Origin of the sequence: Bradyrhizobium sp. ma5 (assembly GCF_042258955.1) — a bacterium.
Taxonomy (GTDB): domain Bacteria; phylum Pseudomonadota; class Alphaproteobacteria; order Rhizobiales; family Xanthobacteraceae; genus Bradyrhizobium.
In genome coordinates this window covers 5,998,414-6,056,084 of the sequence record NZ_CP170156.1, presented here as the reverse complement: position 1 = coordinate 6,056,084, position 57,671 = coordinate 5,998,414, and the positions used below count along the sequence as shown (strand labels likewise).

At 60.8% G+C, this 57,671-nt stretch carries 48 protein-coding genes and 1 pseudogene (2 of these 49 only partly in view); 42 read left to right on the top strand and 7 right to left on the bottom strand.

Annotated features, from left to right (window positions below):
- Positions 1 to 985 carry the 5' portion of a CaiB/BaiF CoA transferase family protein gene (locus ACE103_RS28365; protein WP_375775746.1) on the bottom strand. 209 nt of this gene lie to the left of the window's left edge, so only the first 985 of its 1,194 coding nucleotides appear in the window; it begins with the start codon at positions 983 to 985; its stop codon lies beyond the left edge, outside the window.
- Positions 986 to 1,292: 307 nt separating this feature from the next.
- Between ACE103_RS28365 and ACE103_RS28360 the strand changes: the two genes are divergently transcribed.
- From ACE103_RS28360 to ACE103_RS28325, 8 genes are all read left to right on the top strand, one after another.
- Positions 1,293 to 2,846 (top strand): lipopolysaccharide biosynthesis protein, encoded by a 1,554-nt coding sequence (locus tag ACE103_RS28360; protein WP_375775745.1) that lies wholly within the window; start codon positions 1,293 to 1,295, stop codon positions 2,844 to 2,846.
- A gap of 2 nt (positions 2,847 to 2,848) precedes the next feature.
- Positions 2,849 to 4,687 carry an asparagine synthase (glutamine-hydrolyzing) gene (gene asnB / locus ACE103_RS28355; RefSeq protein ID WP_375775744.1) on the top strand — a complete coding sequence of 613 codons (1,839 nt, stop codon included), beginning with the start codon at positions 2,849 to 2,851 and terminating at the stop codon, positions 4,685 to 4,687.
- Positions 4,688 to 4,690: 3 nt separating this feature from the next.
- Entirely contained in the window at positions 4,691 to 5,788 is a 1,098-nt protein-coding gene (locus tag ACE103_RS28350) for a glycosyltransferase (RefSeq protein WP_375775743.1), read from the top strand.
- 148 nt (positions 5,789 to 5,936) lie between these two features.
- Positions 5,937 to 6,776, top strand: a complete 840-nt coding sequence (locus ACE103_RS28345; RefSeq protein WP_375775742.1) for a methyltransferase domain-containing protein — start codon at positions 5,937 to 5,939, stop codon at positions 6,774 to 6,776.
- Positions 6,755 to 7,342 carry an acyltransferase gene (locus ACE103_RS28340; RefSeq protein WP_375775741.1) on the top strand — a complete coding sequence of 196 codons (588 nt, stop codon included), beginning with the start codon at positions 6,755 to 6,757 and terminating at the stop codon, positions 7,340 to 7,342. Before ACE103_RS28345 ends, ACE103_RS28340 begins: the two co-directional genes overlap by 22 nt.
- Positions 7,332 to 8,183 carry a class I SAM-dependent methyltransferase gene (locus ACE103_RS28335; RefSeq protein WP_375775740.1) on the top strand — a complete coding sequence of 284 codons (852 nt, stop codon included), beginning with the start codon at positions 7,332 to 7,334 and terminating at the stop codon, positions 8,181 to 8,183. Before ACE103_RS28340 ends, ACE103_RS28335 begins: the two co-directional genes overlap by 11 nt.
- Before the next feature lie 3 nt (positions 8,184 to 8,186).
- Positions 8,187 to 9,119, top strand: a complete 933-nt coding sequence (locus ACE103_RS28330; protein WP_375775739.1) for an NAD-dependent epimerase/dehydratase family protein — start codon at positions 8,187 to 8,189, stop codon at positions 9,117 to 9,119.
- Positions 9,053 to 10,294, top strand: a complete 1,242-nt coding sequence (locus ACE103_RS28325; RefSeq protein ID WP_375775738.1) for a glycosyltransferase family 4 protein — start codon at positions 9,053 to 9,055, stop codon at positions 10,292 to 10,294. Before ACE103_RS28330 ends, ACE103_RS28325 begins: the two co-directional genes overlap by 67 nt.
- 116 nt (positions 10,295 to 10,410) lie before the next feature.
- Here ACE103_RS28325 and ACE103_RS28320 read toward each other — a convergent pair whose 3' ends face one another.
- Together ACE103_RS28320 and ACE103_RS28315 are read right to left on the bottom strand one after the other, a co-directional pair.
- Entirely contained in the window at positions 10,411 to 11,556 is a 1,146-nt protein-coding gene (locus tag ACE103_RS28320; protein ID WP_375775737.1) for a hypothetical protein, read from the bottom strand.
- Positions 11,557 to 11,614: 58 nt separating this feature from the next.
- Positions 11,615 to 12,904 carry a hypothetical protein gene (locus tag ACE103_RS28315; protein WP_375775736.1) on the bottom strand — a complete coding sequence of 430 codons (1,290 nt, stop codon included), beginning with the start codon at positions 12,902 to 12,904 and terminating at the stop codon, positions 11,615 to 11,617.
- Between the two features lie 350 nt (positions 12,905 to 13,254).
- Between ACE103_RS28315 and asnB (ACE103_RS28310) the strand changes: the two genes are divergently transcribed.
- From asnB (ACE103_RS28310) to ACE103_RS28180, 27 genes are all read left to right on the top strand, one after another.
- A complete protein-coding gene (gene asnB / locus ACE103_RS28310; RefSeq protein ID WP_375775735.1) occupies positions 13,255 to 15,006 on the top strand; it encodes an asparagine synthase (glutamine-hydrolyzing) in 1,752 nt (583 codons plus the stop codon).
- Between the two features lie 76 nt (positions 15,007 to 15,082).
- Positions 15,083 to 16,300 (top strand): glycosyltransferase family 4 protein, encoded by a 1,218-nt coding sequence (locus ACE103_RS28305; RefSeq protein WP_375775734.1) that lies wholly within the window; start codon positions 15,083 to 15,085, stop codon positions 16,298 to 16,300.
- Positions 16,301 to 16,436: 136 nt separating this feature from the next.
- Positions 16,437 to 17,075, top strand: a complete 639-nt coding sequence (locus tag ACE103_RS28300; RefSeq protein WP_375775733.1) for a winged helix-turn-helix transcriptional regulator — start codon at positions 16,437 to 16,439, stop codon at positions 17,073 to 17,075.
- A complete protein-coding gene (locus tag ACE103_RS28295) occupies positions 17,075 to 17,590 on the top strand; it encodes a transcription termination/antitermination protein NusG (protein WP_375775732.1) in 516 nt (171 codons plus the stop codon). Before ACE103_RS28300 ends, ACE103_RS28295 begins: the two co-directional genes overlap by 1 nt.
- 115 nt (positions 17,591 to 17,705) lie before the next feature.
- Positions 17,706 to 18,644 (top strand): Gfo/Idh/MocA family oxidoreductase, encoded by a 939-nt coding sequence (locus ACE103_RS28290; RefSeq protein ID WP_375775731.1) that lies wholly within the window; start codon positions 17,706 to 17,708, stop codon positions 18,642 to 18,644.
- 71 nt (positions 18,645 to 18,715) lie between these two features.
- Positions 18,716 to 19,234 carry an acyltransferase gene (locus ACE103_RS28285; protein ID WP_375775730.1) on the top strand — a complete coding sequence of 173 codons (519 nt, stop codon included), beginning with the start codon at positions 18,716 to 18,718 and terminating at the stop codon, positions 19,232 to 19,234.
- 5 nt (positions 19,235 to 19,239) lie between these two features.
- Entirely contained in the window at positions 19,240 to 20,235 is a 996-nt protein-coding gene (locus ACE103_RS28280; RefSeq protein WP_375775729.1) for an NAD-dependent epimerase/dehydratase family protein, read from the top strand.
- Between the two features lie 73 nt (positions 20,236 to 20,308).
- The gene (gene asnB, locus ACE103_RS28275; protein WP_223969164.1) at positions 20,309 to 22,180 is read left to right on the top strand and encodes an asparagine synthase (glutamine-hydrolyzing); all 1,872 of its coding nucleotides are present in this window, start codon (positions 20,309 to 20,311) and stop codon (positions 22,178 to 22,180) included.
- Positions 22,181 to 22,207: 27 nt separating this feature from the next.
- Complete coding sequence (locus ACE103_RS28270) at positions 22,208 to 23,071, top strand: ABC transporter permease (RefSeq protein ID WP_375775728.1); 864 nt, start codon at positions 22,208 to 22,210, stop codon at positions 23,069 to 23,071.
- Complete coding sequence (locus tag ACE103_RS28265; RefSeq protein ID WP_375775727.1) at positions 23,055 to 24,374, top strand: ABC transporter ATP-binding protein; 1,320 nt, start codon at positions 23,055 to 23,057, stop codon at positions 24,372 to 24,374. Before ACE103_RS28270 ends, ACE103_RS28265 begins: the two co-directional genes overlap by 17 nt.
- Before the next feature lie 2 nt (positions 24,375 to 24,376).
- A complete protein-coding gene (locus ACE103_RS28260) occupies positions 24,377 to 25,201 on the top strand; it encodes a class I SAM-dependent methyltransferase (protein ID WP_375775726.1) in 825 nt (274 codons plus the stop codon).
- Complete coding sequence (locus ACE103_RS28255; protein WP_375775725.1) at positions 25,198 to 27,729, top strand: GNAT family N-acetyltransferase; 2,532 nt, start codon at positions 25,198 to 25,200, stop codon at positions 27,727 to 27,729. Before ACE103_RS28260 ends, ACE103_RS28255 begins: the two co-directional genes overlap by 4 nt.
- Positions 27,730 to 27,731: 2 nt before the next feature.
- Positions 27,732 to 28,427: a metallophosphoesterase family protein gene (locus ACE103_RS28250; protein WP_375775724.1), complete on the top strand. Its 696-nt coding sequence runs from the start codon at positions 27,732 to 27,734 to the stop codon at positions 28,425 to 28,427.
- Positions 28,424 to 29,479 (top strand): ATP-grasp domain-containing protein, encoded by a 1,056-nt coding sequence (locus ACE103_RS28245; protein WP_375775723.1) that lies wholly within the window; start codon positions 28,424 to 28,426, stop codon positions 29,477 to 29,479. Before ACE103_RS28250 ends, ACE103_RS28245 begins: the two co-directional genes overlap by 4 nt.
- A 51-nt stretch (positions 29,480 to 29,530) precedes the next feature.
- Positions 29,531 to 30,685: a class I SAM-dependent methyltransferase gene (locus ACE103_RS28240; RefSeq protein ID WP_375775722.1), complete on the top strand. Its 1,155-nt coding sequence runs from the start codon at positions 29,531 to 29,533 to the stop codon at positions 30,683 to 30,685.
- A gap of 64 nt (positions 30,686 to 30,749) precedes the next feature.
- A complete protein-coding gene (locus tag ACE103_RS28235; RefSeq protein WP_375775721.1) occupies positions 30,750 to 31,880 on the top strand; it encodes a DegT/DnrJ/EryC1/StrS family aminotransferase in 1,131 nt (376 codons plus the stop codon).
- Positions 31,880 to 33,490, top strand: a complete 1,611-nt coding sequence (locus ACE103_RS28230; RefSeq protein WP_375775720.1) for a glycosyltransferase — start codon at positions 31,880 to 31,882, stop codon at positions 33,488 to 33,490. The genes ACE103_RS28235 and ACE103_RS28230 overlap by 1 nt, the downstream gene beginning before the upstream one ends.
- Before the next feature lie 832 nt (positions 33,491 to 34,322).
- Positions 34,323 to 35,648 (top strand): glycosyltransferase, encoded by a 1,326-nt coding sequence (locus ACE103_RS28225; protein WP_375775719.1) that lies wholly within the window; start codon positions 34,323 to 34,325, stop codon positions 35,646 to 35,648.
- A gap of 52 nt (positions 35,649 to 35,700) precedes the next feature.
- Entirely contained in the window at positions 35,701 to 37,116 is a 1,416-nt protein-coding gene (locus ACE103_RS28220; protein ID WP_375775718.1) for a glycosyltransferase family 4 protein, read from the top strand.
- A gap of 56 nt (positions 37,117 to 37,172) precedes the next feature.
- Positions 37,173 to 38,579 (top strand): glycosyltransferase, encoded by a 1,407-nt coding sequence (locus tag ACE103_RS28215; protein WP_375775717.1) that lies wholly within the window; start codon positions 37,173 to 37,175, stop codon positions 38,577 to 38,579.
- A gap of 25 nt (positions 38,580 to 38,604) precedes the next feature.
- Entirely contained in the window at positions 38,605 to 40,152 is a 1,548-nt protein-coding gene (locus ACE103_RS28210) for a glycosyltransferase family 4 protein (RefSeq protein ID WP_375775716.1), read from the top strand.
- Positions 40,153 to 40,164: 12 nt separating this feature from the next.
- A complete protein-coding gene (locus ACE103_RS28205; RefSeq protein WP_375775715.1) occupies positions 40,165 to 41,343 on the top strand; it encodes a glycosyltransferase in 1,179 nt (392 codons plus the stop codon).
- Positions 41,344 to 41,349: 6 nt separating this feature from the next.
- On the top strand, positions 41,350 to 43,212 hold the full coding sequence (gene asnB, locus ACE103_RS28200) for an asparagine synthase (glutamine-hydrolyzing) (protein WP_375775714.1): 1,863 nt from the start codon (positions 41,350 to 41,352) through the stop codon (positions 43,210 to 43,212).
- Positions 43,149 to 44,360, top strand: a complete 1,212-nt coding sequence (locus ACE103_RS28195) for a class I SAM-dependent methyltransferase (protein ID WP_375775713.1) — start codon at positions 43,149 to 43,151, stop codon at positions 44,358 to 44,360. The genes asnB (ACE103_RS28200) and ACE103_RS28195 overlap by 64 nt, the downstream gene beginning before the upstream one ends.
- A 7-nt stretch (positions 44,361 to 44,367) precedes the next feature.
- Positions 44,368 to 45,279 carry an NAD-dependent epimerase/dehydratase family protein gene (locus tag ACE103_RS28190; protein ID WP_375775712.1) on the top strand — a complete coding sequence of 304 codons (912 nt, stop codon included), beginning with the start codon at positions 44,368 to 44,370 and terminating at the stop codon, positions 45,277 to 45,279.
- Between the two features lie 9 nt (positions 45,280 to 45,288).
- A complete protein-coding gene (gene wecB, locus ACE103_RS28185) occupies positions 45,289 to 46,338 on the top strand; it encodes a non-hydrolyzing UDP-N-acetylglucosamine 2-epimerase (protein WP_375775711.1) in 1,050 nt (349 codons plus the stop codon).
- A 206-nt stretch (positions 46,339 to 46,544) separates the two neighbouring features.
- On the top strand, positions 46,545 to 47,849 hold the full coding sequence (locus ACE103_RS28180) for a nucleotide sugar dehydrogenase (protein WP_375775710.1): 1,305 nt from the start codon (positions 46,545 to 46,547) through the stop codon (positions 47,847 to 47,849).
- 34 nt (positions 47,850 to 47,883) lie between these two features.
- Here the strand turns inward: ACE103_RS28180 and ACE103_RS28175 are convergent, their stop codons facing one another.
- Positions 47,884 to 49,485 carry a hypothetical protein gene (locus tag ACE103_RS28175; RefSeq protein WP_375775709.1) on the bottom strand — a complete coding sequence of 534 codons (1,602 nt, stop codon included), beginning with the start codon at positions 49,483 to 49,485 and terminating at the stop codon, positions 47,884 to 47,886.
- A gap of 124 nt (positions 49,486 to 49,609) precedes the next feature.
- Here ACE103_RS28175 and ACE103_RS28170 point away from each other — a divergent pair, with 124 nt between their 5' ends.
- The 3 genes from ACE103_RS28170 to ACE103_RS28160 are packed head-to-tail and all read left to right on the top strand — an operon-like array spanning position 49,610 to position 52,243.
- Positions 49,610 to 50,671, top strand: coding sequence for a Gfo/Idh/MocA family protein (locus tag ACE103_RS28170; RefSeq protein ID WP_375775708.1), 1,062 nt, complete (start codon positions 49,610 to 49,612; stop codon positions 50,669 to 50,671).
- Positions 50,668 to 51,135: an acyltransferase gene (locus tag ACE103_RS28165; RefSeq protein ID WP_375775707.1), complete on the top strand. Its 468-nt coding sequence runs from the start codon at positions 50,668 to 50,670 to the stop codon at positions 51,133 to 51,135. Before ACE103_RS28170 ends, ACE103_RS28165 begins: the two co-directional genes overlap by 4 nt.
- 10 nt (positions 51,136 to 51,145) lie before the next feature.
- Positions 51,146 to 52,243, top strand: a complete 1,098-nt coding sequence (locus ACE103_RS28160) for a DegT/DnrJ/EryC1/StrS family aminotransferase (RefSeq protein WP_375775706.1) — start codon at positions 51,146 to 51,148, stop codon at positions 52,241 to 52,243.
- A gap of 31 nt (positions 52,244 to 52,274) precedes the next feature.
- Here the strand turns inward: ACE103_RS28160 and ACE103_RS28155 are convergent, their stop codons facing one another.
- From ACE103_RS28155 to ACE103_RS28145, 3 genes and pseudogenes are all read right to left on the bottom strand, one after another.
- Positions 52,275 to 52,850 carry an HAD family hydrolase gene (locus ACE103_RS28155; protein ID WP_375775705.1) on the bottom strand — a complete coding sequence of 192 codons (576 nt, stop codon included), beginning with the start codon at positions 52,848 to 52,850 and terminating at the stop codon, positions 52,275 to 52,277.
- Positions 52,802 to 53,935, bottom strand: a complete 1,134-nt coding sequence (locus ACE103_RS28150; RefSeq protein WP_375775704.1) for an ERF family protein — start codon at positions 53,933 to 53,935, stop codon at positions 52,802 to 52,804. The genes ACE103_RS28155 and ACE103_RS28150 overlap by 49 nt, the downstream gene beginning before the upstream one ends.
- Positions 53,919 to 54,775, bottom strand: a pseudogene (locus tag ACE103_RS28145) (YqaJ viral recombinase family protein). Before ACE103_RS28145 ends, ACE103_RS28150 begins: the two are co-directional and overlap by 17 nt.
- 134 nt (positions 54,776 to 54,909) lie before the next feature.
- On the opposite strand from ACE103_RS28145, the gene ACE103_RS28140 reads away from it, so the two are divergent.
- The 4 genes from ACE103_RS28140 to ACE103_RS28125 form a co-directional block, all read left to right on the top strand.
- Entirely contained in the window at positions 54,910 to 55,158 is a 249-nt protein-coding gene (locus tag ACE103_RS28140) for a helix-turn-helix domain-containing protein (protein ID WP_375775703.1), read from the top strand.
- 582 nt (positions 55,159 to 55,740) lie between these two features.
- The gene (locus ACE103_RS28135) at positions 55,741 to 56,535 is read left to right on the top strand and encodes a hypothetical protein (protein ID WP_375775702.1); all 795 of its coding nucleotides are present in this window, start codon (positions 55,741 to 55,743) and stop codon (positions 56,533 to 56,535) included.
- A 63-nt stretch (positions 56,536 to 56,598) separates the two neighbouring features.
- Positions 56,599 to 57,417, top strand: a complete 819-nt coding sequence (locus ACE103_RS28130; RefSeq protein ID WP_375775701.1) for a hypothetical protein — start codon at positions 56,599 to 56,601, stop codon at positions 57,415 to 57,417.
- Positions 57,414 to 57,671, top strand: partial view of a hypothetical protein gene (locus ACE103_RS28125; RefSeq protein ID WP_375775700.1) — the 5' portion only. It continues 90 nt past the right edge of the window; 258 of the gene's 348 nt are visible here — the first part of the coding sequence; the start codon lies at positions 57,414 to 57,416; the stop codon falls past the right edge of the window. The genes ACE103_RS28130 and ACE103_RS28125 overlap by 4 nt, the downstream gene beginning before the upstream one ends.

The window sequence follows — 57,671 nt, the reverse complement described above, 5'->3', positions numbered from 1 at the left end:
GGGCATCCTCGAACATCTGGTCGATCGAGTAGATCGGCCCGCACGGCACGCCGGCGGCGTTCAGCTCGTGCACCCAGGTCTCGGTCGATTTCTTTTCCGTCAGAGCATTGATTCGTGCGTTGAGCGCGTCGCGGTTCTTCGAGCGCGCCGGTGCGGTCGCGTAGTCGGGGTCGGTGACCAGGTCGGGCGCGCCGATCGCCTGGGCGCAGCGCTCCCAGATCCGCCCGCCTGTCGTGGCGATGTTGATGTAGCCGTCGGTGGTCTTGAACACGCCGGTCGGGATCGAGGTCGGATGGTTGTTGCCGGCCTGCTTGGCGACTTCCTTTTCCATCAGCCAGCGCGCCGCCTGGAAATCCAGCATGAAGATCTGCGCCTGCAGCAGCGAGGTCTGCACCCACTGGCCCTCGCCGGAGACGTCGCGTTCCAGCAGCGCGGTGAGGATGCCGATCGCGCAGAACAGGCCCGCGGTCAGGTCGGCCACGGGAATGCCGACCCGCATCGGTCCCTCGCCGGGCGCGCCGGTCACCGACATCAGGCCGCCCATGCCCTGCGCGATCTGATCGAAGCCCGGGCGCTTGTGATAGGGCCCGTCCTGGCCGAAGCCGGAGATGCTGCCATAGACGATCCGCGGATTGATCTTGCGCACGCTCTCATAGTCGATGCCGAGCTTGGCCTTCACATCAGGCCGAAAGTTCTCGACGATGACGTCGGCCTGCTCGGCCAGCCGCTTGAACACTTCGAGCCCCTTGGGGTCTTTCAGGTTCAGCGTCATGGCACGCTTGTTGCGATGCAGGTTCTGGAAGTCCGACCCGCCGCGCGGGCCGCCCGGCTGCTCGCCGCCGCCGTCCTCCAGCAGCGCATCGATCTTGATGACGTTGGCGCCCCAGTCGGCGAGCTGGCGTACGCAGGTCGGCCCCGACCGGACCCGGGTCAAATCCAGCACGGTGAAACGGGACAGGGCTTGGGATGCGCGGGGAAAGGGCATTGAGACACCTCTTGTTTGGCGGGCCGCTCTGGGGGCTACTGCCTATCTGCCATAGACAATTTGGCTGACCTTTCCAACTGTTACCCGGGCAACAAACCGGGCTGGAAACAAACAGGCATGGTTCCGTGGAGATCGGCTCGCCGCTTTGGCCGTCGTTCAGGTTTCCCCACACCTGCTTACAGGCGCCGCCACCCGCCAACCCTCGACAATCACTTCGCCGGCTGCTAGCCCGTCGCCATGCCGAATGGGTTTTGCCCTTATGGAAGAGGCACTTGAGGCGTATCGAGGCGATGGACCGAAAGCGGGCATGGCGATGAAGAAGGGTCCATCCCATCTGCTCGGTAACTCGGCATGGAACGCGACTGCCTTCGCGGTCGCGGTTTTGCTCAATCTCGCGATTCTTCCATTCGTGATTTTCCGGCTCGGCCTTGCTGCCTTCGGTGTTGCAGGCCTGGTGACAGCCTGCGTCGCGCCTGCCCTGATGTTCAGCAATGCGCTTGGCCTCTCGACGGCGCGCGAGCTCGCGCAACGGTTGGAACCGTCCGATCGCGGCGAGGCACGGCGTTTCTTCGCGACAGCGCTTGCGCTAGCCATCGCCGTGGGGTGCCTGATCTCGGCATTGCTCATCCTTGCCGGACCGCCGCTGGCGCGATTGGGATTTCACCTGGGTGGTCCAGCGTCTGACGACCTCGGGCTTGCCTTTGCATTGGCCGGTACCGGCTGGCTGTTCCAGTGCCTGTTTGCGGTCTTCCTCTCGCTGTTCACGGCGCGCCAGGATTACCGGCGGATCGCGTCGATCAGCATCGCCGGCACGGTGGTGACGACGATGTCGATGCTGCTGCTGATCCCACACGCGCCGCGCGCCTCGACCTTCATCGGCTGTCAGGCCCTGGGCTTCGCGACGAATCTTCTGATGGCCTTGGCCTGGTCGCGGCATGCCATCCACGACTGGCTGGCACGGCCCGCACTCGATCGCAGCGCGTTGCGTGCGCTCGTGAAACTTGGCGGCTGGCAGGTCGCGGCGCAAAGCGGCGCGCTGTTCGCTGGGCAGGCGGACCGCTATCTGCTCGGCGCGCTGCTGCAGCCGCAATTCGTCGGCTTCTACAGCGTCGCGCAGCGGCTGGAGGAGGCGGTCTATATCGGTGTGCTGAAAAGCGGCGAGATCTTGTTCCCGTTCTTCAGCACGTTGCAGAAGGAAGATGACGACCGCAAGGTCGACCTGTTGCTGCGCTCATCCTGGATTCTCAACGTGCTTGCCGCGAGTGCGCTTGGCGGCCTGATCCCGGTCGCAGGCGCGCTGCTGTATCGATGGACCGGCGCCGAGGTCGCCGCCGAGGCGCAGCTCGTGCTGGTGGTGCTTGCGATCAGCGGGATATTGGGGTCGAGCGCCAACGTGTTCGCGTTCTATCTGCTGTCGCAGGGACGCTCCAGTTTCAACGCGTTGATCTCGCTCGTCACCGGCATCTTCACGCTGGCGACCAGCGCCATTGCGCTGCCGTATTTCGGCTGGCAGGCCGCCGGCTGGAGCTCCTGCGTCGGGATGGTTGCCCAGATGGTCGTCACGGTGCTGCTGCTGCGACGAACTTTCAGGCTCTCGGCCATGTGGTCGCGGATGCTGCATTTCGTCCTGATCCCGCTCGGCACGGGCATTGCGGTTGCGCTGGTGCTGCGCGCGCGGCTTGGCCTTGTGTCGTTCGACCATGCGCCGTCATGGTGGTATGTGGTGTCGCTCTACGGCGTGTCGGCGGCGGCGATCTTTGTCGCCGCCGTTGCCGTGTCGCAACTTGGTCCGTATCGCGCCGTCTGCTGGCGCGATCTCCGCGTCATCGTCGCACGCTTCTTGCCGTTCAAGGCCGCCTAGACATGTGTGGTATCGCAGGCATCGTCAATCTGCACGGCGGCCCCGTGGACCCGGCCGACATCTCGCGGCTCACCAGCCTGATCGCGCATCGCGGTCCGTTCGGCGAGGGCACCTGGTTCAACGCGAAGCGAAACGTCGCCTTCGGCCATCGCCGGCTCGCCATCATCGATCCCGGCGAGGGCGGCTATCAGCCGATGGCATCCGGCGATGGCCGCCATGTGATCGTCTACAACGGCGAGATCTACAACTTTCTCGAATTGCGCCGCGAGCTCGAGGCGAGGGGCGCGGTGTTCCGCAGCCAGTCCGACACCGAGGTGATCCTTGCCGCCTGGCAGGCGTGGGGCGAGGACATGCTGCTGCGCTTCAACGGCATGTGGGCGCTGGCGATCTACGACACTGTCACGGATGATCTGTTCCTCGCGCGCGATCGGTTCGGCATCAAGCCAATGCTGTACGCGCTGTCAGGCGAGCGGTTCGTGTTCGCATCCGAGCAGCGGGCGCTGGCGCGGAGCGGCCTGGTCGAGACGTCGCTCGATATCGACGTGGCGCGGCGGTTGTTGCTGGACCCGTTCGGCATCGAAGGCAGCGAGCGGACATTGTTCGCGCAACTGCGTCGCCTGCAGGGCGGGCACTGCATGTGGTTGCGCCAGGGGCGGGTGCAAGTGCGCCGCTGGTGGCGGACCGTGGATCATCTGCCTGATATCCCGGACACCGAGGCCGAACGCATCGAGCGCTTTCGCGACCTGTTTCAGGATTCCGTCGCGCTCCGCATGCGCAGCGACGTTCCGATCGGGACCTGCCTGTCCGGCGGCTTCGATTCGTCTGCGGTGATCTGCGCGATGGCGACCCATGAGAAGGCCGGCATGGGACCGCGCGACTCGACTGCCTGGCGGCACGCCTTTGTCGCCACCTTTCCCGGCGCCAGCAACGACGAGCGGCCGATGGCGGAGGAAGCGGCCGCGTGGGCCGATGTGGCGCCGAGCTTTCTCGAGATCGGGCGCTCCGATGCGCTCACTGACCTTGATCGGATCCTTGACGACAACGACGATGTCTATATCGGGCTGCCGAGCGCGCCGTGGCTGATCTATCGCGAACTGCGGCGCCAGAACGTCACCGTGTCGCTTGACGGCCACGGAGCGGATGAATTGATGGGTGCCTATTTGCAGGAGGGGCAGTCGACCGCATTCCGGATCCGCAATGCCGCCGCGGCGCTCACGTCACGATCGCAACTGGCGCAGCGCGGCATAGATTTCCTGCGGGCGCAGATGATCAGGCGGCAGGGGCACTATTTCCTGCGGGGAGGCCTGACCGCGATGCCTGCGGCGCTGCCGCTGGTCGCCGAGGATGACGAGTTGCCGAACACGTGGGGCGCGCTGAACCGGCGTCTCTATCGCATGTTCCACTCGACCACGCTGCCCACCATTCTGCGCAATTTCGACCGGCTCTCGATGGCGCACGGGATCGAGGTGCGCATGCCGTTCATGGACTGGCGGCTGGTGACCTACACGATGGCGCTGCCCGAAACCAGCAAATCGGCCGATGGCATGACCAAGGTGGTCGCGCGTCAGGCGATGGCGAACCTGATGCCCGAAAGCATCCGCACCGCGCGCCGCAAGGTCGGCTTCAACTCGCCGATGCCGGAGTGGCTGAACGGGCCATTGGCGGGCTGGACCAATGAGCTGCTCAATCGCAATGTCCCGGCGTTTGCCGAGTTCGTCGACGAAGCGCCGCTTCGAAAGACGGTCGGCCACTTGACGGCATCGCAGAGCTGGGATTGGGAATCCGTCGGCCGGATCTGGCCATACCTGAACATGAAATGGATGTTGGCAAGGTCCGTATAACCAATGCGTCTGTTCCAGAATAGCGGTCTCTATCCGTCTTATCTGCCGCGGCTGAACCAGCTTGCGGCAAAAGCGTCGAGCTTCGCGGCACGCCGCGACGTGTTCCTGCACGATCGCTTCGGCGCGGCACATTTTCTCGAGCCTGTGCTCGACGGTGCGCCTGAAGCCTTCTTCACCAATGGCGACGACGACGTGCTGCAGCGCCAGTGGGCGCGTGAGCAGGGTATGAAGGGGACGCCGACGCTCGAAGCCATCCTGCTTGCGCAGATCGAGCATCACAGGACCGACGTGTTCTACAATCTCGATCCGGTGCGTTATCCGAGTGCGTTCATCGCCAAGCTTCCGGGCTGTGTGAAGAAGACGTTGTGCTGGCGCGCGGCGCCCTCCGGAAATGCCGACTTGACCGCCTACGGCGCGGTGCTTGGAAACTTTCCCTCGATCCTCGAGGCCTGGCGCAGCAAAGGCTGCCGGGCGGAGCTGTTCTTCCCCGCGATCGATCCTGTCATGGAGCAGTACGGTTACGGCGAACGGCCGATCGACGTGGCGTTTGTCGGTGGATACTCGCGGCATCACAGCGCGCGCGGCAGAACGCTCGAACAGGTCGCGGCTCTGGCTGCCGAACGCAAGATCGTGTTCTGTCTCGATGCGTCGCGCCTGACACGGCTTGCCGAGAGCGCGGTCGGTCGGTTGCTGCCGCTGCAAAAGCACCGCAGGCCCGACGTCATCGCGCGAATAGCGCGGCTGCCGCTGTTCGGCAGGGACCTCTACGAGTTGTTTGGATCCGCCAAGATCGTGCTCAACGGCGCAATCGACATGGCCGGCAACGACCGCGGCAACATGCGCTGCTTCGAGGCGATGGGCTGCGGGTCGCTGCTCGTGTCGGATTCCGGCAACTATCCGGAGGCGATGGAGGAGGGTGTGACCATGCGCACCTACGACGCGCCTGAGAGGGCCGCCGAGGCGATTTCGAATAGCCTGCGGGATTGGCCGCAATGGGCCGGGATCGCCGCGTCCGGTCGAAGCCGCGTGCAGCAGACCTACAGCAAGGCCTCGCAATGGGCCCAGTTTAGCGATCTCGTGGCGCGGATTGAGCCGTGCTAGAGGGCTTTTCGAGCGAACTGGATGCCGTTTCGCGTAAAGAAAATACGCCGAAACGAGAATCTGGGGTCCCGTTCCGATTCCATCGGAACGAAAAAGGCTCTAGACGGAGCACAGTGCCGGCCGGTGGGCGGGCGATCGGGCCGAGATGATGTCTGCAAGTGACTTGATCCATCAACTGAAATGGGTGGCCGACGGGCTTGCCGCACCGCTGTTCAGGTTGCGGCCGCGGCCGTTCGGGCCGGGCTATCAGACGGTCAAGCGCGACACGATTACTGCGGCCATCGACGCGGGCTTGCTTCAGGCAGGGAAGGAGCTTCCGCCGGGCTACGGCGTCGCCATGGACGAGCGCGTGGTGGAATATCCCTGGGTCTATGGCCGGTTGAACAATGTCGGCAAGATGCTGGACGCTGGATCGACCTTCAACCACGACTTCCTGCTGCAGCGTCAGCCGCTGCGCGGCGCGGATCTCACCATCATGACGCTGGCACCCGAGCGGCGGTGCTATTGGCATGATGGCTACTCCTACGTGTTCGGCGATCTCCGAAAAACAATGTTCGGCGATCAGGTCTTCGACACCGTCGCCAGCATCTCGACGATCGAGCACATCGGCCTCGATAATCAGATGCTTTACACGGGCGATCCGCGCGACGCCGAGACCGATCGGGACGGCTTTGTTCCGGCGGTGCAGGAGTTCAAGCGCATTCTCAAGCCCGGTGGCACCTGCCTGATTTCGGTGCCGTTCGGCAAGCGCGAGAATCTCGGTTGGTATCAGGTGTTCGATCTTGCGATGATCGAGCGGATCATCGAGGCGTTCGGTGCGACGTCTCACCATGTCGACTATTTCGGCTATTCGCGACAAGGCTGGTCGCGCCAGAGCGCCGAGGCGCTCGCCGATGCCACCGTTTTCGACATCCACACCGGCAAGGGGCAGGGCAACGACCTTGCGGCGTCATCGCGCGCCGTCGCATGCCTGCAGTTGACGGCATGAATCTCGATTATCTGATCCAGCGTCTGCTCGGTCGCGCGACGTGCCGCTTGCAGGTCGACGCGGCGCTCGGGCGTTCGGCCAGGATCAGAAACATCCGCGGCGATTCCGACAAGATCGTCGTCGGCCGCAACAGCCGCATCCTGGGCGAGCTCCTGACCTTCGCGCATGGTGGGGAGATCAAGATCGGCGAGTGGTGCTATGTCGGCGAGGGAACCCGGATCTGGTCGGCTGCATCGATCGAGATCGGCAACCGCGTTCTGATCTCGCATTCGGCAAATGTTTTCGACAATCTCACGCATCCGCTGCGCGCAACCGAGCGGCACCGGCAGGTTCAGCAGATTTTCACGCTCGGACATCCGAACGATATCTCGCTTGACGAGAGCCCGGTGAAGATCTGCGATGACGCCTGGGTCGGCGCGGGCGCGATGGTCTTGCGCGGCGTGACGGTTGGGCAGGGCGCCATCGTTGCGGCCGGCGCGGTCGTGACGAAGGATGTCGCGCCGTTTACGATCGTGGCGGGCAATCCGGCCGTGCTGGTACGGGAGCTTGGCCCCGATGAACGGTGAACGCCAGTTTACCACCTGGGAGGATGCGGTGGTCTGGCTGCGCAATCAGCCGGACCAGCGCCAGCTCGTGCTCGACGCGTTCTACGACGATCCGCTGGTTGACGCTGCCGAGCGCTACTTCCAGAGCTCCGAGTGGCAAGCGGTTGCCACGCTGCTCAGCGGCCGGTCAGGTGCCGCGCTCGACGTTGGCGCCGGTCGCGGCATTGCGAGCTACGCGCTCGCCCGAATCGGGTTTGCCGTGACGGCGCTCGAACCGGACCCGAGCGCGATCGTGGGAGGGGCGGCGATCCGCGACCTGGCGCAACAGACGCAATTGCCGATCCAGGTGATTGAGGAGTTCTCCGAGCGGCTGCCGTTCGCCGATGCGACGTTCGATCTGGTCTTCGCCCGCGCGGTGCTGCACCATACGCGCGATCTCGAGGGGGCGTGCCGGGAGATGTTTCGCGTGCTGCGGCCCGGTGGCATGCTGATCGCGGCGCGCGAGCATGTTATCAGCAAGGAAGCGGACCTTCCGCAGTTCCTGGCGCAGCATCCGCTGCATCACCTTTACGGCGGCGAACATGCCTTCCTGCTCGATCGCTACACCGGCGCGCTGACCAAGGCGGGGTTCTCCACGGTCGACACGTTGGCTCCGCTGCAAAGCCCGATCAACCTGTTTCCCTATACGTCGGAGACCCTGAAAGCCGCGATCGTGACCAAATTGTCGCAAAAGATTCCGGTTGCTCCGCTATGGCGAGCTGCGCTTGCCTCACCCCGGCTGTTGGGCTCGCTGCTGTCGATGGCCGAACGTTTCGACCATCGTCCGGGCCGGCTCTACTCTTTTGTCTGTCACAAGGCTTGAGCGATGATCGTCTGGGTTACAGGCGCGAACGGGTTCATCGGCCGCCATCTGGCGCATGCGTTGGCGGGGGCAGGCCATGCGGTGCATGGCGTCGGACACGGGGCGCTTGACGCAACGGAAGCCCGGCGGCTCGGTTTGCAGAGCTGGATCAACGGCGAGATCGATGCGGCCAATCTCAACGCGCTTGCGGCTGCGCACGGGCTGCCGGCGCGTGTCTTTCATCTGGCTGGCGGATCATCCGTCGGCGTCTCGATCGAACGGCCGTTCGAGGATTTTTCGCGCACTGTCACGAGCACCGCGCGGCTGCTGGAATGGCTGCGCGGATCGGCGCCGGATTGCGCGGTGATCGCGGCGTCGAGCGCGGCCGTCTATGGCGCCGATCATTTCGGCCCGATCGCTGAAAGCGCGATCGTAACTCCGATGTCGCCGTATGGGCAGCACAAGCTGATGATGGAGCAATTGTGCGCGAGTTACGCGCGGTCGTTCGCCTTGCGTTGCACGATCGTGCGGCTGTTCTCGGTCTATGGGCCGAACCTGCGCAAACAATTGCTCTGGGACATCTGCTCGCGGCTCAACGCCAGGGAGCAGGTGCTCACGCTCGGTGGGACCGGCAACGAGATACGTGACTGGACCGACGTTCGCGATGTCGCGAGGCTGCTTGCGAGCGTTGCGGACGCATCGCCGTCACAGCAGGCCTTCCGGGTCATCAATGGCGGTTCGGGCCGGGGGACCAGCGTTGCCGACATCGCCGCCGGTCTCAACGGACAGTGGGGTAGCAAGACGATCGTGCGGCACTCGGGTGTAAGCCGCCCCGGTGATCCCATGAGCCTGTTGGCCGATGATGCGATGCTGCGCCAGATCGGCTTCGATTGGCGCATTCCGCTCGATCAGGGCCTCGCCGATTACGTAGCCTGGTTCAAGGGGCAGGCTTCGTGACGTCCCGCCCATTGCGGTTCGCGTTCAATCACATTTCGCGACGGATTTGGGCCGGCGGGTTCAACTATCAGCGCAATCTGTTCGCGGCGCTTGCCCAATTTTTGCCCGGCGAGTTCGCCCCGGTCGTCTTTGCCGGGACGCGGGCCGACGAGAACGAAATCGCCGAGCTTGGTGCGATACCAGGCGTCGAGATCGTCCGGTCGGAGGTGTTCGACGGGCAGCCAGGTCTCGCGGCGGCACTCGCGCTTGGTCTGGACCGCGGAGCCGCGGCGGCGTTTCGCTCCGCGCACGTGGATGTTGTTGTCGAATCCGCGCGTTTCTTCGGTTGGCGGCTGGCGCTCCCTGCAGTGGCGTGGATTCCGGATCTGCAGCACCATTCGCTGCCTCAGCTGTTCCCGCGGACGGCACGCTGGCGTCGCGAGATTGGCTTTCGCGTTCAGATCGCGTCCGGGCGGACCATCATGCTGAGCAGCGAGAGCGCCTTTCGCGATTTCAGGGCTTACTATCCACACGCCAGCAACCGGGTCAGCGTCGTTCGCTTTGCGACCCAGCCTCCGGCCGCGTTCCTGAACATCGACCCATCAGAGGTCATCGCGGCGTACAATCTGCCGGCGAACTACTTCTATCTGCCCAATCAGTTCTATCGCCACAAGAACCATCAGCTTGTCGTCGACGCCTTGGATATCCTGAGGCGTCGTGGAGTCGACGTTGTTGTCTGTGCATCCGGCAGCACGGAAGATCGGCGTGAGCCGGGCTACTATGATCTGGTCAACTCCGAGATCCGGAGGCGTGGCCTCGATACGCATTTTCGTCACCTCGGCGTGATCCCGTTGCCGAATGTCTACGCGCTGCTGCGGGCTTCCACAGCCCTGCTCAACCCGTCGCGCTTCGAGGGCTGGAGCACGACGGTGGAGGAGGCGAAGTCGTTCGGCGTTCCGATGATCCTCTCCGACATCGACGTGCACCGGGAGCAGACCGCCGGCGCTGCGCGCTATTTCGGCGTCGATGATCCGGTCGCACTGGCGGATCATCTGATGCAGGCCTCACAGGAGGCGCACGGGTTCGTGGTTCGAAATGTTGTCCCGCATCAGGATGACAACGTCAGCACGTTTGCGGCGAGTTTTGCAGCGACGATGCGGCAGGCTGCTGATGTCGACAAGCCGCTCGCAACATAGGCTGGTTGCTGGCGTTGTGAGGCAGCAGCAATCGCCGGCGCCTCGCCCGAACAACCGTCGACAGGCGGGCCCGTGCCGCAAGCACTGGACCTTAAACAAAAGCCAAACATCCAGCCTTAACCGGCGCTCGGGATCAATTCGAACTTGCTGTCGGGGCTTTCATAGGCGCCCAGCATCGCCTTGGCGATGAGCTTCGGATTGTGCCACCGTTCGACGTAGCGTCGCGATGCCTGGCCACGCCTGAACCATTCGGCCCGTCGGTCAAGAATGGCGGCAATGCTTTCGACCAGGTCTCCCGGGCTCAGTCTGTAAACGGGCAACTCGCGCCTTATGGCATCCGGAACGAACATCATATCTTCTTCTCTGATGTAGCACGCGGCCGGCTTTCCCATTGCCATCATTTCAACGGCAAAACCTCCGTACCATCCTGCCAGCACCTGGTCGATTGCGAGGTCTGCCGACCGATAAATCTCCAGCGCCTGCTCGTGACTCGTCTTCTCGACGAGGATGAGGTCGAAGTCGTACCGCGACCGCAATCGTTCGAGGGCATCCAGGATCATCGGTGTACCCTTGATCCGGCCGGCAGTCGGGGCATGAACGATCTTTGGCCGGCCTTGTTCGGAAGGCGGCACAATTTCGAACTTCTCGATCTCGACGTTTGAATATGGGAGAAACTGGCCGTTCGGTACGACGTGTCCGAGTTCCGGATTCAGATAGAAGACCCGATCGAACAGCGGCAGAACCTTTTCGATCAGAAAGTGCCGTCGATGGTCGAGAGCGTCCGTGCATCGTTGATACAGCTCGCAGTGTTGCGGGGCGCACATCGTCCATTCGTTTCGTTTGTTCCCCTCGTTCGCCAGCCGGACATCACAACCTTGCAGGGTCATGAACAGCTTCTTGTCGAACAGGCGGGCGGCGTGCAGGTCTGCGGCAGCGAGTCTGTTGATGATGTCCGTCATCAGCGATGGCCGGGAGAGCACCGAGCCCGGCGCGGAGAGGGGGAAGCCCGGCGACAGAAAGGTCTGGCCGAAATAGTAGTGAAGAACATCGTAGTGCCACTGGTTCCTCAGACCGAACGCCGCGCTGCGAATGGCCGTCTCGAGAAACCCGGCATCCTTTGCCGACAGCATCCGGTCTGCCGAGTATCCGAGCCATGTGTCGTTTCGAACGACCACGTCGCTGGATGCTCCGAGCTGCCGCTCGGCGCGGGACAGCACCCAGGGCTGGTTTCCGACATTGACTGGTCCGTGCAGGATTCTCATGTGCGCGTATTCAGGTCCGCTGACGGGCGCGAAGGCCGCACAGGGCTATGAGGCATGATCATCTCTCGAACTCGCTGACACGCCTCGTCAGGCTTGCCCTGAGATCCTCGGGCAGATCAGCGGTTTCACAATAGAGCTTCCCGAGCCTCGCTGCGACCGCTTGCAAGCTGTAATGTGCTTCGACATAGCGGCGCCCCGCCTGGCCGATATCGTTTAGGTCGAGTTCACCCCTCAAGCATCGCTTCAGCACATCATAGATTTCGTCAGGACGCGTGTTGATGATCGGGCAGGTTGCCGGATCGATCATCATTCGGTCATTGCGCAGAAAGCACAGCACGGGCTTGGCCATGGCCATCGCCTCAAGGGCCGTATAGCCGTGAAAGCCTGCGACGAATTGATCCGCAACAAGGTGCGAGGCGCCGAAAAGCTCGATGACCTTCTTGTTGGGAACGCCCTGCACGGAGACCAGCTCGATCTTCTCTCCCTCCTTCACCAGCCGATCAATCGCCTCGATCAAGAGCCTGGTTCCCTTGAAATGCCCGTGGTTCGGCGCATGCGCCACTTTCAGCACGTCGCCGGCCTTGTAGACCGGCGGCTTCGCGGCGAGCTTGCTTGCGTCAATCGGCCAGTAGTGCATGTCCCGGCAGCCGGGCACATACGTCACCATATCCCCCATTGCGATCTGCGCGGTCGCACGGCCCTTGAGGCGGTTGATCGATGAGGCGTGCATCTCTGTCGTGCAGACGCAGAACTTGCCGGGGGACGGACATTCTTCGCACAGGTTCGGATGGCCGAGTGCGAGCGTTGCTTCCCGTGCTCGGACGTCGGCGCCGTAGGCGTAGGTATACAATCGCTTTCCCGACTGGAACAGGAGGTCGAGTTCCTCAGGGTTGATGCCATAGCGTCCGTCGCTCAGCATCAGGCCGCGGTCATAGAAGTAGTTGAAGATGTCGTAGCGCAGCAGGGCCCACGCCAGGACCACGCGGCGAAACAGGCCGAGACCTCTTCGGCTGCGCAGCAGTCGAAGGAAGCCCTCGAACAGGATGAGATTGATGTCGAATGATCTCGTCACATAGTACGTGTTGAACACCAGCGACGAGGAGCGAAATCCCAACATTCGATCGCAGCGTGCGAGCAGCGGCAAGGTGAGGATCGGGGTGGCGGCCCACAACGTACGCACCTTTCCCTTCGCAAGCCGCTTCTCGGTGGCGCGCCGGGCCGCGCGAACAAGCATGCGCGTGACGAAACCTGCGACGGCAGATTGGGCCGGCCGGGAGGATGCAACGTCGTCGGCGGGAAGCGGCACTTCCGTCAGGGACGCTGGTCCGATGGGTTCGATCTTGTTCACTCAAGAATCCGATGGATGCCAACTCAACATCAGCCAGCAGCTTCTAGCACATGTTTGGTCCGAAGCGGCCATGCGATGCGGTCCACGAGAGGAAACGCAGAGTTGGCGGTCGGCCTTCGCTATCTCAGGTTTCACCGGCGTATGAAAGCAGCTTCGATCGGTCCGGGAACGTTGACGCTCAGTAGATGATCGGGCTAAGACAGCGGCGGTTTGTTCCAAATGCGCGCATATTCTGACGCGGCGGTTATACCGGGCTCCGCCATCGAATCAATCTGGATAGGCATTTCGTGTGCGGCATATTTGGCCTCATAGATAAGACCGGGCCCGTCGATGCCCGCCAAGTGGACCAGATGACCGATCTCGTTGCCCACCGTGGTCCGGATGGGCGTGGGGTGAGGGTCAACGGGAACGTCGGGCTGGGACACCGTCGACTGGCCATCATCGATCTGACCGATGATGGCGCGCAGCCGATGCGCGACAGACGGCTTCCGATCTGGATCACCTACAACGGCGAGATCTACAATTACGTCGAGCTTCGCACGGAGCTCGAGGCTCTCGGATACACCTTTCATACGGCCTCGGATACCGAGGTCCTGCTCACAGCTTATGTTTGCTGGGGCGCAGCGTGCCTCGAACGCTTCAACGGCATGTGGTCGTTTGCGATCCACGACGAGCGCGACAACACGCTGTTCTGCGCTCGCGACAGATTTGGCGTAAAGCCGTTCTACTACGTCAATGCGGCGAGGCAGTTCGCCTTCGGCTCCGAGATCCGCCAGCTTCTTCCGCTGATCGAGCGCCCGATCGCGGATGACGATCTGATCAACGATTTCCTCGTTTGCGGCATGACCGACCATACCAGCCGGACCTTCTTCAAGGGCGTCGAGAAGTTGCCGCCCGGGCATCGGATGCGCGTCGATGTGTCGACGGGGCGGATTGAAATCGAGCGCTACTATTCGCTTGCGCCCGGGTTGGCCGTGTCTGATGAAGGCAGCGCGGCGAAATCGTTGCGGGAGCTGCTCGATGACGCGACGCGGCTGCGTCTGCGTTCGGATGTTCGTGTCGGAACCTGCCTGTCGGGTGGGTTGGACAGTTCGAGTGTCGCGACGCTGGCTGCGCGGCGCTATGCGCCGGGCTCGCGCGAGCGCTTCTTTGCCATCACGGCCGTGAGCGAGCAGGCATCCAACAATGAGGAGGCCTATGCGGCGGAGGTTGCAGAACGGGCGGAGCTGAACTGGCTGCGCACCAAGCCGACCTATCAGGATTTTGCATCGACGGCGGAGACCTTGCTCGACGTCCAGGAGGAGCCGTTCGCAGGTCCTTCGATCATGATGCAGTATGCGGTGATGCAGGCCGCGCGATCGAACGGCGTCATCGTGCTGCTCGACGGTCAGGGCGGTGACGAAACGTTGCTGGGGTACCATCGCTACTATGCAGCCTGGCTGCTCGACCATCTTCGCAGCGGTGGCGTCCGCGGATTTCTGTCCGCCTTCGGCGCCGCCACACGGGCGGGCATTTCGCGCCGGCGGTTGCTGATGTATCTGTTCGGCGCCGGTTCGGCAGGGCTGCGCGCGGCCTATTACCGCTTGCGTTACACTTTCCTCAAAAATCCCGACTTGCCAGAGCCGCTTCGCCGCTTTGCGTCGAAGACGAGGGATGCGCAGGGCATGCAGGTGCTGGAGATTACCGAGACCAATTTGCCGATGCTGCTGCGTTTCGAGGACAAGAACTCGATGCGGTTCGGCATCGAAACGCGACTTCCGTTCCTCGACTATCGCTTCGTCGAGTTCGCTTTGGCGCTTCCCACACGCATCAAGCTGAACAAGGGATGGGCAAAATGGCCGCTTCGCGCAGCGATGAGCGATCTGCTGCCGGCCAGCATCACCTGGCGGAGGGACAAGATCGGTTTTGCTGCCCCGGACCGGATCTGGCTCACGCGACACTCCGCCGCGATGTATGACAAGGTGATCGCAAGCGAGCTCCTGGCCCGCTATGTCGACATGCCGAAGCTGAAGAGGAAATTTCATCGGCTCGATCTTGGAATGCGCTGGCGGCTCTATTGCGTTGCGCTCTGGGGTGAGCGCTTTCGGGTCGAAGCGCCATGAGGCCTGATGGTTCCTGGATGTCATCGTCGCCGTCGACGAGCGCCGGCTTGTCGGCTGCTGCTTTGCGGGTGGCCCGATGAACATCTGGCTGTTGCATCCGTTCGCGGGCGGGCCGGGCCTCGGCCGTCACTGGCGTCCGTTCTGGCTCGCGGATGCCTGGGGAAAGATGGGGCATCGGGTGGTGGTGGTCAGTGCCGGTTTCCATCACCTGCACAGGGAGCCGCGCGCTCCGGGGCCGCAGCGGATCAGCGGTGTCGACTTCTGGTTCCTCGATACCCCGCGTTATGATGGCGGCAATTTGGGGCGGCTTCGCAACAACCTGAGCTTTGCGCCGGCCTTTCGTTCGGCGACATCCGCGATCGCCGCGCAATTCGGCGAGCCGGATCTGATGATCGCGTCCAGCCCGCATCTGTTCTTCATTTCGGCGGCGCGTCAGATCGCGCGGCACTTCGGTGCCAGGTTCTGGCTGGAGGTTCGCGACCTCTGGCCGGAGAGCATCGTGGCGCTTGGAATGACCCCGACCTGGCACCCCCTCGTGAGGTTGCTCGGCCGGAAGGAGCGCTCCGCCTATCGCGCCGCGGATCGCGTGATCTGTCTTTTGGCCGGTGCGGAAGCGCATATGCGGGCGCGTGGCTTGAGCGCCGGCAAGTTCGTCTGGATCCCCAACGGGGTGTCCGACGGCGAGATCCAGAGCGCGCTGACGATCGAAACTCTCGGTCATCCGTTGATAGACCGCATCAATCAGCTGAGGCTGCAGGGCAGGCGGGTTGTCCTCTATGCTGGCGGCATGGGACCGCCAAACGCAGTGGAGGTCGTTCTCGACGCCGCGGCGGTCCTCGGCAGCACAAGCCCCGGGATCAGTTTCGTTCTGATCGGTTCAGGCACCTCGCTCGCCGCACTGAAGCAGCGGGCGGCGGGACTTGCCAATGTGGAGTTTCACGACGAAGTCGATCGGTCGATCGTGCATGGCATGCTGCACGCGTCCGATTGCGCGGTCGTTGCCTTCCACAAGAACGCGCTCTACCACCACGGCATCAGCCCCAACAAGCTGTTCGACTACTGCCTGTTCGCGCCGCGCAGCGTCATTGCCTGCGAAGCCCAAGCGCTCGCCGGGCTCGAGGATCTGGTGACAGCGCGATGCGCGCCGGACGACTCCACCGCACTCGCCGCGTCGCTGCGCGCGGCGCTGGACGGTCCGGCGCGTTCGCGGGCCGAACGCGTCGCCATCGCGCAGCGGTACAGCTATTCGATGCTGGCCGCGCGGTACCTGGCCGAAGCCGGGGAACCGGCCTAGGTGTGGCTGTGGCGACACATGGATCTTAGCTAAATTCCTTTGATATCAATAATTTAACATGTTCATCGCGTGAACGAATTCGCTTGACGTTCATCCGGTGAACGCGCTATCAGCCACTCCAGTGGGGATAGGCGTGATGGCGGGCATTCTACCGACAGATGAGAATGACAGCGACCGGCTGGTGCTCGGTCTGCTCACCTCGCTTGAAGCCGATGGTGCGCAGTCGCAGCGGCGGATCGCAGCCGATCTCGGCGTCGCGCTCGGCCTGGTCAACGCCTACCTGAAGCGGGCGATCAAGAAGGGCTTCGTCAAGGTCGGGCAGGCGCCGGCACGGCGCTATGCCTATTACCTCACGCCGCAGGGCTTCTCCGAGAAATCGCGACTGACCGTCCAATTCCTGACGGACTCGTTTTCGCTCTTCCGCAAGGCGAAGGAGGAGTATGGCAGGCTGTTTGAGCGCGCCCAGGCGCTCGGCTTCAGGCGGGTGGTGCTCGCCGGACAATCCGACCTCTGCGAAATCGCGATCCTGTGCGCGGTCGACGGGCCAATTTCCGTCATTGCGATCGTCGATCCCGATGCAACCGCGACCCGGTTCATTGGCGTCAAGGTCGTTTCCTCCTACGCGTTGGTGGACGAGCCGTTCGATGCGGTCGTCGTGACGCATCTGACGGCGGCGCGCAGTGTATTCGAGCAGGCGGTCAGCAATTTCGGGGCGGAGAAAGTCCTCGCGCCGGACCTGCTGGGCCTGCCTCCAAAGCAGTCGCTGGGGGCGTGATGGCCATGGAGCACGGTTCACGCTGGTACGTCGTCCAGACGCAAGTCAATGCCGAAGCAAAGGCGGCCGTCAACCTCGAGCGGCAGGGATTTTCGATCTATTTCCCCCGTTACCTGAAGCGCCGCAGCCACGCCCGGAAGGTGGAGACTGTGCCGCGTCCGCTGTTTCCACGCTATCTCTTTGTCGGGATCGATCTCGCGTCGCAGCGCTGGCGTGCCATTCAATCGACGCTCGGCGTGTCGCATCTCGTGTGCGTGGGAGACCGGCCGGCCGTGGTGGAAGACCGCGTCATCGATGCCTTGAAGGGGCGCGCGGACGAAGCCGGCTTCATCACGCTTGCGCGCCGGCCGGCGTTCTCGCCCGGGGATAAAGTGCGAATTGTCGAAGGTGCGTTCGTCGACAGTCTTGCGCTCGTTGAAGACGCCAGCGATCAGCATCGCGTTGCGGTTCTGTTGAATCTGTTGGGCCGCAAGGTTCGCGTTCTTGTCGGAACGGACCTGATCGCTGCGGCGTAACTGCGTCCGCCCTCGGGCAGGCGTGATGGACATGTTTGGCTTGGGTGTGATGTTCGATTCACCCCGAGTGCGGTAGCTTGCCTGAAGCAGGCAGAAACGTTTGAGAGAGGGGCCCATGACGACTTACGCATTGATCGGCGCTGCCGGCTACATCGCGCCGCGGCACATGCGGGCGATGGCCGAGACCGGCGGCAATCTCGCGGTGGCGTACGATCCCAACGATTCCGTGGGCATCATGGACAGCCACTTTCCGGATGCCGAGTTCTTCACCCAGTTCGAACTGTTCGATCGCTGCGTCGATCAGTTGCGCCGAGGCGGCCGCAAGATCGACTACATGTCGATCTGCTCGCCGAACTATCTCCACGACGCGCATTGCCGGTTTGCGCTGCGCTCGGGCGTGGATGCCATCTGCGAAAAGCCGCTGGTCCTCAATCCCGGCGACATCGACGAACTGGCCGCCATCGAGCAGGACACCGGCCGCCGCATCTCGACCATTCTGCAATTGCGGCTGCATCCGGCGATCATCGCGCTGCGCGATCGCTTCGCGAACTCGAACAAGCGCCACAAGGTCGAGCTGACCTACATCACCTCGCGCGGGCGCTGGTATCACACCTCCTGGAAGGGCGCAGACGCCAAGTCGGGTGGTGTTGCGACCAATATCGGGGTGCACTTCTTCGACATGCTGAGCTTCGTGTTCGGCCCCGCCAGCCGCAACGAGGCGCACCTGCGCGAGGAGGAGAGGGCGGCCGGCTCCCTGGAGTGCGAGCGCGCGGATGTGAGCTGGTTTCTGTCGCTGGACCGCAACGATCTGCCCGACAGCGTGAAGGGCAAGAAGACGACCTATCGCTCGATCACGGTCGACGGCGAGGAGGTCGAATTCTCGGAAGGGTTCACTGATCTCCATACGCGGAGCTATGAGGAGATCGTCGCCGGGCGCGGCTTCAGGCTGGACGAAGTCCGCCCCTCGATCGATATCGTCTCCACGTTCCGCCATGCGCCGATCGTCAGAAGCAACGGCGTTCACGCCTTTGCCCAGAAGGCGATGCACAAATGAGCGAGATGCGCGAGGACCCGCGCTTTCCCGGCGTCCTGATCCACCAATCGAGCTACGTTGACGATGGGGCGGTGCTCGGGCGCGGCACCAAGATCTGGCACTTTTGCCATATTCTGTCGCGCACGGTGATCGGCGAGGATTGCTCGATCGGCCAGAACGTGATGATCGGTCCGAACGTCAAGATCGGAAACGGCTGCAAGATCCAGAACAACGTCTCGATTTATGATGGCGTCGAACTTGACGATGACGTGTTCTGCGGCCCGAGCTGCGTCTTCACGAACGTGAACAATCCGCGCGCCGGCGTGTCGCGGAAGGACGAGTTTCGCAAGACACCGATCGGACGCGGCGCCAGCATCGGCGCCAATGCGACCATCGTCTGCGGACATTCGCTGGGCGAGTACTGCTTCATCGGAGCCGGTGCTGTCGTCACGAAGAATGTCGCTGCATTTTCGTTGATGGCGGGCAATCCGGCCCGCCGAATTGGTTGGATGAGCAGAGCAGGCGAGCGGCTGGGCAGTGATCTGGTCTGCCCACGCACTCACCGACGTTATGAGCTTCACAATGAAGCGCTTGTTGAAATCGAGGGTTGAAGACAATGGACATTCGCGGAAAGAAGGTTGTCGTTATCGGGGGCGCCGGGCTGATCGGGTCGCATGCGGTCGATCAGTTGACGCAGACTGACGTCGGCGAGATCGTCATTTACGACAATTTCGTGCGTGGCACGAATGAGAACCTTGCCGGCGCGCTGCGCGACCCTCGCGTCAAGATCTTCGAGGCCGGCGGCGACATCACGCAGGTCGACATCCTCGATGCAGCCCTGAAGGGAGCTGACGGGGTATTTCAGTTCGCTGCGCTGTGGCTGCTGCAGTGTCACGAATTCCCGCGCACGGCTTTTGACGTCAACGTCAACGGAATGTTCAACGTCCTCGACGGATGCGTGCGCAACGGCGTCAAGCGGCTAGTCTGGTCATCGTCGGCGTCCGTCTATGGCGATGCCGTCGAGGAGCCGATGACGGAGGACCATCCGTTCAACAACAAGAACTTCTATGGTGCGACCAAGATCTGTGGCGAGGCCATGGCCCGTGCCTACCACTTCCGCTATGGCCTCGACTATGTCGGGCTCCGGTACATGAACGTGTACGGACCGCGTCAGGATTACCGAGGCGCCTATATCGCCGTGATCATGAAGATGCTCGACGCGATCGACAAGGGCGAGGGACCGACGATCCTAGGCGATGGCTCGGAGGCGTTCGATTTCGTCGCGGTGGAAGATTGCGCGCGCGCCAATCTGTGCGCCATGGGCGCGAGTGCGACGGATCGCTTCTACAACGTCGGCACGGGACACCGGACCTCGCTGAAGCAGATCGCCGAAAAGCTCTTGAACCTCACCGGCTCCAATCAGCCCATCAACTATGCGCCGCGGAGCCAGGCCACGCTGGTGCGCAACCGGATCGGATCGCCGAAGCGGGCGCAGGAGGAAATCGGCTTCAACGCCGCGATCGACCTGGACGAAGGGCTGCGGCGGCTGATCGACTGGCGCAGAAGCCATATCGATCAGGTCGATCAGCGTCGTGCCAAGGCCCAGATCTGAAAAGAGGCTCAGATCTGAAAGGCTCAGATCTGAGCTCGCATCCGACATCATGGAATAGATCGGCCAGAATCACATGTGTGGCATAGCCGGAATTCTGCACCGCGACGGGCGGCCCGCTTCAATCACCACGTTGACGGCAATGACCGATATCATTGCGCATCGCGGGCCGGACGGCGAGGGCCACTACTGCAACGGTCCCGTTGGGCTCGGTCATCGCCGGCTGTCGATCATTGATCTGACCGACGCCGCGCGGCAGCCGATGGAGATGCGCGACGGCCGATTTGTGCTGACCTACAATGGGGAGATCTACAACTTCAAGGAGTTGAAGGTCGAGCTTTCGGCGAGGGGACACGTCTTCAACTCCTCCGGCGACAGCGAGGTGTTGCTGCACGCCTTCGCCGAGTGGGGCCTCGGTGCGCTTCTCAAGTTCAACGGCATGTTCGCTTTTGCGATCTGGGACAACAAGGAGCGCAAGCTCACCTTGGCCCGGGATCGCTTCGGCGTGAAGCCGCTCTACTACGCCGAACTTGGTCAGACCTTCGTGTTTGCCTCCGAGCACAAGGCTTTTCGGGCATTCTCGGAGTACAAGCCGCGCGTCGACATCAGCGGGCTGTCGGAATATCTGAGCTTTCAGAACTTCTTCGCCGAGCGAACGTTGTTTGCCGGCGTGAAGTTGTTGCCGGCCGGCTGCTATCTGCAGATTTCGCTGGACAGCAGGGCCGTCGAGCCGGTGCAGTACTGGGATTTCCATTTCGAGGAGCCCGAGTACGCCGTCGACGAGAACGAGGCGACCGACGAGCTCGATCGCCTGTTCAGGCAGGCGGTCAACCGCCAGCTCGTGAGCGACGTCGAGGTCGGGTGCTATCTTTCCGGCGGCATGGATTCCGGCTCCATCACCGCACTGGCATCGAGCCAACTGCCGTTCATGCGGACCTTTACGGTCGGCTTCGATCTCAACTCGGCCTCCGGCGTCGAGCTCGGATACGACGAGCGGACCAAGGCCGAGCACATGTCGTATTTGTTCAAGACCGAGCACTACGAGATGGTCTTGAAGGCCGGCGACATGGAGCGTGCGCTGCCTCAGCTTGCATGGCATCTGGAAGAGCCACGCGTCGGCCAATCCTATCCGAATTTCTATGCGGCAAAACTCGCATCCAAATTTGGCAAGGTGGTCCTGACCGGAACCGGGGGAGACGAACTCTTCGGCGGGTACCCCTGGCGTTACTACCGCGCCGTCGTGAACGATGACTTCGATCATTATATCGAGAAGTACTTCGGATTCTGGCAGCGCATGGTTCCGAGCGGAACGATGCCGAAGCTGCTGGGGCCGGTATGGGATGAAGCCAGGCAGACCTCACCGATCGATATTTTCAGGGGAGTGTTCAAGGAGCACGCCTCGGAGCTGCGGCGGCCCGAGGATTACGTCAATCACTCACTCTACTTCGAGGCCAAGACATTCCTGAACGGGCTGCTTGTCGTCGAGGACAAGCTGGCGATGGCGCATGGGCTCGAGAGCCGGGTGCCGTTTCTCGACAATGATCTCGTCGATTTCGCAATGAAGCTGCCTGCCAAGATGAAGCTCGGCAATCTGACCGAGGTCATTCGCCTCAACGAGAACGAGCCCGGCGGCAAGGCGCAGCGCTATTACGAGCGCACGAAGGACGGCAAGCTGATTTTGCGGAAGATGATGAGCCGGCATATCCCCGACGAAGTGGCCGAGCGCGAGAAGCAGGGCTTCTCCGCGCCGGATGCCAGCTGGTTCAAGGGCGAGAGCATCGAATACGTCAAGCGGAGGCTCTTCAGCAACACGGCCCGCATCTACGACCTGGTCGACCGAAAGACCGTTCGCTCGCTGGTCGACGAACATCTGGAAGGCCGGGAAAACAGGCGGCTGCTGATCTGGTCCTTGCTCAATCTCGAGCAGATCATGGAAAGCAGCTTTTAGGCACGCACAAATGGGAGCGCGCTGCAGATGAACGGTCTCTTCCCCGCGGCAAGATGGGTGCGCGTTGGCTTGTCGCCATACCGCAACTCTCAGGCACTATGGATCACGATCAGCCAGATCCGGCGATATCCCGATCTCTTGCGGGAGATGGTCGACCGTGACCTGAGCGCTGCGCATGCGCGGCACGGGTTTGGCGCCTTGTGGGTTTTCATTCATCCGCTCGTTGTCGTCGGAACCTACCTGCTCATCTTCGGCTTCGTGTTGGGCAGCAAGCTATCGATCAGCGCAGATTTTCCCGGCGATTTCTCTGCCTACATCCTCGCAAGTCTGGTTCCGTGGCTGATGATGCAGGCTGCGCTGACTCGCGGCCCCGGAGCCCTGATCGGAAGCGCAAGTCTCGTCAAGCAGGTTGTGTTCCCGATCGAGCTGCTTCCGATCGCGGCGACCATTGCTGCGACGATCCCTCATCTGCCGGCCCTCGCGCTCGTCATTCTCTACAAGGCCTATGTGGGGGGGCTCAGCTGGATGATCCTGCTGCTGCCGGTCGTATTTGCCGTTCATGCAATTCTGGCGATCGGATTGAGCTTCGCCCTTGCTGCAGTCACTCCCTTCTTTCGCGACCTGCGCGAGATCGTTACGGTCTTTACTTCGATCGCGATGTATCTGATGCCGACGGTGTATCTGCCCGACTGGATGCCGCGTGCCCTTCGTCCGTTGATCTATTCGAATCCCTTCAGTTACCTCGTCTGGGTCTACCAGGACGTTCTCTTCTTCGGCTCGTTCAAGCATCCGTACGCTTGGGCGGTGACCCTCGTGTTCGCGCTGCTGAGTCTGGGGCTCGGATACCGCATGTTTGAAAAGCTGAAACCGTACTATGGCAATGCACTCTGACAATCGAGACGCTGGCGAACTGATTCCGCTTGCCGGGTCATTGGACCCGCAGTGCGCCATTCGCGTGACTGACCTGGGAAAGGCCTATCGACTCTATCAGCAGCCGCTGGATTTCCTGAAGGAGATCATCACCGGAAAGCCCCGGCACCATGAGCACTGGGCGATCCAGAATGTTTCCTTTGAGGTGTTGCGCGGACGCGTGGTCGGCATCATCGGGCCGAACGGCGCGGGAAAAAGCACCCTCCTGAAGATCATCGCCGGACTGCTGGATGCCACGACCGGGCGGGTTGAGGTGGCCGGAAAGCTGTCCGCTATCCTGGAATTGGGGACCGGCTTTCATCCGGATGTGTCGGGTCGCGACAACATCGTGCTGGGCGGCATGTGCCTGGGTATGACGCGAGCCGAAATCGAGGCGAAGGTTCCCTGGATCATCGATTTCAGCGAGCTTGCTGAGGTGATCGATCAGCCGTTCCGGACCTATTCCAGTGGCATGCAGGCGCGGCTCACCTTCGCCACGGCGATCAGCGTCGATCCAGAGCTCTTCATCGTCGACGAGGCTCTCGCTGCCGGCGATACCGCATTCGTCAACAAGTGCATGAAGCGAGTTCGTCAGATCTGCGAAAGCGGCGCGACCGTCCTGTTCGTCTCGCACTCGAGCGGGTTGATCAGCGAACTGTGTGACGAGGCGATCTGGATCGACAAGGGGCGGGTGCTGATGCACGGAAATGCCCAGGGCGTCAGCAAGGCATATGAGCAGAGTGTTTGGGATATCGAGGAAGCGCGCAATCTTCGAGAGACAAAGAAGGTCAGCCAATCGATCGAAAATACGGTGCGAACGGGGAAGTATGAGCTTGGAGGCAAAGATCTTCGAGTGACGTCCGTTGAAATTGTCGACGCTGACGGCAAGGCCGTCGGGGTCGTAAGAAACGGTGACACCCTCCGGATTCGGATATTCTGGGCTGGTCTCACTGAGCATACGCAGATCTATGCAAGCCTTCGTATCGATAGTCCTCGGTTGCAGGCTGTCGCGGGAATCGAGGGGTACGACGGCGGCATCTTCCTTGATGCGGACGGTCACATGCCCGAGCGTGGGAGTGTCGTCTACGAGATACCCGAGCTCGCTCTTGGCGAGGGGCAATATTACGTCTCGGCCTCCTTGTGCCGTCACATGCTTCCCAAGGGTGGGGAGGCTATCCTGCACTATCTAGAAGGCGCTGCCCAATTCTCTGTATCGCGAAGATCGTTATGGCATTTTAGCTACCTCTACGATCCAAAGTTCACGTGCCACGTAGAGACCGAGTAGCCATGAGCAAAGATTGGCGCGATAGACTGGAGGCATTCTTTGAGTTGCGCGCTCGACAGGTGGCGAGCGAGCCAACCTTGGATGATTTGTGCTACATCGCGGGCCGAAATCCTGCACTTTGGACTGATGAACACCTGCTGGCTGACATGAAGGCTAGCATCGTAGGTCTACTGCATCTAAACGACGCATCCTCCGTTTTGGAGGTTGGGTGTGCGGCCGGTCTGGTCGCTTTGCTTGTCGCACCCTGCACGTCAAAGTACGTAGGTGTAGACCTCGCGGAGGCGCCAATACAGGTGGCAAGACAGCTCAAGCTGCAGAATGCCACCTTCATGCAGGGGGAGGGCGAGCGTCTCCAATTCGGCGACCGCAAGTTTGATGCTGCGTTCTGTTATGATGTCTTGTCCAACTTCCCTTCTTTCGCCAGCGCCGAGCCGCTCATCATGGAGATGCTTCGAGTTGTGCGACCGGGTGGGCGTGTGCTGATCGGATCTGTTCCGGATCAAAGCAAAATCAGCGAGGCGCAAGAAATTGCGGAAAGACTGGCGGCGGGTTTTCTCGCGCAAGCAGATCGACCGCCGCTAACGTCTCTTATCAAAACCAAACCCAAGTCAAGTTGGTTTTGGAAAGCGCTCGGTCCGTTGGGCTTTGCTGGAGGAGCCGCAAAACAATCTGTTGAGGTAAAGCCGCAAGTCACGTCGTATTGCTTTAACAAGGAAGACTTCATCTCCTTCGGAGAGCGTGCTCAGCTCGAGACCAAAGTCGTCGATATTCATCCTCTGAATCCTTATCGGGGGACGCGATTCAATGTGTTGTTCATTGCAAAATGAGGACTGTTAAATTCCAGCTTCTCCAAGCTGATCGCTGGGATCAGTTTGTCGATTCGTCACCCGATACCTGGCTAAATCACAGTTCGTCGTGGATCGAGATTGAGGAGCGCTTTTTTGTCAACGCGAATCTGTCTTTTGCGATCCTCGACGATGATGAAGTAGTCGCGATCCAGCCTCTGTTCTTGAGCGAAGGCGCTGGAACAGCGCTCGGTGAGCGATTGTTGCACTCGGGGATTCATCGTCATACCGGTTTGGCGCTCCCTCCGGACCTAAGCGTCGGTAGAGCGAATGCAGCCAAGCACGCTGCGATGAAGGAGATCCTTGCCTTAGCGGAGGTATATGATGTCGACCGGATACAACTTAACAGTCACAACCTGACCTCCAGGAATAGATCCGGTTCTCGCGACGAGATTCCATTTTGGGTCGAACGTTATGGTTTCCAATTGGGGGTTGCATTTGGCCCGGGAGGGATGGCGCCCTGTCCGGGGGTTGCAACTCTGAACGCCGATCAATTGCTTGATCTGGAGCCGCCGACAGAAGTTCTGTTTCAGAATTTGCGGGATCGTGCATCTGTTCGCCAGGCAATGAAGCAAAATCTAGCCTTTGAGATAACAAGCGACGTCGCTGTGCTCAAAGATTATATGGCGATTGCGGAAGCTTCCAGCGCGAGGACGGGTGAACCGATTCCGCAGGACGACTACTACTATTCTGTCCTGAATTGCTTTGGACCTAGGGGGAAGGTCCACATTGCATTCGTACTTGCTGAGACTGTCCGAGTAGCGGGACTCATACTGTTAACGGACAAAGGAGCCGCAAGCTACTTTGCTAACGTGTCGTTGCCGAACTCTTTGCATTTGAGGCCGAACGACTTTTTGCATTGGAGCGCCATACTGTGGGCGAAGAACGCTGGATTAAGGACCTATCGGTTCGGGCCCAGTTTTCCAGAAGTTCCTCGCGAGTGGCCGATATCTCGGGTTTCAAGCTTCAAGACGAAGTTTGGATCAAGGTCAGTGCCTATTATCCAGGGAAGCCTTTTCCGGCGGCCTGAGCGGTATCTACAAAACCTCGAGGCCTTAAAGGAACGACTTGCCGAAATAGGTCGTTTGCGGCCAGTTTCTGCGATCCCAGCCGAAGCCGGTGGTGAATTTGTTGCCCACCTTCTACGTGTTTTCGGATTTCCTGGTGCCGAGGCGTCGACGGACGGCAAGCCTCTGGTTCTGTACCGTCCTCAGCGCGAGGATGTGAGCCGAGCGTCCGAGTTTCTTTATCGCGGCGGCTCCGTCGTTGCCGTGTTGCCGGCCGTTGGGTTCGCGAAGGCGTTCGCCGTTACGTCGGAAGCGAGGTCCGTCGATTCTCCGCGGGTCCTGCGGGCCGAAATGGCGGGGCAGAAGCCTTGGAAAAGGCTGCGGACACTTCACTCGTATATGCGATTTGTGGCCGCGGAAGGCGTGCCTGTCGTCACCGATGACGAAGGGCGAGCTGCCTGGCTCAGCTTGCGCACCTCCGCAGGCGGGGCGCTGATATTCGTCGGCACCGATATCGTCTCGGACCTCGTTCGGTATCGCCAGGGCGATCCTGCGGCCGCCAACAAGCGGCCTACCGAACCGTTGTGGGGCATTGCCGGTGAGCGGCCAAACTATCTCTTTGAAGGCCAGCTTGCCGGTGAGAACCCGCGTGAGCGGCATGCCGACTGGTGGTGCGAAGCCCTGTCGGACGCGCTGACGCGCCTGTGCGGCGAGACCAGGCTTCCGATGTTGCCGAATGGCGCGCCGGGTGCGATCGTCATTACGGGCGATGACGACCAGGCCGGGCTCGGTCGGTATGCCCAGCAGCTGGAAGCGCTCGGCCCGCTGCCGGTTACATATTTTCTTCATCCCCTTACCAAGCATACGCCGGAGACGTTGGTGCAACTCAAGTCGCGCGGATGCGTTGAACTTGGTTTGCATCCCGATGCGCTCGAAGAGCCGGAGAAATATGCCGAGCTCTTCTCGGAGCAGGCGAACTGGTTCAAGCAGCTGACGGGAGAAGACACGCGGACTGTACGAAACCATGGATTTCTGAACGACGGGTATTGGGAGCATGCCAAGTCATGGAATGCGCACGGCGTGAAGGGGAGCTCAAACCTGCCCGGGCTTGATGGCCGTATGCTCAACGGCTCGCTGTTGCCCGCAAGGCTCCTGCTCGATGACAAGCTTACCGGTCACTGGAGCATCTTGACCGCCATCGGCGACGGGATCGTGTTCGTGCACGGCTGGAATGATGATCAATCGGCGGATTGCATTTTCGGACTAGCGGACGATATTCGGAAGAGCGGCGTCCCTGGCGTGATCGTCGTCAATCTGCATCCGGAGAATATCGACAAGACCCGCGGGATGCATCACGCCGTTCGCAAGGTCGTCGACGACGGATTCGTTCCATGGACGATGAGCGAATGCCTGGAGTGGTTCGAGAGGCGTCCGGAGCAGCGCCAGCCTGATGTGCGGCCGGCTTTCTCCTGGGCGCGGCTTTTGCGCCGGCGGAGCAGCTGAACATGCGCTTCGGCATTCTGTCCGACGCTCACGGCAACATCGACGCATTCGAGCTGGCGTTGACCATCCTGGCGGACGCGAAAGCCGATGTGATCTACTTCCTGGGGGACGCAGTTGGGTACATCCCGGAAAAGGCAGTTGTCAGCGCGCTTCGGTCGGGCGGCATCCACATCGTGAGAGGAAATCACGACGACATGCTCGTCCGGCAGACGACGGCTGCGGACCGTGAGGCGATCTATCGTCATCGCGAGACGTTTGCGCTGCTGAGCAACGATGAGCGCGACTTTGTCGGGAGCTGGCCGTCGAAACTGACCGTCCGCGATGAGCGTGGAACGATCCTGTTTGTTCACGGCAGCCCGAAGGACCCGTTGGAGGGCTACGTCTATCCGGACAGCAGCCTGTCGGACTATGCGGAGAACGACGCAGACGTCGTCTTCATGGGACACACGCATCATCCCTTTGTGCGGCGGCACGCGGACAAGCTGTTTGTCAATGTCGGGAGTTGCGGCCTTCCGCGAGGAAGTGACCTTCGGGGATCGGTCTGCATTTTCGATCAAGCTGAGCGGACCGCAGAGATCATCCGCTTCGATATCTCGGGCCCCTGTCGTCGAGTCCTGTCGCGTTACCCGCTTGCGCCCCCGGTCGCGTCCCTGCTTGAGAGGTGCGCCGATTTCAAAGCGAATGAGGTGCAATCTTGAAGAGTAGACGCGCAAAGGTTCTGCTGACGGGGATCGGCGGCGGCGGTCACGGCGAGCAAATACTCAAGGCCCTCCGGTTGGGCGAGCTCGAGTACGACATCGTTGGCACCGACGTGAGCGATCTGTGCGCCAACCGGAACCTCGTCAACAAATTCGTGCAACTGCCGCGGGCGAGCCACCCCGCGTATCTGGATGAGCTTCGATCGCTGGCCCACTCGGAAAAATGTGTTGCGGTCTTTCATGGATCCGAACCCGAGATGGCTGTTCTGAGCCGGGCGCGATCCGCGCTCGAGGCTGACGGCCTGTACGTGCCGGTGAATCCACCGACCGTTCTCGAGATTTGTCAGGACAAGACGAAGACGATGGCTCACCTGGCCTCGTGCGGATTGTCGGCGCCGAGCTTCATGGAAGTGCGCGATCTGTCGGATCTCGACCAATGGGAGACCCTGCCGGCAATCCTCAAGCCGTCGGTCGGCGGCGGCGGGTCGGCCAATGTCTTCATCGTTCAGTCGCGCGAAGAGCTGCTGGCCTTCTCGCGCTATCTGCTTGCGACGTCTGAAGCCTTCATCATCCAGGAATACATCGGGACCTCGGACGACGAATATACGGTCGGTGTGCTGTTCGGTGCGGATGGCGCCCTCCTCAATTCGATTGCGATCAGGCGGGTCATCAACAACGCCCTGACGATCCGTACTCAGGTCCCCAACCGGTCGGGGCGTGTCGATCTCGGATCGCGGCTTGTGATCTCGACCGGCATTTCGCAGGGACATATTGCCGACTGGCCTGATGTGCGAAGCGCATGCGAGAAAATCGCCGGCTCGCTTTCACCGAGAGCTCCGATCAACGTGCAGTGCCGTGTCGTGGACGGTGCCGTCGTTCCGTTTGAGATCAATCCCAGATTTTCGGGAACGACCTCGCTGAGGGCAATGGCTGGATACAACGAGCCGGACATTCTCGTTCGAAGGGATGTCTACGGCGAGAACATTCCGGTGCGGTTTCCATACAAGGAAATGACGATCCTGCGGGGCTTGCAAGAGCATTCGATTGGCTAAGTGAGCGTTCTGAACTCGACAGGCGGCAGCGGATCAACAAGGAGTGAGCTTATGACAGCGCAATGTCCGGTATGCGAATCGACGCAGCTAGGTGATATCTATCCGTCCTTCTCCGGGACCTGCATCACGTCCGACATGATGGTGCTTCGCGAGGCATCCCTCGACAATCGGCTGTGCAAGGAATGCGGCCTCATCTTCAATGCCGGCGGGACGCGGGGGCGTGCCGAAGCCTTCTACAAGGACAGCTACAATCTGATGATGAAGAGCCCGGACGCGGCAATTCAGAGCTTCTCGGGTCCGGCTCCCATCTCTCAAGCGGAACGCACGCACCAGATCCTGAGGGAAATGACCAATCTGCCGGCCGACGGATCGGTGCTGGAGATTGGTGCCGGAAAGGGCGACTTCCTGGGACATTTTGTTGAAGAATCTCCCGACTGGCATGCGGCGGCATTCGAGCCGAGCTCGGCATTCGAGGTGCTGCAGAAGAGATTTCCCTCCGCCCTGCTTCGACGCTGCGACTACAAAGATTTCGACGCCGAGGCGGCGAGCTTCGATCTGATCGTCGCCTTGGGCGTCTTGGAGCATGTCGAGAATCCGCTCGACATGTTGAAGTGGGCGCACAGCCGCCTCAAGGAGGCGGGCCTCTTCTACATTCGCGTTCCCAACTTTGCGAAGAATCCGAACGATCTGTTTTGCGCAGACCACCTTTCGAAGCTCACCCTCCATACATTGGAATCACTCGCGCACGCCGCCGGATTTGATGTGGTGTCCTCGAAAGAGGCAGGTGTGCCGATCTTTGTTCTGCTGAGGAAGATCGCTGCGCCGAAGCCGCACACGGTGAACGTGGCAGAACTCAATCGGCACACAGTTGATCAGAACGCAAACGTGGCCAAGGTTGCGATGGATGCGATCGATCGGTGCCGCAAGGCAGCCGATGCGTCCGGCGAGCCATTCGCCATTTTCGGCTTGGGGTCGTCGGGCTTGTTTGCGCCGTTCTACCTCGGCTTCGACGCCGAGAAGATCGCGGCCTATCTCGATGAAAATCGTTCCACATGGGGAAGCGGCTTGAACGGACGTCCGGTGGGCGGTCTCGAAAAGATCAAGGAACTGGGGATCCGGCACGTGGCGCTGGCGATCAGCCCGGTCTATTTCGATCAAGTGAAGGCGAAGCTGGCACCTTACGGAGTGGAAGTGTATTCGGCCTGAGGTCAGGTCAAAGACCTTTCCCTCAACTCCCCGCCGGATTCCAGGCATCGAGAGTAGCGATCCAATGAACATCACAGAACCGAGTTTCGACGAAGCTGAAATTGCGTTGCTGCGAGAGTGCCTCGACTCGAAGTGGGTCACGCAGGGGCCGCTCACGGAACGATTCGAGCGGCTCATCGCAGAGAAGCATGACGTCAAGCATGCGCTGGCGTGCACGTCCTGCACCGCCGCACTGCATCTGGCGACCATGGCCCTGAAGCTCGGGCCGGGAGACGAAGTGATCGTTCCCGCTTTCACCTGGGTCACAAGCGCGCACTCGGCTGAATACGTCGGTGCGAAGCCCGTCTTCGTCGATGTCGATCTGTCGACCTACAATATCGATCCGGAACGGCTGGAAGCCGCGATCACGCCACGCACGAAGGCGATCATCGCGGTCCACCTGTTCGGCCTTGCCGCCCCGATGGACGAGATCCTGGCCATTGCGCGGCCGCGTGGCATTCAGGTGATCGAAGACGCCGCATGCGCGATCGGCACGACCTACAAGGGCAGGTTGGTTGGCGCGATTGGCGACATCGGCTGTTTCTCATTTCACCCGCGCAAGGCCGTGACGACCGGAGAGGGCGGGGCGGTAACGACCAACCGTGATGATCTCGCGGCGCGCGTCCGATCGCAGCGCAACCACGGCGCCACCGGCGCTCCGGATCCGTCGATCGAGCCTCACGGCCCATGGACGATGGCGACGTTTGACAACCTCGGCTTCAACTTGCGCTTGTCCGACATCCAGGCAGCGGTCGGCGTGGCGCAAATGGGCAAGCTAGACCGGCTGCTGTCGGAGCGTAGACGTCTCGGACGTCGTTACTCCGAATTGCTGACGGAAGTGAATTCAATCGCCAGGCCGTTGGGCGGGGATCTCGATGGGCACACCTACCAATCATATGTCATTCGCGTGCTCGAAGGTGGGCGCATGCGTCGCAATGCTCTGATGACTGCTCTTGCGAACCAGAAAATTCAGACCCGGCCTGGCACTCACGCGGTTCACCGCTTGGGATATTACGCCAACAAATATGCTTTGAAACCGGAGCAGTTCCCCAACGCGGCGCTTGCGGAGGATACGACGATAACACTGCCGATCTTTCCGGGAATGACCGAGGATGATCAGAATCAAGTTGTGAAGATTTTGCGAGCTGTCGGCTAATGGCGCTCTCCAGCCAAGAGAGAAAGGCGCTCAGGGAGGCGCTGGATCGACGTACTCTACCCGCTGAGACACGGTGGGCGCTGGCCGGCCAGGGCTGCATGCCAAGGGATGAGTGGCATAGTTTTGATCGCACGCCTTGGCAGCATCCCTGGATGAAGGCAGACAATATCCGGCGCTTCGCCGCCTATAGCAAATTGCGATTAGCTCAACTCGAGGATGCGCTGGAGGCGCGCAAGCGAAAGGCGAGACTCTGGCGATGGATTCGTCCGTTTTCTTCGAAATCGAAGCCGCGGAGGGATCGATACGCCTTTGTTGGAAACATGGCGAACGTCAACTACATCCGAGCGACGCCTCTTAGGCGGCGAAACCTGGACGTAGATCTGGTGCTCTATCCGTACGACGATTTCGTGTTTGCACAGCCGGCGTGGGAAGAATTTGAGGGAGAGATAACTGACTTGGGAGAAGATCCAAGCGCGCGGCTTCTCCAGAGGCGACCTCCAGATTGGGTGCATCGGTATCAAACCGAGGCGAATTGGGAGCCTATGCTGCTGGAATCGGAAAGGATGATCGTGACGCCGGAGCAACTTCTCCTTTGGCCCGAGTACATGCCTTATCTCTCGACGACCGCGGCGTTATCGCAGTACGACGCCCTTTTGGTTTCGCAATTTCCGTTCCTTGGTTTTCTTTCGGGCCGCCCGTATCTGTTTGGACAGATTGGCGGAGAGATCTGGTTCGAAGCGTCGCGAAATGACGCGTTTGGCATCCTGACCCGCAAGGCGATTGGCGCCTCGTATGCGGTGCTTGTGTCGAACCCGATTACGCTCGCGCACGCTCGCCGCTACGGCCTGCATAATCTGCTTTACGTTCCATTGCCTCTCGATGAGGACGTTTACAGTCCCGGTGACAGCGCGGACATTCGATCTGAATGGCAAGACCGCATAGGAGGCGATTTTTTCGTTTTGACGTCGATGCGAATGGATCGCTACTGGAAGGGGGCTCAGCACGCTCTCGACGGCTTTGCCCGTTTCGCGTCGCAGGCTCCGCAAGCAAGACTACTTGTCCTGGGTTGGGGGGATGATCTGGAGTTTGCGCGGAACCAGATCAAGCAATTAGGCTTGCTTGATCGGGTTCTTTTCCTGCCAACCGTCGGCAAGAAAAGGCTCGTGCGGTATCTGCGTGCAGCGGACGTAGCGATCGAACAGTTTGTTCTGGGCTATTATGGTGCATCAGGGCTCGAAGCAATGGCTTGCGGAAAGCCGATCATCATGAGAATCGAGCGAGAGCAGTATGATGCTCTCATCGACGTCGGAGCGCCACCGGTGCTACATGCACAGAATGGCTTGGACGTTGAAGGGCATCTTAGCGCTCTCTACGGCGATCGTGCGTTGTGCCGGCGCATTGGAAGGCGGACGCGAGATTGGTTTATCAAGGCACAATCGTCGGAAAGATGGTCTAAGGTTTACCGCGTGCTGTTGGAAGCCATAGCAGCTGGGATTCCGTTATCATTTTCTGGCTCGCCGTTGCTCGAGCCGCTTTCCAAGGAAGAGCTAGAATACCATGCAGATCAACTTGCATCGGCTCCGCCTTTTCCTCACTACGTCGACCCATAGCAGATGCCATCGGTTCACAGTCTATGAGCGGCGCACGCCTTTCGACAGGCTCTTTGCAAGGCGCAAGGACCGCGAATCTTTTCAACGTCCAGTGGGTTGAAGACTTCTCCATGTTTCGGTGACCGAGGGGCAGTCAAGGTCCCGTCCTTGAGTTGGTCTTCGAGACGCATAGATCTCCGGGTTCATGCATGGCGTGGCACTTCCAAGTTCGGACAGAAACGTCCGCACCAGAATATTTGGATGATGAGGCGCTAGTACTGATAAGATGACATCACACGAAATTAGAGAGCTAAATAAGAGAGGTCGCGACTTCGTTGCGGCATTCCGGAAAAGAGCGGGGCGGCCGCTTCGTGTTCTTCACATCGGCAACATAGCCAACAATGCCTACAACAACGCCTGCATTCAGCGAAACTTCGGCATCGAAGCAGACGTGCTTTGCTACAATTATTACCACATTATGGGATGTCCAGAGTGGGAGGATGCAGTACATGAGGGGCCCTCCGCACTTGGACAGGACCATTTCAGACCAGACTGGTGGGCGACAAGTCTGAAAGGATGGAAGCGACCCCGTTGGTTTGTGCAAGGTCCATCGGCGCTTTGCATTGAATACCTTCGCGCCAAGAACGCGGGTTGGAGAACCACGGCATATTTGAAATGGTTGGAACTGGAGTTGACCGCCCTTCAGGATGCTCGTTCCGGCGACAGTAAGGGTTTCCTCGCCAAATATGTTCCTAGACATCTGAAATTCCTACTCTGGCTCAGGGGGGGCGCTCGGTCATCGGACGGGAACAGGCAACCTCTCAGCCTGTATAAAATGTGGCTTGGAACGTTCGTGGCAAATGGCGTGCTCGGACCGGAATCCAAGACGGGCCGATCCGAGGCGAATTGGCTGGAACGAATCTCAGCTGTCGCATGGTTGAAAACTACGCGTCGTGGTCCGCAAGTCGATGCGGAGGCTCGCGACGCACTCAGTGCGCTACGGGAGGATGTTCATCGGCTCCGCGTCGGCGGAATTCTGGAGAAGTCGTCTTCGTTTACCCGCTTGCTCGTCTCCCGCTTCCTGGCGCTCCAGCAACGAGCCATGCTCAAGCTCTTCCCGGTCTCAGCTTCCGGCTGCGTGGGGCGCTCAATGTCCGATCCAGTAACGCGAGCAAAGGAAATTGAGACATTGCTCGATGAAATTAGGACGGATCCTGCCGAGCTCGACGGTCAATCGCTCAGCTATCGCGAGGAGTATTTAACGCTGCATCCAAGGCCGTTCGAGGACATCCTCTCACACTATGACATCATTCAGGGATATGCCATCGACGGGCTGATACCCATGATCAACGGCGTCAAGAATTTTAGCTGCTACGAGCACGGAACTCTGCGTGAAATCCCGTTCGAGAACAATCTCACCGGGTTGATCTGTCGTTTCTCGTTTCAGCGCGCGCCCGCGGTGTTCATAACCAATTCGGACGTGCTGCCTTCGGTCGAGCGGCTGGGACTAAAGAAGGATAAGGTATTCTACCTTCCGCACGCATTTGATAATCACAAGTTGCGCGCATTCCGCGAGGCTTGCCCAGAATTGAATCCTCCGACAAGCGGGCCTGTCATTTTCTTCAGTCCCTCGCGTCACCATTGGAGGCGGGGAAATTCCTCCTGGCTGAAGGGCAACGACGTGATCATCCGCGCAGCGGCCGCAGTCGCGCGCGAGACGAGAAACTTCAAGCTTGTATTCGTCGAATGGGGCCAAGAAGTCGCCGACAGCAAGGATTTGATCGAGGAGCTCGGGCTGTCCGAACTGGTTGAATGGATCCCGACCATGTCCAAACGTGAACTGTGGCAGCGCTACTGCGTATCGCATGCCGTGGTTGACCAATTCGTTGTTCCTGCTCTCGGCGGCGTGGGGTTCGAGACAATGGCGTTGGGCGTTCGGTTGATTTCGGCCATCGACAAGCAGCAGACGGCCTTGTTTTTCGGTCAAGAACCGCCGTTGCTCGCGGCCGGGAACGTCGCTGAATGCGCCGCGCGAATGCGGGAAGTCATCCAGGATCCTCTTGATTCACAGGGCCGAGGCCAAGCTGCTTCTCAATGGATGTCGACCTTCCATTCCGCGGAAAGAACCGTTGCTGTCCAGTGCAAGGCGTACAGCAATTTGCTGGCGGGGCAGTGGTGATGGCGTTTCCCCGGCGGCGCCGATGCTGATTTCTTAGAGTTGCCACAGAACGATGCTTAAGCAGATCTCATCTTTCATCAAGCAGTATCCTCCCCTTTTCCGGGCGTTGCGGCCGGTATTCTATTTCCTTTTCGGGCTGTGGAATGCGTCGATCACGCGGTATGTGATTCGTCGCGCGCGGCTCGCGCAAGCTCGAATTCCGGAGATGCGTGCTGCGGCTGAAGATAAGTCGCGAAAGAGGCAGATTGGGAGATCTGCTTCTGGTCGCGACGTGGTGATGCTTGTCGTCTCCGATCTGCGTGTCGACCCAAGAGTTGAAAGGGAAGCTCGTGCGCTCGGCGCCGCCGGATATGACGTGACGGTGATTTGTCCAGAGCCCTCGAAGGGGGCAGGGGCATCCTTTAATCTTGATTGGGGACCGCACGTCCATATTCAGTACGCCGATTGGACGGCGGCGACGTTCATGAGCGAGCAGCCGGGTTACCTTGCCGATCAGCTTTACCTGGAAGCGGTGAAGAGCAAGCCATTTGCGTTCCACGCGCACGATCTCTCCACCGCCTATGCCGCGATGGCGGCGGCAAAGTGCCGAGGCGCGCACCTGGTGGTCGACTTCCACGAGTGGTTCTCGGAGAATGTACATTGGAGCGCAGGCCAGTCCGCCTGGGCGCCGTATCCTGCCGAGTGGAAACGGGCGCTCCAGGAGTTGGAAGTTCGTTGTCTTAACGAGGCGTCAGCCACGATCACCGTATGTGACTCAATTGCGGATGCAATGGAGACCGAGCTCGGCGGTAGCCGTCCCGTCGTGGTTCGTAACATTCCCGATATCGCGGTCACGCCGTCGCGCGAGTATCCGCCGCTGAAGCAGCAACTGGGGTTGCCGGACTCGACATTCGTTCTGCTGTGGCAGGGAGGAACCGGTCCGACGCGTCTGATCGAGCCGATTATTGAATCCCTAGCCCACGCACCTGATTGTATTTTCGTCATCCGGGGTCCTGCTCTGGATCTATTTGGCCCCGACTATCTGGCATTGGCGCAGCGCGCCGGCGTGGAGGGCAGGGTCGTGCTTGCTCCGCCGGTGCCATCGAAGGACGTTGTCGCGGCCGCCCGAGGAGCGGATGCCGGGATCTGGACGTTGCCGGCCTTGTGTCGTAACTTCACCTTTGCGCTCCCCAACAAGATATTTGAGTACCTGGCGGCGGATCTTCCGGTTCTCGTTGCGCACTACCCCGAGGCGAAGCGCCTTGTGGTCGAGAACGAGGTCGGGTTGACGTTCGATCCTTACGATCCACGTTCGATCGCGGAATCGATCAACCGCCTGGTACAGGATGAACGGCTACGAGCGAACTTCGGCGCCAACACGCGAAAGACTCTCGCAACGCTCGACGCAAGGTCGGAGTGGCAGAAGGTCGTCTCGATCTACGACAGCCTCTCTTCAAGTACACCGCCGCATTCCGGATCCAGGCAATGAGAGATCGACTGAGATCGCTTGCGCGGCTGGTGTTGCCTCGGAGCGTTCGGAAGGGGATGCTCATAGTCTGGTCGATTGCGAGATCGCCGAATCGAGAGACGATAGTCCGCTACAAGCTGCAGACCCTCAAGCAAAAGCTCCCAAGCTCGGTCGTGCGCAGCGCCGCCGCCATACTTTCGGAGGCCATTCTAGAGCTTGCGATTTACGCCGCTCCAGGACTTCAAGCCGTGCGGATGCGGCGCGGACGGCTGAGGACCTTGTGGGGTGTAACGCCGATCCTGACCCTGCAGCTCAAAGCCAGGGCAGATCGGGAGCTTGGCTTTCGATCGACCTCTCTTGTCTACGTAACCTACGTCATAACGTCTCGCTTCGATCTGAATCTCCAACGGCCTTACGTTCTGGCACTGAGGTTTGGCCTGGGGCGGGCGTTCCAGCGTTTGGTGCTCGCATGGGCCCTGGTTCGGTATGATGTGTTTCACTTCTTCGCCGACCGCGGGTTGCTTGATTCGACGGAACGTTTGCAGATCAATTCCGAGGAGCTTGCGGCTTTGCGGCGGGCCGGCAAGCGGGTCTATGTCTATGCCTACGGTGCTGATGTTCGTACCAGGCTTGCGACTCTGGCTCTTGGCAAATGGAATTTCTGCGTCGACTGCACGGAGCCGCCCAAATATTGCACGTGTCACGACGCAGAGGGGCAACACTATGTTTCCGAATTGACCAAATCAGTAACGGCCCTGGTCTCGCTCGGCGACATGCTTGCCTACATGCCCACGGCAAAACATATCAACTACTGGCCGTTGGATCTGGATCGGTTCGATGCAGTTCTCCCGGATACCCCGCCATCCGGTCCTCTTCGCATCGCTCACGCGCCAAATCACACGCACTTCAAGGGCTCGAAATACCTGGAGCGGACGATCGACAGGCTGAAGGTGCAGGGATACGACATCGAATACTGCAAGGTACAAGGCGTTCCCAACAGCCAGGTTCTCGCGCTGTTCGCCCAATCCGACATCGTGGCGGATCAGTTTATCGGCGGTGCTTACGGCTACACCGCGCTCGAGGCGATGGCGCTCGGCAAGCCGGTCCTCAGCTTCGTGCGAAGTGCGGATCTGGTCGAAGCGCCGGAGGAATGCCCGATCATCAACGCAACTCCGGATGAACTTGAGCAGGCATTGCTGTGGGTCATCCGCAATCGGGATAGCCTTCGCACAATCGGCGAGCAAGGCCGGCGCTATGTCGAGCGATGGCACGGCATATCGGCGATCGCTGCGCGGCTTGGACAGCTTTATCGGGACACTGCAAACTTTCCGCCCGCTGTCGTCGATCGCATTCGGTACCAGCAGGAGCAGGAGGAAGCCCGGCGCAACGCCATTCCCCTCGTGAGGAATTGGCAGCATCCATTCCAGATCGCGAAGCAGCCTGCCCCGGAAGATCTCAGTGCGCTCGCCGGGACGACTCCCTGATGATCGGGCGGCAAGGGCATTTCTGGTGACATCGGTCGACACATCAGGCGTAATCGCGCGATCGCCGCAGCCACAAGGGCTGGATTGGCATCGGCGTTTCCAGCAACAGCATGGGCGAGCACTACGCGTACTGCATCTTGGTAACATCGCGAACAATGCGTTCAACAATGCCAGGATCCAGCGCCAGCACGGCATCGACGCTTATGTCATCGCCTATGAAAATTACCACATCATGGCTTCGCCTGAATGGGAGGAGGCGACGTTTGAGGGAGATCTTGGAGATCCATTCTTTCCGGATTGGACCGGGGTCGATCTCGGAGGTTACCAGCGACCGAGATGGTTTGCCTCCGGACCCCTGAATTTGTGTTGCTCAATGATTGCCGCTGAGGTTGGCGGGCAGCCGGACCTCGCCGAGGAATTCCGACGCGCGCTGGATCGAGCCCGGCAGTCCGTGTGCTCGCAGAGAGCGTCGGCCCGCGTGATCCGTCTTGGCCAGAAGATAAGACGGAGGATTCGTCGATCCCCCGCAATGGCGCGCGACATCTTCATGCGACGCGTTCTGGCAAAGGATGACCCGGAACAGCGGCGGCTTGTCGATGTCTGGCGGCAAGGGCGCGCGCCGGGTTCTCCGCCAAGCGCCGCGGACTTTGGCAGCTACCGAGCGCGGCTCGCACCGCTTATGGGCCTGCTGGATCGGTTTGACGTCATCCAGGCCTACGCAACCGATGGGGCCTGGCCGCTGCTCGCACAGCGCCCCTATTTCGGATATGAGCATGGAACGTTGAGAGCAATCCCGTTTCAGGACGACGGCCTCGGGCGGCTCACCGCCACGGTATTCCTCGGAGCCGACCACGTGTTCGTCACCAACATCGATTGCGTATCTGCCGCACGACGGCTTGGCGTGCCGCCGGATCGGATCACGCCGCTGCCGCATGCGTTCGACGATACGAAGCTCGTCGAATTCGGAGCGAGAAATAGCGCGATCAGGCCGCCGGACGACCAGGTCGTTGTTTTTCATCCGACCCGACAGGACTGGCGGGACTCCGACCTTAGCCTGGTGAAGGGTAATGACCGGCTGATCCGTGCCTTCGCGCGCGTTGCGCAGCAAGCGCCTGCGCTGCGACTTGCGATGATCGCCTGGGGACGCGACCTTGATGCCTCGCGGGAGCTCATACGGAGTCTGGGGCTCGACGATAAGGTGCAGTGGCTTGCGCCGATGCGCAAACCGGAGTTGTGGAGCACGTATCTGCGCAGCCACGCTGTGCTGGATCAATTCGTTCTTCCTTCATTCGGTGGAATCACGTTTGAGGCACTGGCGCTTGGAAGGCGCGTCATCACGAACGTGGATTCGGGTACGGCCAAAGAGTTCTTTTCCGAAGCTCCTCCTATCCTGTCGGCATCGACCGAGAGCGAGATCGCCGAGGCGCTTCGCAAGATCGTCGCGGATCAGGATGACCGGCATGGGCTCGGTGCGGCCGGAGCAGCCTGGATCCAGAAGTATCATTCCGCGGCGAGAATCGTCGAGTTGCAGTTGGCAGCGTACCGACGGCAGATCGAATCCGTTCGGGCCTGAACCGCCATCGCGATGCATGAAAGCGACGCGCACAGATCGTCACATTCGCTCAGCAAGATGAAAATCCTTCACGGCCCCTTCAATATCGGCAATCAGCCCTGGTCACTCTCGCGTGCCGAGCGCCGGCGCGGAAACACGAGCGACCTGGTCATCCGAAGCGGGACCTGGTTTCGATACCCGGCCGACAAGGTCCTGTATGACGACACGGCAACTGACTTTCAGAAGGTGGCCCGAAGCGCGTGGTTCGGGTTGTCCGCGCTGCTGCGCTACGACGTGCTGCACTACTATTTTGGAACGACGTTCCTGTATCCAGGCTATGCGTTCGAGGGCGTAGGCCGGATGGGGCCGCTGCTGAACCGGCTCGTGACGATCGATCTCCAGCTGGCCAAGGGGTTGGGCAAGAAGCGGTTCATGACCTTGCAGGGCTGCGACGCAAGGCTGGCGGGCGAGGGCAATCGGCGAAATGCGTGGACCATGTGCGCCAGCGGGCGTTGCTCGGCCTATGAAACTTGCGTCACGTCGCTGGATGCGCGTCGGTCCCGCCTGATCGATCGCGTGCTTCCGCTGTTTGACCGCGTGTTCTATCTCAATCCGGAGCTAGGGCACGTCGTTCCGGGAGGCCAGTTCCTGCCTTACGCCAATGTGGAGATCGGTCATTTCTCGCCCGAGTATCCCCGCGCTGAAGGCAGGCCGAGAATTGTCCATGCGCCGAGCGATCCGAGTATCAAGGGCACTCAGATGATCCTCGATGCGTTGGAGCGGCTGAAATCCCGGTTCGACTTCGAGCTGATCCTGGTCGAAAAGAAAACCCATGAAGAGGCGATGGCCATTTACAGGTCCGCCGATCTTGCCATTGACCAGGTGCTTGCGGGTTGGTACGGCGGCTTTGCCGTCGAGATGATGGCTATGGGAAAGCCGGTGGTAGGCTACATCAGGGAAAGCGACCTGCAGTTCGTCCCGCCGGCCATGCGGGATGATCTTGCGATCTTGAACGTCGATCCCGGGCGGCTCACGGAAGATCTCGCGGCCATTCTCGAATGTCGCGCCGAGTGGACGGAGCTGGGGAAGCGGGCTCGTCGCTATGTCGAGCGATGGCATGATCCTGATCATATTGCCGGGGCGATGATCGAAGCCTATCGCAGCCCTGACAGTAAGTTCGTGCTGGCGCCCGCGGGCGCCGAGGTCGAGTAGATCCAGATGTGTGGCATTGCTGGCATTTTGCATTTTGGCGCCTGTCCGGACGCGAACGCGCGGATCCGGAGTATGGCGGCCAGTATCGAGCACCGCGGCCCTGACGACGGTGGATTCCATGTGACGGCGGACGTCGCGTTGGGCTTCCGCAGGCTTGCGATTGTCGACCTGGCCACCGGCAACCAGCCCATGAGCAACGAAGATGCAACCGTATGGGTGGTCTTCAATGGTGAGATCTACAATCACCGCGAACTGAGAAAAGAGCTCGAGGCCGCCGGGCACGTTTTTGCGACCGACCATTCGGACACCGAGGTTCTGGTCCATGGCTGGGAGCAGTGGAAGGACAGGCTGTTCAACAAGCTGAACGGCATGTTCGCCTGCGCCATCTGGGACGAAAACCAGCGTGAGCTGGTGATCGCCCGCGACCGATACGGGATCAAGCCGGTCTACGTCGCGGAGTTGCCCGGCAAGGGCCTCGTGTTTGGCTCGGAAGTGCGTGCGCTGTACGCCAGCGGATTGGTGAACAAGCAGTTCGATGCATCAGCGACGCTGGAGTACTTCACGCTGATGAACAATTGGGGAGGGCGCACGCCATTCCGCGGCGTCCGTCTCCTCAAGCCTGGTACGTTCGAGCGATTTACGGCGAGCGGGAGCTCGAGCGGCACCTATTGGGCTGCCTCTTACCATCGCAAATACGCGCCAGGTCTGGCGCGGGCTTCGGGCGAATTCGGCGAAATATTGCAGGCGGCGCTGCGCAGGCAGCTGGCTGCGGACGTGCCGGTCATGGCGTATCTGTCGGGCGGGATCGACAGTTCGGCGATCACCGCAGGCGCGCACCAGATCGATCCGGTCGTCCGCGCGTATTCGTGCATCTTCGATCTTGAGAATGTCGGTGTCGACAAGTTCGTCGACGAGCGCGAGTTCTCCCGCGAGGTCGCAAAGCAGCTTAACATCGAGCGTGTCGAGCTGATGGTGCCGCAGGATGCCTTGGCGCGTCATCTCGATGCAACCGTTGGCGCGATTGAATATCCCCGCATGGGAATGGCCTATGTGAACTATCTGATCGCGCAGCGGGTCGCTCAGGACGCCAAGGTCGTCCTGTCGGGCACGGGCGGTGACGAAGTCACCGGAGGATACGTCGGCAGATACGCCATTGTGCCGAGGGCGGCTCCGGCTTCCCTGATGCAGCGTGTCATGCAGCGGTTTCGTGCCGCGGCGGGAGATCCGGCGGCCTCGCGGGATCCGTTTGCCCTCTATCGGGCCAGCCTCAACGTCCCGGTATCGGCCGACAAGATCGGCGATGCGTTTACGCCGGAATTTCTGCGGGCCGCAGGTGGTTTCGATCCGCTCGCTGCGATCGGAGATGCGATCGGGTCGGTTCTGTCGCAGGATCCCTGGGACGCCGTTATGCACGTTGACTTGACGACCTATCTTCCAGGTCTTCTGTCGCTGGAAGACAAGCTGTCCATGGCGCATTCTCTTGAGACCAGGGTGCCGCTTCTGGATAACGAGCTGGTCGACTATCTGCTCGGCGTGGATTGGGGCCTGCTGTCCGACGGCTCCACGGGCAAGATCCTGTTTCGCGAAGCCGTCCGGCCGCTGGTCCCCGACACCATCTACCGGAAACCGAAGATGGGATTTGGTCCTCCGGACGCGTCTTGGTACAGAGGGATTCTGCGCTCATGGATCGAGGAGCAGCTCCCGGAATCCCGCATTAGGCAGCGGGGCGTATTCCGACACGATTTCGTACGCCGGATTCTGGACGAGCATTTCGAGCAAAAGGCAAACCATGTCGCGTTGATCTGGTGTTTGCTCAGCTTCGAGTCCTGGTGCAAGCAACATGGTGCCTATGGCGGCGCCCTCCATTAGTTGCAGTTGTAGGAGCTAGATTTATGCGAACCGTTGCGTCTTCACGTCTCCGTCCGAACGGAATGGAGCTTCAGCTAGAGGCTTTCACGCAACAGGATGGCCAGGTCATCGAAGGCGTGCTTCGGACGCCCGATGCATCGCTATGGTATCCGATTTTGCACGGGGTTCCCTGCTTCCTGAGCGGCCCGATGCAGCCTGACCTGACCGATTTCTGCTCACGCTACGGCTTGCCGAAGCCGGCGACCGCGCAGAGCCGGCCGGAAGCCCATGAGCAGGCCAAGACAAATCAGACCTTCTCGGACAAGTGGCGCCGCTTCAAGCAGTATGGGCTGCAACCCGAGCACAAGGAATTCCTGTTCGGTTGGTATTGCAAGAAGCTCGGGCTGCCCGATCTGGACGCCTTGAAGGCTTTCTACCGGTCCAAGCAGCGCGTGCTCGAGGTCGGTCCGGGGTCGGGCTTCAACACGAGGTTCATCGCCGAGAACTGTCCGGGCGAGGTGTTTGCGCTCGACGTTTCTGATGCGGCGCTGACGACGTTCGAGAACACCCGCGATCTCGAGAACTGCTCGGTCGTCCAGGCCGACCTGATGGAAGCTCCTTTCGCCGATGACACGTTCGACTTCATCATCGCGGACGGAGTGCTGCATCACACGCCCAACACGAGGGCGGCGGTGGAGGCCCTGTACCGCAAGGTCAGGCCCGGCGGCCAGTTCTTCTTCTACGTCTATCGGAAGATGGGCGCCGTGCGCGTCTTCGCCGACGATCACATCCGCCAGAATTTCATGCCGCTCTCCGCGGAGGAATGCTACGCGGCGTGCGAAGGGATCACGGAGTTGGGCCGGGAGCTTTCGCGGCTGAATGCCACGATCACGCTTGAGAAGCCGATTCCGGTGCTCGGGATTCCCGCAGGAATGCACAACGTCCAGCGATTGCTGTACTATAATTTCCTGAAATGCTTCTGGAACGAGGCGTTCGACTATGAAACAAACAACATGGTCAACTTCGATTGGTATCATCCGCACAACGCCTGGCAGCACAGTGACGACGAGGTTGCGGGTTGGATGAAGGAGCTCGGAGTGAAGGACTATGCCTTCAATGACTCCAATCCGAACGGGATTTCAGTCTTGCTGACGAAGCCAACGGTCTGACACGCGCATGCGGATATTATTGACGGGCTGTAGCGGTTTCGTCGGCTCTGCTCTCGGCCCTCGGTTGGTGGCCGAGGGGCATGAGCTTTTCTGCGTCTGCCGGCCGGGCACGTCGGTCGCCTTCGGAACGAAGGTGGTTTGGGATGGAGCGGCTTCGATCGAAACGTCCAGCTTCCCCAAGGCGATCGATGCTGTCGTTCATGCCGCTCAGTCGCGCCGCTATCGTGATTTCCCCGCGCATTCGCGCGAGATGTTTGACGTCAACGTCGGCATGACGATGCAGCTGCTGGATTGGGCGGCGCAGGCCGCGGTCAAGCACTTTTGCCTGCTCTCGTCAGGCGCGGTCTATGAGCCGTTCGCGGCAGCGCTGAGAGAGGACGCCGGCCTGGCGCCCCCCGGCTTCCTCGGCGCGAGCAAGTTTGCGTCCGAAGTCGTTGCGAAGCCGTTCTCCAGCATTTTTTCCTTGAGCATTCTGCGGTTGTTCTTTCCCTACGGCCCTGGCCAGCGCGACCGGCTCATTCCGCAATTGGTACGCAGGATCCAGGACGGCGGGGCGATCCAGCTCTCCGGTGGCACGGAGGGGATCCGCCTCGCTCCCACCTACATCGACGACATCGTCGATGTCATCCTTGCCAGCATTGCGTCGTGCTGGACGGATACGCTCAACGTGGCCGCCCCGGAGACGCTCTCGATCCGACAGATCTCGGACACGATAGGTCAGCAGCTCGGTATCGAACCGAAGTTCGAGATCGTGAATCCGAACACTCCCTCCGTCGACATCGTTCCTGATCTGAGCCGCCTTGCATCTCGTTTGGACTTGCGACGCTTTGTGCAGTTCAAGGAAGGAATTCAAAGGACAATCTCGGCGAGCGCTGTCGACGCACCGGATCATAGCCTGGCTGAATCGCAACACCGTTAGTAGAGCCCCATGACGCTGAAGATCCTGACCATCGTTGGTGCCCGGCCGCAGTTCATCAAGGCCGCGGCCGTCAGTCGCGCGATCCGGGAGACCGACGGGCTTTCGGAAGTGATGGTGCATACCGGCCAGCATTTCGATCCGAACATGTCCGACGTCTTCTTCGAAGAGCTCGACATTCCCAAGCCTCGGCATCATCTCGATATCAATGGCGGCGGCCATGGCGATATGACGGGACGCATGCTGATGGCGATCGAGCCGATCCTGCTCGAGGAAAAGCCCGACTGGGTCGTCGTCTACGGCGACACCAATTCGACGCTGGCCGGCGCTCTTGCGGCGTCGAAGCTGCACATTCCGGTCGCGCATGTCGAGGCGGGACTTCGATCGTTCAACCGCCGCATGCCGGAGGAGATCAACCGGGTCGTGACGGACCATCTCTCCGCGCTGCAGCTCTGTCCGACGACGACCGCCGTCACCAATCTGGCCGCCGAAGGCGTGACGGCCGGCGTCCATCACGTCGGGGACGTGATGTACGATGCCACCCTGTTCGTGACCGACAAGGCAGAGAAGAGCTCGGCGATATTGAGCAATCTCGGGCTGGCCTCGAAGACATATGCGCTCGCGACGATCCATCGCGCCGAGAACACCGGCGATCGGCAGCAGCTTCTCGCGGTCGTGCAGTTCCTGCAGGATCAGTCGCGCAAATTTCCCGTTGTCCTCCCGCTGCACCCACGCACCCGACAGGCTGCGCTGGCGATGGGGGTCGATCTGGACGGCCTGAACGTCATCGATCCAGTGGGTTACGTCGATATGGCGAAGCTTCTGCACAACGCCCTCGAAGTCTATACGGACTCGGGAGGGGTGCAGAAGGAGGCTTATTTCCATCGTGTGCCGTGCATCACGTTGCGTGACGAGACCGAGTGGACCGAGACCATCACGCACGGGTGGAACCGGCTCTGGAAGCAGCCGGCGCAGGCCGTCCGGCGCGATATCGGCGAGTATGGGACCGGTCGCGCCGCCTACGATGTCGCGCGCCTGTTGAGCTCGGGCGGCCCGCGGTAGCCTTGCCGCCGGGAATTTGACCAGGCGCTCCGCCCGGAGCTGCCGCCAGTTGTGGCAAGTGCTCCCATTCGGTTTCGTGCCGCGGCGCTTGAGGAGGCCTCCAGCAGGCCTTCCAGGGTTGTGGCTTTGCCGCTATGGCGCTATCAGAGGCCCAGTTAGATGGTTTTCAGGCCGATTGTCCGTAACAACCCCGTACGAGTGATGAAATGAATTCCGAATTGATCGCGAAGCTCAACGACAGAACGGCCAAGATCGGCATCGTCGGTTTGGGCTATGTCGGCCTGCCTCTGATGCTTCGCTATTGCGAGGTCGGCTACAAGGTGATCGGCTTTGATATCGACCAGACCAAGGTCGACGCGCTGCGCGCTGGCCGCTCCTATATCGAGCATATCTCGAGCGCCAGCATCAAGAATGCGATGGAGCTTGGCTTCGAGCCGACGACCGATTTCTCGCGCGCCCGCGAGGTCGATGCGCTGATCCTTTGCGTGCCGACGCCGCTCAACAAGTATCGCGAGCCCGATCTCAGCTTTGTGCTGAACACCACGGAGTCGCTGCTGCCGTATCTCCAACAGGGAATGGTGATGTCGCTGGAAAGCACGACCTATCCCGGTACGACCGAGGAGGAACTGAAGCCGCGCATCGAAAAGTGCGGCTTCACTGTCGGCAAGGACGTATTTCTTGTTTTCTCGCCGGAACGCGAAGATCCCGGCAACCAGAATTTCACCACGCGTTCGATCCCGAAAGTCTGCGGCGGCTGCACGCCGGCATGTCTCGAGGCCGGCATCGCGCTCTATCGTCAGGTGATCGACAAGGTCGTTCCGGTGAGCTCGACGCAGGCCGCCGAGCTGACGAAGCTCCTGGAGAATATCCATCGCTCGGTGAACATCGGTCTCGTCAACGAGATGAAGATGGTTGCCGACAAGATGGGGATCGACATTCACGAGGTGATCCGTGCGGCGGCAACCAAGCCGTTCGGCTTCGTTCCGTACTACCCCGGTCCCGGCATCGGCGGTCACTGCATTCCGATCGACCCGTTCTACCTGACGTGGAAAGCGCGGGAATACGGCATGCACACACGCTTCATCGAGCTCGCCGGAGAGATCAATTCCTCGATGCCGGACTACGTGGTGTCAAAGATCTCGCTGGCGCTCAATCAGAGGCACAAGTCGATCAGCGGTAGCTCGATCCTTGTTCTCGGCATTGCCTACAAGAAGAATGTCGACGACGTCCGCGAATCGCCGTCGGTGGCGCTGATGGAGCGGCTTCGCGATCTCGGCGCCAAGGTGTCCTACAGCGATCCGCACGTCCCCGCGTTCCCGAAGATGCGGGCGCATTCGTTCGATCTGTCGAGCGTCGCGCTCACCGAGGACAGTCTGCGGCAATTCGATTGCGTCCTGCTTGCGACCGACCACGACAAGTTCGACTATCAACTGCTCGGCGCGCACGCGCCGCTGCTGGTCGATTGCCGTGGAAAGTTTCCTCAGCCGGCGGATAATATCATTCGCGCCTAGGCGACCGCGCAGGCGCTCGCCCAGAACCGAAGCTCTAGGCGGCCTCAGCATTTGATCGACGGTCGCTTACCGCGGCCGTCGAGGCTGCCGTCTGGTCGAAGGCCGACCGCGGCGCGACGTACCAGAGCAGGAAGAGCAGCCCGGTGCCGTTCGTGAGCAGGGCTGTCGAAAGCGGTACGTTGAGAAGAACTTGCGGGAGCAGCCCGGCGGACAGCAGCACGAATTGCGGCGGCAACCCGGATGAGAGGCGATTGCCGAGGGCAATGATCAGGCCGCAGCCCAGCGCGGACACCGGGGCGAGCACGAGGCCGACCGAAGCGATGCCTTCGGTGGCAAACAGCGAAGCGTTGAAAGCACCGAGATCATAGGACCTGGCCATGACGGCCCATATCGGCTCGTTGTAGGCGCACGCGACCACAAGTTTCACCGCGTTGATCTGGCAGAAGTGGGTCAGCGGATGTGCCGAGAAGTAGTTGTTGTAGATTTCGAGGGCGAGCGACGGGATCGCAACCATCCTGGTGTTGACGGTGCCGAAATAGACCAGTCCGGGGGTCAGTGGAAACAAGTCGGTCTTGACCAGCACGAACAGGATCATGCCGATCAGGACCGGCAGGAAAAACGACAGGATCGTTGCAACCCTGGCCTCCACCAGCTTGCAGACGAGCGCGAGAAACAGCAGCCAGACCGGCGCGAACAGCGCCATCTTGGTCAGCATGATTGGGTAGATCAGGAGCATTAGAACGAGCGCGATCCCGGCCTGCCAGAACCGCTTGCTGGTGACGAAACAGGCAAAGGCGAGCGGCAACAGGGCGTTTGAGACGATCCAGACCGCATATCGCAGGATGACCGGCAGCGCGACCTCCGCGCGATATTTGTACATCTCGTTGAGATCGACCAGCTTGAGGTTGTAGAGGGCGCCGATGCCGATGATCGCAGCCGAGGCGATCAGGATGACGGAAGGCATCATGTAGAAGGCGCGGGCCGGCATGACGACGACCTGCCGCGTTGGCGAGGTAATAAACAGCGTGGGGACAAGGAAGGTGAACGCCGAAAGCACGATCGAGATGAGCGCCAGACGGTGATCATAGTCGAGCAGCGAGAACTCGATCAGCCAGAGATATCCCAGAACCATGATGTAGAAGTAGAAGCCGACGAGATAGCCGAAGCTGAAGCGGCTGAATGCGAACAGGATGACGACGGGACTGAATACCAGAACGTTCAGGATTGCCGATGTCAGGTGCGACTTGTCGAAGCCGATGACGCCGGGGAAGGAATCCGTGATCGTGATGCAGTACAGCGAAATGCAGCAAATCGCGACGTGAGCATAGGCGAGCAGGGCAAGCCTGGCTTGGCGCCGGCCCAAATCCGGCTCCAGTTGCATGACGCGATGATTCATTCTCATTTGCCGCCGTACCGGGCCATGCGTTTGGACTGTCTCGTTGGTGATCGTATTCGGGCAGGCTGGGCCCGAACAATCGCCCTGCGATGACGCCTCCTGGGCCCCACGACATGGCACGGCGCCGGTAGGACGACAAGGATAGGCTGGTGCTTCGCGCTGCTTTTCCTGCCCCGGTGATGCCGCGGCGTTGCCTTGTGCAAAAAATCCGCCGCGGGCCGTGTAGCCCGATCGGGGCAAGGCCTTGCCTTATCCCGAGTTTTCTGGGTAATGGACGCTATGCTGCGGCTCGCAAGGCCGCTTGTTCCCTCGGCTCTTCGGCTGGCTGCAATGGCTGGTCACGAGACAAGATAGGGCCTGTTGCATGATCAGATTTGGCCTGCTCGGGTGCGGGCGTATCGCCAAGCGCCATTCCGACCTCCTGGGTGGCAATCACATCGCGGGAGCGAGCCTGGTTGCCGTTTGCGATCCGCTTCGTGCGCGTGCCGATGCGATTGCCGGGAAGTTCGGCGTTCCCGCCCATTACGACATGGACGAATTCTTGGGCCGCAAGGACATCGACGCCGTTGCCGTGCTGACGCCGAGCGGGCTGCATCCCGCGCACGTGATCGCCTGCGCCAGGGCCGGCAAGCACGTCGTGGTCGAGAAGCCGATGGCGCTGCGGTTGCAAGACGCCGACGACATGATCCGGGCCTGCGACGAGGCCGGCATCAAGATGTTCATCGTCAAGCAGAACCGCTTCAACGTGCCGGTGGTCAAGGCGCGCGAGGCGCTCGATGCCGGCCGCTTCGGCAAGCTCATCCTGGGGACGGTGCGCGTGCGCTGGTGCCGCGACCAGGCCTATTACGACCAGGACGATTGGCGCGGCACCTGGGCCTATGATGGCGGCGTGCTGACCAATCAAGCGAGCCACCATGTCGACATGCTGGAATGGTTCTTTGGCGACGTGGTGAGCGTGCATGCGCGCGCGACGACGGCGCTGGCCAACATCGAAACCGAGGACACTGCCGTCGCGACGTTGAAGTTCCGCAACGGCGCGCTCGGAATCATCGAGGCGACCACCGCGGCGCGCCCGACCGATCTCGAAGGTTCGCTGTCGATCCTGGGCGAAAAGGGCACCGTCGAAATTTCCGGTTTCGCCGTCAACCAGATCCGGCACTGGCGTTTTGTCAACGAGCTGCCGTCGGACAAGGACGTCGTGGAGAAGTTCTCGGTCAATCCGCCCAACGTCTACGGCTTCGGCCATCAGGCCTACTATCATCACGTGGTCGATTGCCTGGAGAACCAGCGCGCGGCGCTGGTCGACGGGCTCGAGGGCCGCAAGAGCTTGGAGCTGATCTCGGCCCTCTATGAGTCGATCGAGACCGGAGAGGAAGTTGCGCTGCGCTTCACGCCGCGGCTGAGCCGGCTGGGTGTCGTTTCGTGAATCGGCCGGAAGTGCATCAGGCCAGCGTGCGCGACGTGACGTTCGGCGAACGCGTCAAGATCGTCGAGCCCTGCAACCTCTATGGCTGCACGCTCAGTGACGACTGCTTCATCGGGCCTTTCACCGAAATCCAGAAGGGCGTGGTCGTCGGAGCCCGTACCCGCGTGCAGTCGCATACCTTCGTCTGCGAGCTCGTCACCATCGGCGAGGACTGCTTTGTCGGCCACGGCGTGATGTTCGTCAACGACACGTTCTCAACCGGCGGCCCGGCGCGCGGGCGCAAGGAGCTGTGGCGCGAGACTGTCATCGGCAACCGGGTGTCGATCGGCTCCAACGCCACGATCATGCCGGTCAGGATCGTCGACGACGTGGTCATCGGCGCAGGGTCTGTCGTGACCAAGGACATCACGATATCAGGCACCTATGCCGGCAATCCGGCGCGCCGGCTGCTGGCGAGCCAATAGGGGAACATCGATGCCGGTGCCGTTTGCCGACCTGCAACTGCAATACCAGTCCATCAAGGGCGAGATCGACGCGGCGATCGCCGGCGTGATCCGCGACAATGCCTTCATCCGCGGCAGCTATGTCGACGCCTTCGAGCGCGAATTCGCTGCGGCTGCGGAGGTGGCTCATTGCGTATCTTGCGCCAACGGCACCGATGCGCTTTACCTCGCGATGCGCGCGCTGAAGGTGCAGCCGGGCGACGAGGTGATCACGACGGCGCATTCCTGGATCTCGACTGCGGCAATGATCACCCACTCCGGCGCCACCGTCGTGTTCTGCGACACCGATGACGCGACGTTCACGATCGATCCGGCTGCGATCGAGGCCGCGATCACGCCGCGCACCGTCGGCATCATCCCGGTGCATCTGTACGGCCAGCCCGCGGACATGGACGCGATCATGGCGATCGCGCAGAAGCACAAGCTCTGGGTGATCGAGGACTGCGCCCAGGCCCATCTCGCGCGCTACAAGGGCCGCATGGTCGGCACGTTCGGCGAGGCCGCGACCTATTCATTCTATCCCGGCAAGAATCTAGGCGCGATGGGCGATGCCGGCGCGGTCGTCACCAATGATGCGGCGCTCGCCGAGCAGATGGCGATGCTGGCGCGCCATGGCGGGCTGGTGAAGCACCAGCACCATATCGAGGGCGTCAACAGTCGGCTCGACGGCATGCAGGCTGCGATCCTCTCGGCCAAGCTGCCGCATCTCACCGCATGGACCGAAGCCCGGCAGGCCGCAGCGGAGGTCTACGACACCGGCCTCAACCAGATCGAGGATGTCGTGGTGCCCGAAGTGGCGCCGGCGCGCAGCCACGTCTACCACCTCTATACGATCAGGCATCCGCGCCGCGCCGCGCTCGCCGCGCATCTCAACGCCAACGGAGTGCAGACCGCGATCAACTACCCCACCGCGCTGCCCTTCCTGCCGGCCTATGCCCGGTTTGCCCACCGGCCGGAGCAATTCCCCAACGCCCATCGCGATCAGGGCCAGATTCTCTCGCTGCCGATCTTCGCCGAGATCACGCGCCCGCAGCAGGATGAGGTGATCGAGCTGGTTCGCAAGTTCTGATCGCGATGGTGGCCGCGCACGGGCGCGGGGCTCAGCTTCGTTGCAGCAGCGGCCTCAGGAACACTTCCAGATTGGGGCCTGAAAACAGGTAACCGCTCAGGCCCGCTGCGCGTGCGGCCTCGAGGTCGGTCGGCTGATCACCGACCAGAAAGCTTCGTTCGACATCGACCGGAAAGCGCTCCAGGAGATCGGTGATCATGCCCGGCGACGGCTTGCGTCGGTGGCTGACCTGCCGATATCGCTCCACGGTCCCTTCAGGATGGAACGGGCAGTACTCAAAGGCGTCGATATGCGCGCCGATCTTGCCGAACTCGGCTGCCATCCAGTCGTGGAGTTGCTGGACGTGCGCCTCTTCATAGAGGCCTCGCGCAACGCCTGACTGGTTCGTCACGACGAATGCGAACCAGCCCATGTCGTTGAGGGCCTTCACCGCTTCGCGCGCCCCGTCGATCCAGATCAGCCTGTGGCTTTCGAACAGATAGCCGATGTCCCGGTTGAGGACGCCGTCCCGATCGAAGAAAACAGCAGGTCTTCCTGCGTGGCCAATAAGAGAGCTGTTCATCGAGCTTGGGGTGTTCGTTCGATTGAAGGTGGTTTCTGGCTGCATTCAATCGCACAACGTGAAGCGCTGCAACAGTCCGTGCGTGGCGCTGCGCCCATTGAAGGGTGCGCGCGGCACAGGGGAACCGTGAACTCATCGCTGACCTTGCGGCCGAGCGCCCGAGGCTGGGCAAACTTCAGATGATGGGCATCGGACGGCGTCTGCTTGCAGATCAGGCAGGGCTGGCCCCGGACGAAGAGGAGGTGAGCCTTGCTGCGTTTGCGCGGCAGGTCCTTGGGAAATGCAAGGGCGGGCCCTTGAGGACCTTGGGTGGATCGATCGTCGCCAGTGGAATTGGCGTCGGTCGCGGCAGCGAGAAGCGCCTTGGGTCGATCCGGCTCTTGAGGAGGTGTAGCGGCACTGAGGCTGGTGTCGACGGGGACAGGCGGAGAAGCGTCGTCCCCCAGCCTCGTCAGATAGGCGGCCTCGACCAGTCGGGCGTCCGCTTCTAGCAGGGTGTTCTTGAGGGGCAGGCTGGCCTTGGCCCAGGCCAGCAGGTTCGCGTCGTCCGGGATGGCCGCGAGTTGGGCGAGGAGTTGGTTCCGGAGGTCAGCCGAGCGTTGCGGTCCCAACACCGACGGCTTGTTCAATACGCCTTTCGTAGGCTTGGATTTTGACCTTGGTGGGACGGTTTGCGGCTCTGCGATCGAAGGAGGACCGGCGATAGCGTCCGGCGCGTCCAGATCGTCTTCGCCGGCGATCCCGACCAGCGCAAACAGCGCATAGCGTCGGGCATAGGTCAGAGCCGCCCCCATCCGGTGCGGCACCTCGGTTTCCTTGCTGGTGTATACAGGCCAGTCGGAGGAGATCCATTCTCCGGAGGAGTGCGCAAGTAGTGTCGTGAGGCGGATCTGTCCGGTGTCGGACTCGATCCGGGTGGTCTGGATAGTGGCAATCTCCTGCTGACTGAGGGTCTTGCGGACAATATCGAGGCCACTTGCGAGAGAAGCGTACCGGAACGTCCGATCCTCCTCCTTCGGGAAAGGCGACCGAATGATCGCGGTGAGGGTCTTCTCGGGGTTGGTCAACTCGGTCTGTGCCCGCGCCAATGCTGCGGCGATCGCGCCAATACGCTCACTGGACTGGTGCATGAGTCACCTCTACGGCAAGAATTCGAAACTGATTGCGCCCGACTTGGAGCGCCTCGCTTTGACGCCGTGGCCGATCGCTTCCCTGGCATCCTCAGGCACGAGCTTTTTCAGCTCCGCTTTGGCCAGTTCGTGCTCTCCATGAGCTTCCCGGGTGCGCTGGTAAGTTGCCGCTAAGTCCGCCCATGAGTTCGATGGGGTCATGTCCACGACCTTGATGGCTTCGAGTCGCGGACGAGGCGCCTCAATCCCAAAGAGGGCGGGGCGCTCACCGGTCCCTACACACCGCCAGAACTTCCTTTCGGCCGTCAAGAGCAGGTGCTGATAGAGCGGGTCGGCGTGCACCTTGATTTCGACCCATTTGCCGCCCCCCGTGATGATAGACAGCACGGCCGAACGTGCCGCGACCACCCACATATTGTGCTGGAGCTGCGCCATATGCTTATCGGCCGCTGCTTCTTCCGAGAAATTCCAGGGCAGCATGAATTTCGCTTCGAATACAGCACCGGTCTGCTGGACGCGCCCGTCCAGGGTTGCGGCCATCCATTTATGGATGGGATGTCGGACCTTCCGCTGAATGTCTTCGATTGTATGACCGCTGCTGCGCTCGTACCAAGCCCTATTGAGGTCCTCAGTGATACTACCGAGCTGGACGATGAGGTCCTGGCTTAGGTCCTGGGGCTCGAGTTCGCCCCGCTTCTCCCGCCAGAGCCGGATCAGTCTATTCCCATCGTCTCCCATGATGATGCGGGCGTCCGACCCGCCGATGAAGGAACGGCGGTCTGTGCTCACTTGAACTTTTGATGAGGAGGCGGGCTCGGCGCGTCGGCCGCTGTTAGGCATAGCTCCGCCGTTCACCGGGAAGGTGTTTTTCTGCATTTCAGGGTCCCTTGATGTGGGGGTGGAAAGATTGCACGAAAAATGTAGCCTTGTAGAATGCATCAAGTCAACATCAAAAATGTAAGGTTACATTAAAAATGGCAATCTCGCCCGAGCAGTGCAGAGCGGCGCGTGGCTTATTGGGCTGGTCGCAGTCCGATCTCGCGAAGGCCAGCGAAACGGCCACCAAGACGATCGCAGATTTTGAGAGGGGCGCTCGCGAGCCTTATGCGCGCACCTTAGATGACGTAAGCGCCGCCTTCGAAAGAGCGGGCGTTGAATTCATTCCCGAGAACGGTGGTGGTGCGGGTGTCCGGCTAGCGAAGCGAACTAAGCGCTCGAAGTAGATAGCCGGTATCAACATACACGAGAATTGAGATGCAGCAGGGCGCGCTTTCGTAAGGGAGGTTAGCTGCATGCGACGAGGGCTCATACAAATTCGCAAGTGCTGAAAAGCGATCAGTACGAGCCCCTGCTCGCCGTTGCGCTTGAAGCTGCTGTCTCGTCGCTGAGGAATTATGAAAGGAACGTCGCGGAGGCCGCATGGTATTGTCGAAGCTTCACCTCACGCCAACCGATCACGTCGAAGCGGCCAAGCTCGTCCGGAGGAAAGCCGCAAGTAGCGAAGTCGAGCCGTCGTTCTCCACGCCCTGCCGAGCTAAGATCTGGCTTCGCTAGTGGAGCGGCCGGTGATCGCTTCGGACTATAAGGAGGTGGTGCCGCGGAAATACCTAAGCGACGAGAGCTGCCGGTCTAGCCGCTTCCAACATCGTGGTCGCATCTGCGCCCTGTCATGATAGTCTTTTTCATGATGCTGCTTTCCCGCTCGTGGATTCAATACTCTGAGCCCAACGGCTCAAGGCGAGCAACGCCGCTCATCCTGCTTTAACAGCGTTCGGGTCAATCCCGATGACCGCCGAGAGATGTCGATGCCCACGAAGTATAAGCCGGTACTTGAAGAGGTCGAAGCCCCATGGCTGGATATCTGGGACCATATGTTCAATGGGCTGCTCGCGCGCCGCAGAGAGATTCTGACTGCGCTCGACTTTTACTCGAGACATGATTTGGACGCCGGCTCGCAGACGCCTCTTGCCGAAGAGCTGGTTGCGCTTGGGCGACTGGCGACTGCGCTTACCAAGGCGGCTGTTGCGTCCCAGACAAAGCCTGATGGTGTTTTAGTCGCCGCGCTTGAGAAGATTATCGACGAGCCGGACCCGGCTCTGCTTGGGACGATAGGTGCGGAGCTCGAATGGCTTCTGGCAGGAAACTATCGGCGCGGCGCCGAGGAGCCGGGCCGCTTCTTTTTGGACATTATTGGCGGCGAACAAATCGAGGCGACTTATGTCTACGGACTGCCAACGCGGGAGAATTTCCGTGCCGCAGCTCAGCGGGCCCTCGGCGTTGTTAAAGCGCGCAGATCATTCGGCCGGCCGCCAAATGAAGCTGCGTCAATCTTGGCCAATGAATTGGGGCCTATCTTTCGTGCAAGCGGCGCAAGAATTCGCCGGGGCCGGAGAAAAGAGGTTCGTATGCGAGCAGGCGAATCGGTCATTTTCTATGCTGAGGGCAGTAAGTTCCACGCTTTTCTGGATATCGTTCTCACCCCTCTTCGGGAGTTTTTGGCACAGCGAGATCTAGCGCCGGTTACAATCTCCACCATCGTGCGGCTGGCGATTGAAAAGCAAGGTGAAGCCAACCCAATTTCTCCCACAACTAGCCCCTAGCGAATCTCCCCCACTCTCCATGTACACCTGGCGCAGGACACAACGGCTAGGCGGGAGGAGATCTTGGACAATCCGTCCACTCAATCGCACGATCAAACGGGGGGGAATCGCCCCGATCAGAGCGTGAACAACTGTGCGAGCGTGCTGCAGGAGCAGCAGCCCGCCCAATCAGCAAGTGAAGACAACGGGCCACCGGGGAACACCGCTGTCGAAGCGGACGAGGTGCTCGCGCAAGCGGCAGATCACAGTGATCGAGAACAGGAGGAAGATGAAGAGGAGTACGATGATACGGACTACGCGCCTTACTTCATCCTCGAACTGCTGGATAAACCTCCGATTGCTGCCGGTGAAAGTGCAGACGCTTTCGGTGCGCTTTTCGAATCCTACGAGTTGGATTTCATGTCCCCCCACCGGCCCAAGACGGATCGCGAATACATGCTTGTGGCGCAGGCCACGACCATCAGCTGGGAATTGATGCGGTACGATCGCATGAAGTCGTCGGTTCTGCAGCTTCACCAGCATGCCGCGGTCGATCGTGTCCACCGGCGCTGCAATTCCGCTGCATCCGGCCAGAAGAGCGGCCCTAAGACCGAGCCGGAGCTGCCGATGCGGTATTTTACTGACCCGGCTTACCGGCAGCAGTTCGCGGCGAAGCTTGAGCAAGCCGGCTTTTCTCCCGTTGTTATCGAAGCCGATGCGTATCTTCGTTCGTTGATGGCGCTCTCCAAGATCGAGCACCTGATGAAATCGGCTGAAAATCGCCTTGCGCGTATGCTGCGCGAGTTGGAGGTCACCTATCTGCGGCGTGACCCTGAGCAGCCGCTGCCGCGCAGCAACGCTGCGAGGCGAGTCGATGAGCGGAAGCAGGGACCGGGTTCATGACCTCGGCAAAGCAACTGGAAGCGAATCGAAGGAATGCAGCCAAGAGTACCGGTCCACGGACGGCGCAAGGAAAGGCGCGCTCGGCAAAGAATGCGTTTCGCCACGGATTGGCAGCCAAGGGGCACCTCGGAATCACGTGGGAAGAGAGGTCAGCCCTCACCATACGCGAGTTAAAAGAGCGTCTCGTCGAGGTTTCCCAGCAGAGAAGAGCCATCGTGATGGAGTTTGGTCGCGCCTGCTCGGCGAATGACCTG

Excerpts from the sequence above, each read along its gene's own strand:
- ACE103_RS28360 (WP_375775745.1), top strand. The coding sequence starts at position 1,293 with ATGGCGATGAAGAAGGGTCCATCCCATCTGCTCGGTAACTCGGCATGG.
- asnB (WP_375775744.1), top strand. The coding sequence starts at position 2,849 with ATGTGTGGTATCGCAGGCATCGTCAATCTGCACGGCGGCCCCGTGGAC.
- ACE103_RS28350 (WP_375775743.1), top strand. The coding sequence starts at position 4,691 with ATGCGTCTGTTCCAGAATAGCGGTCTCTATCCGTCTTATCTGCCGCGG.
- ACE103_RS28345 (WP_375775742.1), top strand. The coding sequence starts at position 5,937 with ATGTCTGCAAGTGACTTGATCCATCAACTGAAATGGGTGGCCGACGGG.
- ACE103_RS28340 (WP_375775741.1), top strand. The coding sequence starts at position 6,755 with ATGCCTGCAGTTGACGGCATGAATCTCGATTATCTGATCCAGCGTCTG.
- ACE103_RS28335 (WP_375775740.1), top strand. The coding sequence starts at position 7,332 with ATGAACGGTGAACGCCAGTTTACCACCTGGGAGGATGCGGTGGTCTGG.
- ACE103_RS28330 (WP_375775739.1), top strand. The coding sequence starts at position 8,187 with ATGATCGTCTGGGTTACAGGCGCGAACGGGTTCATCGGCCGCCATCTG.
- ACE103_RS28320 (WP_375775737.1), bottom strand. The coding sequence starts at position 11,556 with ATGAGAATCCTGCACGGACCAGTCAATGTCGGAAACCAGCCCTGGGTG.
- asnB (WP_375775735.1), top strand. The coding sequence starts at position 13,255 with ATGACCGATCTCGTTGCCCACCGTGGTCCGGATGGGCGTGGGGTGAGG.
- ACE103_RS28305 (WP_375775734.1), top strand. The coding sequence starts at position 15,083 with ATGAACATCTGGCTGTTGCATCCGTTCGCGGGCGGGCCGGGCCTCGGC.
- ACE103_RS28300 (WP_375775733.1), top strand. The coding sequence starts at position 16,437 with ATGGCGGGCATTCTACCGACAGATGAGAATGACAGCGACCGGCTGGTG.
- ACE103_RS28295 (WP_375775732.1), top strand. The coding sequence starts at position 17,075 with ATGGCCATGGAGCACGGTTCACGCTGGTACGTCGTCCAGACGCAAGTC.
- ACE103_RS28290 (WP_375775731.1), top strand. The coding sequence starts at position 17,706 with ATGACGACTTACGCATTGATCGGCGCTGCCGGCTACATCGCGCCGCGG.
- ACE103_RS28280 (WP_375775729.1), top strand. The coding sequence starts at position 19,240 with ATGGACATTCGCGGAAAGAAGGTTGTCGTTATCGGGGGCGCCGGGCTG.
- asnB (WP_223969164.1), top strand. The coding sequence starts at position 20,309 with ATGTGTGGCATAGCCGGAATTCTGCACCGCGACGGGCGGCCCGCTTCA.
- ACE103_RS28270 (WP_375775728.1), top strand. The coding sequence starts at position 22,208 with ATGAACGGTCTCTTCCCCGCGGCAAGATGGGTGCGCGTTGGCTTGTCG.
- ACE103_RS28265 (WP_375775727.1), top strand. The coding sequence starts at position 23,055 with ATGGCAATGCACTCTGACAATCGAGACGCTGGCGAACTGATTCCGCTT.
- ACE103_RS28260 (WP_375775726.1), top strand. The coding sequence starts at position 24,377 with ATGAGCAAAGATTGGCGCGATAGACTGGAGGCATTCTTTGAGTTGCGC.
- ACE103_RS28255 (WP_375775725.1), top strand. The coding sequence starts at position 25,198 with ATGAGGACTGTTAAATTCCAGCTTCTCCAAGCTGATCGCTGGGATCAG.
- ACE103_RS28250 (WP_375775724.1), top strand. The coding sequence starts at position 27,732 with ATGCGCTTCGGCATTCTGTCCGACGCTCACGGCAACATCGACGCATTC.
- ACE103_RS28240 (WP_375775722.1), top strand. The coding sequence starts at position 29,531 with ATGACAGCGCAATGTCCGGTATGCGAATCGACGCAGCTAGGTGATATC.
- ACE103_RS28235 (WP_375775721.1), top strand. The coding sequence starts at position 30,750 with ATGAACATCACAGAACCGAGTTTCGACGAAGCTGAAATTGCGTTGCTG.
- ACE103_RS28230 (WP_375775720.1), top strand. The coding sequence starts at position 31,880 with ATGGCGCTCTCCAGCCAAGAGAGAAAGGCGCTCAGGGAGGCGCTGGAT.
- ACE103_RS28220 (WP_375775718.1), top strand. The coding sequence starts at position 35,701 with ATGCTTAAGCAGATCTCATCTTTCATCAAGCAGTATCCTCCCCTTTTC.
- ACE103_RS28215 (WP_375775717.1), top strand. The coding sequence starts at position 37,173 with ATGCTCATAGTCTGGTCGATTGCGAGATCGCCGAATCGAGAGACGATA.
- ACE103_RS28205 (WP_375775715.1), top strand. The coding sequence starts at position 40,165 with ATGCATGAAAGCGACGCGCACAGATCGTCACATTCGCTCAGCAAGATG.
- asnB (WP_375775714.1), top strand. The coding sequence starts at position 41,350 with ATGTGTGGCATTGCTGGCATTTTGCATTTTGGCGCCTGTCCGGACGCG.
- ACE103_RS28190 (WP_375775712.1), top strand. The coding sequence starts at position 44,368 with ATGCGGATATTATTGACGGGCTGTAGCGGTTTCGTCGGCTCTGCTCTC.
- wecB (WP_375775711.1), top strand. The coding sequence starts at position 45,289 with ATGACGCTGAAGATCCTGACCATCGTTGGTGCCCGGCCGCAGTTCATC.
- ACE103_RS28180 (WP_375775710.1), top strand. The coding sequence starts at position 46,545 with ATGAATTCCGAATTGATCGCGAAGCTCAACGACAGAACGGCCAAGATC.
- ACE103_RS28170 (WP_375775708.1), top strand. The coding sequence starts at position 49,610 with ATGATCAGATTTGGCCTGCTCGGGTGCGGGCGTATCGCCAAGCGCCAT.
- ACE103_RS28160 (WP_375775706.1), top strand. The coding sequence starts at position 51,146 with ATGCCGGTGCCGTTTGCCGACCTGCAACTGCAATACCAGTCCATCAAG.
- ACE103_RS28155 (WP_375775705.1), bottom strand. The coding sequence starts at position 52,850 with ATGCAGCCAGAAACCACCTTCAATCGAACGAACACCCCAAGCTCGATG.
- ACE103_RS28150 (WP_375775704.1), bottom strand. The coding sequence starts at position 53,935 with ATGCACCAGTCCAGTGAGCGTATTGGCGCGATCGCCGCAGCATTGGCG.
- ACE103_RS28140 (WP_375775703.1), top strand. The coding sequence starts at position 54,910 with ATGGCAATCTCGCCCGAGCAGTGCAGAGCGGCGCGTGGCTTATTGGGC.
- ACE103_RS28135 (WP_375775702.1), top strand. The coding sequence starts at position 55,741 with ATGCCCACGAAGTATAAGCCGGTACTTGAAGAGGTCGAAGCCCCATGG.